Raw genomic sequence first — 55,774 nt, forward strand, 5'->3', positions numbered from 1 at the left:
TATCTGAGCACTGCGACGGTCAAGGACTACGTCAGCGCAGTGCTGACTCGGCTGGACGTGACCAACCGTGTCCAGGCGGCCGTCGTGGCCCGCGAAGCCGGCGTGGTGTCGCCGTCGGAGGGCGAAGGCCGATGACGCCGATGACGCGCCCGCGGGCGGCGCTCGTCGATGCCGGTGTGGTGGCGTTGGCCCTGCTCGACTCCTGGCTCCGCGCAGTAGACGAGGGAAGTGGACTGTTCGTCTCCCTGGTTGCTGCCCTCGCGCTCGCCTTCCGCCGTCGGTGGCCCTTCGTGGTCTTCGCGCTGACCCTTCCGGCGCTGTACACCGCCCACGTCCTCATCGCACCTCTGGTCGCCCTCTACACGGTCGCCGGCACGTCTCCCGCTCGGCGCCCGGTGCTGGTCTGCGCCGTGATCACCGCTCTCGGGGATTTCCGGCCCTGGGACTACCTGCCCTGGCCATCGACCGATCCCGATCTCGCCGAGCCGTTCAGCGACCTCCTTGGGGGCGTCCTTCTTGGGGTCATCGACACCGCTGTGTACACCAGCGCTCCGGTGGCGCTGGGGTTCTTGGTCCAGACCCGACGGGAGCTTTCCGCCCGGTTCGCCGAACTCACCGCCGGCCGGGAACGGGAGAAGCGGTTGGTGTCGGAGACGGTGCTGGCACAGGAACGCGCCCGCCTGGCCCGGGAGATGCACGACGTCGTCTCCCATCAGGTCAGCCTCATCGCCGTTCAAGCAGGCGCCCTGAGGGTCACGACCCACGACGAGGGGGTTCGTGAGACCGCGGACGCGATCAGGAAGCTCAGCGTGCAGACCCTTGAAGAGCTGAGGCAGATGGTCGGCGTGCTGCGGGCGGCCGGCGGGCACGTGCCCGAACTCGCCCCACAGCCACGTCTGGGCGACATCCCCCGACTGGTCCAGGCAAGTGGACACAACGCCCGCGTGGTACTCGACGGTGTCAGCGGCCGCAGCTGGCCCGACGCGGTCGAGCGGGCCGCCTACCGCACGGTGCAGGAGGCCCTGACCAACATCAGCAAGCACGCTCCCGGCGCCCCGGTCACGGTGCAGATCGCGCCGTGGGGAACCGGACTGTGCGTCGCCATCCGCAACGGGCCGTCAACGGCGGCACCGCCGGCCACCGACCTCCCCGGCGGAGGACACGGTCTCATCGGGCTGCGCGAGCGCGCCGAGCTCCTCGGCGGCGTCCTACGGGCGGCACCCACCGACGACGGCGGATTTCTCGTCGAGGCCGTCTTTCCCAACGGCTCCGGGCCCGAACAGCGCCGGCAGAACTGACCGCCGAGGACACGGAAGCGCCCCTCCCCGAAAGGGTGCGGGATCCGCCGGTTGGCGGGGTACCCGCCAACCGATCGGCGGGATGCGTTCACGCCGTCCGCGGCGCCATCGTGAAGGTCATGACGCACACTGCGGTCTCGTTCGGCCGCGGCTCGACCAGCTCAGAGCCCCTCACGGGCCTCGCCATGACCGCTGCGGTGAGCCCTGGCGGGGCCAAACACCGTCTGGCAGCCGGGGGCCGCAGCTCGCCATCCGAGCACAAGGTCCGCATCACCGGGCTGGACCTCGCCCGCGGCCTGGCGGTCCTGGGCATGATCGGCGCGCATCTGGATCTGACCGAGAACCTGTCCTGGTCGCCGTCGAGCTGGCAGGCCCTCGTCTACGGCCGGCCTGCGGCGTTGTTCGGCGTCCTGGCCGGGGTGTCCATCGCGCTGCTGTCCGGGGGCACCCGTGCGGCAACCGGGGAAGACCTGGTCCGCGCCCGGAAGCGGATCATGGTCCGTGCGGCCTGGGTGTTCCTCATCGGCGGCGCGCTGGAACTGCTGGGCACGGAGATCGAGGTCATCCTCGGCGCCTACGCGGTCCTGTTCGTGCTCGCGCTGCCGTTCCTCCAGTGGTCACCACGCCGCCTGCTGATGCTGGCCGCCGGCATCGCGGTGATCGCCCCGCCGGTGTCCCTGCTGCTGTCGCAGGTGGCGATCGTGGCCGAGGCCGAAACGGCGTTCACCTCCCTGGTGCTCACCGGTGCCTACCCGGTGCTGTGGTGGTGGGCGTTCGTCCTGGTGGGCCTGGCCCTCGGCCGGCTCGACCTCTCCGCCCGCCGGGTCCGGGCCGTCCTCCTTCTCGCCGGCGCGGCGGCGACGGTCACCGGCTACGCACTCGGCTGGGCGAGCACCCACCTGCTCGCCAGCGGCGTCGCGGTCCCGGAGCCCGTGGACGCGTCCGGGCGCATGCCGGGGTGGAACGAGGAGAGCATCGGGCAGTGGGACTGGGCCTGGCTCAGCGGAGCCCAGCCGCACACCGGGACGCCGTTCTGGTTGCTGGCCTCGGCCGGTGTCGCGGCCGCCGCCATCGCCGTCTGCCTGGCCGTCGCCGAGGCCTTCCCACGCCTGACCTATCCGGTCGCCTCCGTCGGCGCGATGGCTCTGACGGCGTACAGCCTGCACATCGTGGTCCTTCGGGTGTTCCCTCCCGACGGATCCTTCGGCTGGCCGATCTGGCTGCTCTTCATCGCCGGCGCGATGGTCTTCGCGGTCGCCTGGCGGCTGCTGGCCGGCCGGGGCCCGCTCGAGCGGCTGCTCACCTGGAGCTCCAACCGGGCAGCCGGACTGTCCGACCGCACGCCCGCGCCGACGGTCTAGCAGCCTCGCTCCTCCGCACAGGACTATGCGGCACTCCATTGCGCGAGGTGACGTCACACAGCCACTTCGCGAGTGCGGACCGGGGTCGTTCACTCCTGCCGCAGAGCAAGCGAGGAATCCCCGCCGAGCGCTTGATGCCGCGGGTACCGAGCGCGATACCCGCGGCAGCTGCGGAACGGGAAACGACGCTCCGTCACCTGGGTCAGCAACGCGGACCCCGGCGGAAGTCCGACTCCCTCAGCGCCGCGAGAACCACCACGGTCCGACGGATCACTGAGGGCCGACCCGAGCGGGGACATCCGCGCACACGGACTGGAGAACGACGGGAGGTCCCCTGCGGGGCGGACCGAATACCAATGGGATGCGGACTTGGCTGTCGCGATGCCCCCCTCGACTGAGGCACGCTGAAGGCACGGTGTAGGGCAAACAACGCTCCGACCAGCCGCAGGTCCATCCACCTGCTGTCAGGGCCGCTGGAGCAGCTCGGGAGGACTCTTCGGAAGGCCTGTCCCGGGCCCGTGGAGACCCCTGTTCTCCGCTCCATTGGTCATGAATTGGTCACGCCAGGCAGGCCCATACGGCCAGGTCGCAGCCCTCGTTCGCCCGTCTAGGGGCGTGCGTGCCCGTGACCACATGTGGTCACGCGATGGGATCGAGGCCGTGCCAAGCGGCGATCCGCCGGACGATCGCCTCCACCGTGACCGCGAGGCGCTCGGCTGCGGCACGGCTGTAGATGACGACGGCGAAGACCGCGTACTGCGACAGCGGGGTCTGCCACCAGCCGGCATCGCTGAACAGGTCGGGCTGCAGGCCGCCGCGCATGCAGGCGGCGGACAGGGCTTACTGGCTGTTGCGGTGCTCCACACGACCGCGGAACGTCACCTCCGGTAGGTAGCGCTCACGTAGTCCCTCGTACTCGAGCGGTTCGGCGCCGGGCGGACTGGCGACGTCGAGCGCCGCGACAGCGAGTTCCAACAGAGCGACGTCCGGCGTGAGCCGGCCGGGCACATGGCTGACAGCCGCTGCCGCCATCAGGTCGTAGACGTCGTCGCCTGCTGCCAAGCCGGACAGCACCGCAACCTGAGCGCGGCGATGCAGGACGTCCTGGTCGAGGCGCTCCTGCTTCATCACCGCGACATCGTCACCCGAAGGCGTCGTCCTGCACTGCCACCCAGAGGACGCCGCCCAGCCCACTGAGCCGAGAGCCCGGACGGAGCGGCGCAATCTAGTACGACAGGTGGCGCCTTTGACAGGTCAAAGCGACACCCAGGACACATCTAGGGCTGGCGCCCTCGGTTTGGCTTCCTCGTCGGCGCCCGGCGTGGTGCGCGGTCAGGTCGGCCAGCGCCCGGGCCGCGAGAGGACGAGAAGTCAAGCCGCCGCCGAAACCATCAACGGGTCGCAGGGCCGGTTGATGGTCTGGCCGTCGTTGCACGAACAGGCCGATGACGACATGTTCGTCGACGCCGTCGTCCATGCCAACCGGGGAGCGCAGGCCACGCTGCAGGCCGGAAAGCTGCAGGCGCCGCGCAACCGCATGCTCAACGGCCTCGGCCCCTCGATGCACTCGGCGTCGATGAACGGGCCCACTTCCCCCGTTGTGTGGATCAGCCCTCTCCCTCGCAGCTGTGGCTGCTGCCGTCCTCGAGACCCTGGCGCAACCTTCGATGCCGTGGACGACGACCGCGGGAGGGCGCGACCCGGAGGAGATCACGCCTCGATCTCCCGGCTCCGATCCAACGCCGTCCTGACCATGTGGACGGCGGCCGCGGCCGGTATCGCGAGCAGGGCTCCACCGATCATGAACTGGACAACCGCGTGCAGGTCCGAGACCTCCAGCTGCACCGCGCCACAGCCTGTCGGGTCGACACGGACGGCGAAGATGTGCGCGCACGATGCGATGGCCGTGGCGCCGAGCGCACCAACGGCGGCGAGGAACCCCGAGATGGATGCGGCCAGCAGGGCATGCGCCACGACCAGTTCCCTCACCCGGGCTGCCACGACGGCGCTCACCACCGCCTGCAATCCGAGGGCGACGATCAGGGTCCACATGTAGAGGGCGTCTGGGAGGTGAGGCAGGGCCCGCAGCTCCGGCGTCAGCACCGACCGCAGGGCCAGTCGCAGGGCCAGCAGCAGCGGCAAGAAGGCGAGACCGGCCACGGTCCCGCCGAGCACGGCAACACGAATGGATGACGCCACTCGGCCTGCCCGCCGGGACCGGATCACCAGACCCGCGAGTGGATATCCCCACACCACCACAAAGGTCGCCGCGACCAAGGGCTGCACGAGGACGTCGTCGACGAGGGGATGGACCAGCACCCAGACCGGCAGGGGTCCGTCCCATAAGCGCGCCGCGACCGCTTCTCGGACAGCTGTCCACTCGGCGCCGACCGACTCGATGACCGGACTCCCGTCGCGCAGGGCGAAGAGAACTCCCAGCCACACCAGCCAGACGAATCCCGCCGCTGCAAGGTGAGAGAGGACGGTCGCGCCGTCCCGACCCGCTGGGCGCAGATCCCGCCACGCTTCAGCGTTCGTCGCCAACCACCAGGTAAAGAACGCCGAGCCCGCCAGCACGACCGCGCTCCATGGCAAGCCGAAGGCGGTCACCGACGGCTGTCCGGGCACCGGAACGGACCACGGCGCGACCAGCCCCGTCGCGGAGGCGGCCGCGAAGACGGAAAGCGCCTCGCCGATCAGCAACCCACAACCGAAGGCGAGCCCGACAGCCACCGTGCGGCCGGAACTCCCGTCCGATCCGGCCGCGACGCTGTACCGCCACACGGTCATCCCGAGCACACCCACGGCGAGGGGGGCGATGACCAGCGCCGCCCACCACTGCACCGAGGGCCGCAGCTCGGCCACCAGAGTCAGCGCGTCAGTGACGGCGGCGTACAGGACGCTGGTCACGGTGCCCAGCGCCACGGCCTCCCCGAGGGAAGGCCGCAGGACCGCGACGGGATCCCTCAAGGCACGCAGACGCAGCTCCGGCGGCGGATGAACGCCCACGCCGGCGCGCCACTGCGGGACCGGTGCGAGTCGCTTGAGCACGCCCACGAGGGCCGCTTCGGACTCCACCGTTCCGGCTCGGGCATCCGCGTACAGCTCACGGGTGCGCAGCAGTGCATTCCGCGTCAAGTAGACGAGGACGGCCAACAACCCGATGCGCCACGAGGTCGCCAGCCCGAATTGGCCACCGCCCCGCCAAGTGGTGACGACGACGAAGGGAAGCAACCCCACGGCCAGGAACGCCAGCCACACCGACACCGCGTAGTAGGTCCTGCCCACATCGCGATTGCGGAGATGGGCCAGTTCGTGCAACACGATGGTGCGGAATGCCGGCCGATCCATGCGGAACAGTCGGATCATGCCGCCGGGAAGGGCGAGGAACCGGCGGCGCAGCCCGCCGAAGACGGACGCGGCCGTCGACGAGTCGAGTGGGTCTCCGACCACTCGTGGAGGGGTGCTGACCCCCGCCTCGGCGCTCAGATCGGCAATGTAGCCCTCCAGACCCTGGACGCGATGCAGCGGGCGCAGATGGCGCCGCCGGAGCTTCCACGAGGGTAGGACCGCATACACGCCGACCGCGACGACGGCGACGAGCAGCGCCCATCCGATCGACCAGGTCAGCATCTCCACCTGGGCCCCGGTCTGGCAGTTGTCCAGCTGGGTGAGCCATGAGGAGAGCTCGGAACCCGCCGGCGGTGGCGGTCCCACGAGCTGGGCACAGCGGCGCAACGCCGTCGCCAGCACCGTGCCCCTGGCGCTGAGATAGAGCGTGTTCCCCACGAACACGCTGGCTGCCAGCGCTGTGCCGACGAGCAGGGCGAAACGAAGCACCGTCTCGTCCGGCGGCTTCAACAGGTCCGCCCGTGGCGCATCGGGTCCGCTGGACAGCCCTGTCGTCGGCCGGCCGTTCGACATCACGCGCTCATCCCGGATTTTGCGTCACCAGACGACCGATGATGGCGTCGGCAAGGAGGGCAGCCCGCTGGTCGTCGAGCCCCAACTGTTTTCCTTTCTCCATCGCTCCGCGACGCACGTCCGCCAATTGGTCCGGGCTCAAGGGCGTCCTCTCCCGACGGACCCGGCGGTGGCGTAGGAGGAAGCGGCGCAGACGAGCGCCCATGGCTGTGATCGATGAGCGGGCGGCGTCCTGCGCAAGCGTTTCGAGGGTGCTCTGTGCCACGGCGAGCGCGACAGGCGACAACAGGACGGAAATCTCCTCTACACCGAAACCGAGCGGATCGTCCTTGTTGAGACGACGCCGCACCCTGCTCGGCGCTGCGAGATACGCCTCGGCCGCGGCGTCAAAGTCAGCCAACTCCTGTGGCGCCAACTGCGCTACGACGTCTCGTGCGACGCGGACGACGGTCTCTTTCGCGCCCTCGTTCATCACACCTCTCCGGCCGATCATCGCTACGCGAACTGGTACCAGCCGCACATGTTGACGTTGACGTACCAGCCACCCCCATCGGCCGGATTGGCGAGGAACAGCACGGCCGAATAGTCCCCGACCCGGCCATTGCTGAAGGACACGCGCAGCTCGACCGGGTAACTCGTCCCGGTGAGCGGCCCGGTCGTCAGACCCAGTGTCCGGCTCTCGGGGTCATCCCGATCCGTCACTTCGACGTCGTCGACCGCGCCGAAATCCGCTTCGGCGCCGTATCCAAAGCAGTTCCCCTCGGCGAAGCTGACCGGATTTGTGGCGTACAGGTATTCCACTGCCTCACGGATCAGCCCGTCACTCGGCTCGGCCGACTCCGGAGTGGTGGTGTCACCACTCGTCCGGGGGCTCTCCGCGTCGGGGGTGGGGCCCCGCGTCGGGTCGGTCGGCACCTCGGTGTCAGGAGGTTCCGGGACGGTCACATCGGGCCCATCCGGAGCAGTGGTCGTTCCGCCCGAACCCTCCGCACACGCGGTGGAGGCGATGAGGACTACCGCGCATGCGATGAGAAGCCTTGAGACCCAGCGGAACCACTCCCCGAGTCCGGTCCTCCCACAGTGGCGTACGGATTTCGAGGGGGTCACTCGACGGGTCCTTATCCCCGGGTCGCTGACACGGCCGGGGTCCACCGATGGACGACAGTCAGGATCAATGAAGCGCATGATGCTGCCCTGCTGGGAGTTCCGCTGGAAAGTCGGAGTTGGATGCAGGATTCGGCGCTCGCCGCGCGGCCCGGACGGTCGTGCTGGCGTTCATCGACAGACTCGTTGTTGATCCCCTCAGTCCAGCGGGCCGTAGCTGCTCGAAACGCCGGGATGGGACTGCCACGTGGCGCCAGATGCGGCATGTCAAGGCATACCTGCCGCTCTCTTGCGGCTCACCGGGGGCGGTCGAGGTCCGCGCGCTGGCCTTGGTACAGCCTCGACGTGCCCCGCCAGCACGAGATCCCGGCGGGGAGCGGTGGTCACTGAGCCCCGTGCGCCCGCGACCCGCCGGAGACCGCGGGCGTCACTTCACGCCCAGGCTGCCCGGGCTGCCTGTAAGGGACCGCACGGCAACGCACCCATTCCCGATCAGTACACCTCGCGAGCGCGTGAGGCTAGTTCGGTGCGGAAGTCGGCCAGCGCCTGCGTCGCCGCGGCGGTGTATGCAGCACCGTGGTGGATGGCCAACGTGGTCGGGTGCAGCGCGACGAGTCGGTCCAGGGTGCTCAGCGTGCGAGGGGTCACCGGTATGACGTCGGGGTATCGGCGCAGGAGGTCGAGGGCCGGCTCGACGACGTCGCGGTCGGTGGTGGGCCCGAATGCGCCCGAGTGCGCCAGCAGGTCGCTGGCGAACAGCGTTCCCGTCGTCTCCTCCAGAGCCAGGATCGCGTCCCAACCGTGCGGGACGTGCGGGGTGACGAGAAACCGCACTTGGTGGGATCCGAGATCGAGCACCTCGTCGTCGGTCAGCGTGCGTGTCGGCCTGATCGCGAAGTCGTCGGCGTTCAATCCGGCGCCGAGCTCGCTGTGTACCGGCTCCGCCGCCGGAGCCAGCGCCAGGAAGTTGTTGAGCGCGCCGCACTCATCGGCCTCGAAGTGCGACCATGACACCCAGCGGAGGGCGACGGGATCGATGATCCTCGCCACGCCGGCGAGCGTGTCGTCGAACAGGGCGCGGGGTCCGGTGTGGAACAGAAGCGGCTGCTCGCCGGCGATCAGGAACTGGTTGAAGGTCAGTTCCTCATCTGGATCGAAGGTCGCGATCCGATAGATTCCGTTGGCGATCTCGTCGACCTCGGCCATGGCTCCTCCTCTCGGGTCCAGGCGACCGTAGGGCCGGCGGTCCCGACCTTCGATCCCAGATTCCTGGGATCCTCCGTGGGCGATCCGCGGGCGGTTCCGCTGCCCTCGCCGGGCGTACGCTGCCGCCATGCGCGCGGACGCGGCCGTGCGTGCCCGGGAGACGATCGCGCGGCTGGCCACGGCCGGCCTGGGGGTGGCTCCGTTCTGGCACGCGGCCACCGCGCAGCTGCGCCGGATCGTGCCCGTGGACCTCTATCCGTGCTGGTTCAGCCTCGATCCGGGGTCGATGCTGGTCACCGGCCACTTCAATCCCGTCGAGCCGGTCCTCGACGAGGAGATCCCGATCACGCTGGACCATCTGGACCAGCAGTACGCCGATCCCGAGCACGCCCGCGCAGCGCCTCCGGTGACCCGGCTCGGCGAGGCGAGCGATGCCGAGGGCACGGCTGGCTACGTTCAAATGCTCGGCGAGTTCCGCCACGAGGTGCGAGCGCAGCTGCGACTCGACGGCGCCTGCTGGGGCCTGGTCATGCTGCACCGCCGACACAGCGCCGCGGCGTTCGACGCAGGCGAGGTCGCCTTCCTCACCTCGATCGTCCCCGACCTCGCCGAGGGCACCCGCCGAGGCCTCCTGGCCTCCGGTGCGGCCGCGGACCCTCGACCGCTCTCCCCTGGCGTGGTCCTGCTCGATGAGAACCTGGGGATCGACTCCGTCTCGCCGGAGGCCGAACGGTGGCTGCCGGACCTCCCCGGGGGAGCCGACCCGTCGACCGGCCGGCTGCCGTTGGCGGTCTCCGCGGTCGCCACCCGGGTCCGCCGAGCCGCCAGAGGAGAAGTGTCAGCGACGCCGGTGGCGCGGGCGCGAAGCCGCACAGGGCGCTGGGTGTTGATCCACGGCTCGCCGCTGATGCGCCCCTCCGGGGGGTACACGTCCGTGATCATTCAAGCCGCACAGCCGGGCGCCGTCACCGCCCTGCACCTGCAGGCGCTGGGACTGAGCCCACGCGAGCAGGACGTCACCAGGCTGGTCCTCCAGGGCAGGTCCACCGGCGACATCGCGCGCGAGTTGTACGTGTCGCCGTACACGGTGCAGGACCACCTGAAGGCGATCTTCGCCAAGGCCGGCGTTCGCAGCCGCGGCGAGCTCGTCGCCAGTGTCATCTTCGACAGCCAGCCCGTGCTGTGAGCCTCGGGCCAGCGGTGCATGGCCGCACCAGTCGCCCGCGGGTCTTTGACCGAGACGTACTCGAGGGCATCGCCTCCGTGCTTTCCACCGGCATCGGCGGGACCAAGCTGCCCACTGAGTTCGGCTACGACTCCGGTTGGACCCGCTGGCGGCGGATGCACGAATGGGCTGACGCCGGCGTCTTCGACGCCTGCACCAGTCGCCTTGGACCGTGTGGGCCAGCAGGGCCGGCTGGACTGGTCGCGGGCCAGCCTGGACTCGGTCAGCGTCCGGGTCGGCGCATACCGGCCGGAACCGGGCACAGACCAAGAGCCGGGTAGCCGTTCCGGGGCATGATCAGCTGAGCGCCGCCCGGCGGCTGCCGCACATCAGTTACCTCTCCACTTCTCCCTGTCAACGGGGCTTGAGGCACATGGAAGGCACGACGTAGGGCGAATAGCCCGCCAACCAGCAAAGGGAAGCATCAGGAGCCATAGCTTCCAAGCTGGCCATGCGGGTTCGATTCCCGTCACCCGCTCCACGCGTTTCGCAGCGCAGAGGAGCTGTCAGGCTCCCTGAAGGGACGGTGGACGCCCCTCCGAGGGCCCGTTCCCGCCCCTCTAGATCCCTGTTCTCCCCAGTACAGGTCATGGACAGGTCCCGCCGGGCGGAGCGATACGGCCAGGCGAGGGCCCTCGTTCAGCCCCCACGGGACCCGCTTCACGACCAGCGACAGGTCACGCCGGTGCGCGAGCGCATCGCTGAGCGGACCGGAGTCGTCCCCACCGAGCTCAACGTCGCCGTCCGTCGCCCCGGACGTCCCCGCGAAGCTGAACCGATCGCCGCCACGACGCCACCGCCGATCGATGCGAGCAGGGAGCTGGTGGAGGTGGCCTCCTCGCCAGTCCGCTGCTCGTCAGGCACCGCGGATCCAGCCGCCGGTCGGCACCCAGCAGCACTGAGGGTGGTGTCCGAGACGCGGCCGGGCGGTGTCGCATGACGAGTCGATGAGTTGGGCACCACCCAACGGTGAAGACCACCGTCATCGCCGTCCTCGGCGGCTTGCTGACCCTCGCCGGCATCGCGCTGCTCGTGCTGCCCGGTCCCGGCTTCGTGCTGGTCGCTGCCGGCCTGGCGGTGCTGGCCACGCGGTTCTCCTGGGCGAAGAAGCCGCTGGACTATGCCAAGGACAAGGCGCAGGAGGGCGTCGAGGAGGTCGCCAAGAGCCCGTTGCGCGCCGCCGGAGCGGTGCTGGCCGCCCTGGTGCTGGTCGCGCTCGGCGTGCTCGCCCTGGTGGGGGTGGACCTGCCGTTCATGAACGCGTTCACCGCCGTCGTGCTCATCCTCTCCGGGCTCTTCCTGATCGGGACGGTCGTCTTCGCGCGTCGCCAGGAGAAGCTCGAGCAGGCCCGGGCGCACCGCCCGGCGGGCGAGCGGGGCACGGCCGGCGCCTACCGAGCCGCACCGCACGGCAACTGAGCACCGCGACCCGCCCCAGGGCGGGACGACGGCGGCCGGACCGGGTCGTCTGCTCGACGACGTGACCGATGCCCAGCACCTGCCGGTCGGCCCGCGCTACGGCGACGACCTGGAAGCACATGGTGGTCGCGACGGTCCCGTTCAGGGCCGGCACGGTCCACCGGGATCCGACCGGAGTCGACCGGTGACGACGGTCCCGTACGCCGTCGTACACGGCCGCGACCCGTTCCCGGACGGCCCCCGTCCGGCGCCGCGGCAGCCGAGCACGGCCGTGAACTGTCGCTCCTCGACGGCCCGCGATGACGGCTCTGGACCGATGTGGCGGCCGGACCCGGCTTCCTAGCCTCTGCGGCATGACCGAGATCGACTACTCCCGTTCCGGGTCCCGTCCGGTCACGTCGACCGGCAGACCCGACTGCGCCCGGCCCGACCGCCTGCTGCGACTGGCCCTGAGGGTCGATGCGGCGGTCACCGGCCTCAACGGCGTCGGCTACCTCGCTGCCGCGCCCGTCCTCGACGGGATGCTCGGCCTGCCGCCCGGGACGCTCGCCGGGACCGGCGTCTTCCTGCTCGCCTTCGCCGTCGCCGTCTGGCTCGTCGCCCGGCGGACGACGCTCCGCCCCAACGAGGTCGACGCCGTCGTCATCGGCAACCTGCTGTGGGTGGCCGCCAGCACCACCGCGGCCGTCACCGGCTGGGGCACGCCGACCGCTGTCGGCACCGGCTGGATCGTGCTGCAGGCCGCCGTCGTGGCAGCCTTCGCCGTCTGGCAGGGAGCCGGCCGGTACGCCCGCTCCCACTGCTGACCGCGCCGCCCGCGTCCCGGTCCCGGGCACCGCGGGCGGTCCGGCGTGGCCCACCCTCCTCCCCCATCTCCTTCGACGATCGGAGCAGTGTCATGACCGCCGTCCTGAGTGATGCCACCGTCCTGGCCGAGCGCTACATCGCGGCCTGGAACACGACCGACCCCGCCGCACGGCGTCAGGCGGTCGACGAGCTGTACACCGAGGACGCCCGGTACGTCGACCCGCTGGTCGACGCCCGCGGGCGCGAGGCCATCGACGCCACCATCGCCGCGGCGCAGGCCCGGTTCCCCGGTTTCGTCTTCCGCCTCGCCGGCCCGGTGGACGCCCACCACGACCTGGTGCGGTTCACCTGGGACCTGCGGCCGGCCGGCGCGCCGGAGGACGACGAGGCGCCCGTCGTCGGCTCCGATGTCGCGGTCAGCGACGCCCAGGGGCGGCTGCAGACCGTGCTCGGGTTCCTCGACAGGGTCCCCGCTGGGTGATCGGCTCCTCCGCGGGCGCGGGGTACCCCCCGCGCCCGCGGAACCGCGCCCACCGCCCGGTTCGCCCCGCCGGCGGTGCGCCGCTCCGCCGATGGCGTGGTGTTCCTGGAGTACCGACGGTCGGAACCCGCGTGGGTCCTCATCTCCCCGGGACGACGAGTCCGGTCTCGTAGGCGAGCACGACCAGGCGGGCGCGGTCCCGGGCGCCGAGCTTGGTCAGCAGCCGGGAGACGTAGGTGCGGGCCGTCGCCGGGGAGAGGAACAGCTCCCGCGCGATCTCCTCGTTGGACAGGCCCCGTCCCACCAGCGCGAGCACCTCCCGCTCCCGCTCGGTGAGGACCTGCAGGGGCGTGTCGTCCACCGTGGCCTGCAGCCGCTCGGCCAGCGACCGCAGCACCGTCCCGGTGACCGCCGGGGACAGCAGCGACTCCCCCGCGGCGACCACGCGGACCGCCGAGCGGAGGTCGGTCGGTGAGACGTCCTTGAGCAGGTAGCCGGCGGCGCCGGCGCGGATGGCCTCGAACACCAGCTCGTCCTCGTCGAAGGTGGTGAGCACCAGCACCCGGACGTCGTCCAGCTGCGGGTCGGCGACGATCTCGCGGGTTGCCTGCAGGCCGTCCATCTCCGGCATGCGGATGTCCATGAGGACGACCTCGGGGTGCAGCTCGCGGACCCGGCTCAGCCCCGCACGACCGGTCCCGGCCTCCCCGACGACGGTGATGTCGCCGTCGCGCTCGGCCAGGGCCCGCAGCCCGGTGCGCACCACCTCCTGGTCGTCGACCAGCACGACCCGGATCACGAGCCCAGCCTCACCGGGAGCACCGCTTGCACCACGAACCCGCCACCCTCTCCGCGCCCGGCGCGCAGCTGCCCGCCGAGCACGGCGGCACGCTCCCGCATGCCGACCAGCCCGTGCCCGCCCTCCGACCGGGCCGGCTCGACCGGGCAGCGGCCCGGGCCGTCGTCGGCGATCAGCAGCTCCAGCCGGCCCCCACGGACACCGGCGGTGACCGCCGCGTGGGTGGCCCCGGAGTGCCGGATGACGTTGGTGAGCGACTCCTGCACGATCCGGTAGGCCGCCGCCTCGATCGCCCCGTCGAGACAGCCGTCGTCGACGGAGACGTCGAGGTCGACGTCCACCCCGGCATCCCGGGCGGCGGCCACCAGACGCCCGAGTCCGGACAGGCCCACCGTTCCGCGCTCGAGGTCGGCCGCGGGAGATCGCAGCAGCTTGACGGTGGCCCGCAGCTCGCGCAGCTGGGCCGAGGTCGCCGCACCGATCTGCTCGACCGCGCGTCGGGCGGCGTCGTCGTCGCGCCCGATGGCCTCGGCGGCGACGTGGCCGTGCAGGGCGATCACCGACATCGCGTGACCGACCGAGTCGTGCAGGTCCTGGGCGATGCGCACCCGCTCGGCCTGCAGCCGGCGCTCGGCCTCGCGGACCTGCTCGGCGGCCGTCAGCTCCTGGAGCCGCTGCTGGTGCGACCGTGTCTCCCGGCGGGCGCGGACGCTGACGCCGAGGGCGATCGCGGCGGCGACGAGCGCGGCATTGGTGAGCAGCTCGTAGCTGAGCAGGTACGTCGTGGGCAGGCCGTCGTGCACCCGGGCCCACGCGGCCACGCCGACCAGCACCGCACCCGACCCGACAGCCCAGCGCAGGGCACCGACCTCGGCCGCCCGGTACAGGGCGGCGACGGCGGGCAACGCGATGCCGATCGGCGGGAAGTCGCGGGAGTAGTAGACGAAGACGCCGAGGACGGTCAGCGCCAGGACCAGACGCGGAGCGCGCCGGCCGGCCAGCACCAGCGCACCGAAGCCGACGGCGAACAGGTAGGCGCCGGCGGTGGCCCGGCCGGTCCGCTCCAGGTCTGCGGCGATGACCAGTGCCACGGTGAGGGTCTGCGTCGTCGCGAGCAGTCCGTCGGTCAGCCGCCGGTCCACCCCACCGGGGCCACCGCTCGCGGGCACGTCCCTCGAGTCGGACACGAGGTCAGCGTAGGAATCCCCGCAGCCTCCGGACATCCCCGCGCATCGATCGCCACGGTCGCGCCAGGGACGCCGACGACGTCGATCGACGGCGACCCGTGGTGACGCCTGTCCGCCGATGTGCCGCCCGTCGGCGCTGCCCACCATCGGCCGCATGGCAGGGCCCGGCTCCCCTCCCGGTCCGCAGGCGTCGGAGCCGGTGAGCTGGCCGGTGGTCCTGGGGCTGGGCGCCCTCGCGCTGCTGTTCCCCGTGGCCGAGCTCACCGGCGCCTCCGACGCGCTCGGCGCGGTCCCCACGGCCCTGCTGGTCCTCGGGCTCGTGGCAGCGGTCTGGATCGGCGGCGTCGGGCTCCTCCGGGTGCCGCGGCCGGTGCTCACCCTCACGCTGGCCGGCGCCGTCTCCGGCGTCGTGCTCGTCGTCCTCTCCGTGGCCCTCGGGACCCGTCCCGGCGGCGGAGGTCTCGCCGTGCTCGTCGGCGCGTTCGAGGTCGTCCGGTCCACGGTGCTGGGCACGCTCGCGGGCGTCCTCGCCGCCGTCGTGCAGCACACCAGGAGCCCGCGACGATGACGCGGAGCTCGCCGGTGCGCCATCACGTGCGGTCCTGTCGTCCTGCGGCCGGGGACGGATCGCGCGAGCAGGTGAGGTGCGCGAGGGAGCCCGCCTCCAGCGCGACCCACAGCGACCCGTCGTCCGCCAGGGCGAGGCCGTGCGGCTCGGCTCCCGGCCGGAGGGCCACCTCGTCGACGACCCGTCCGTCGCGGTCGAGCCGCACCACTGAACTGCGCGCCCACAGCGTCGCCCAGCACCCTCCCTCGGGGGTGGCGGCGACGGCGTGCGGTCGGCTCGCGCGGTCGGGGAGGGGGAACTCCTCGATCCTGCCGTCGGGATCGATGCGCCCGATCTGGCCGGCGCCGATCTCGGCGAACCACACGGCGTCCTGGCCGGCGTGGATGCCGACCGGAGCCGCGCCGGCGGTGGGCAGCGCGCAGGTGGTGACGTCGCCGTCGGGGGTGATCCGGCCGACGGTGTCGGCCCTGTTGAGGGTGAACCAGAGCGCACCGTCGCGCCCGGCCGTGATCATGGAGGGCATCCCACCCCCGGGCAGCGGGAACTCGTCGATCGTGCCGTCGAGCGCCAGACGGCCGATCCGGTCCGCGGACAGCAGGGTGTACCAGAGGGCGGAGTCGGGACCGACGCACAGCCCGTACGGCCAGCCGGTCGGGGTGGGCACCGGCACCGAGGAGACGGTCCCGGACGGGTCGACCCGCCCGATCCGACCGTCACCCCGGGTGAACCACACCGCGCCGTCGGGTCCGAGGGCCGGCACCATCGGTCGGCTCTGATCGCCGTCCAGGGAGATCCGGGTGGTGCGCCCATCGGGGTGGAGCCGCACCAGCTCGCCGCGCTCGACCAGGGTCGCCCACACCGCGCCGTCCGCACCGACGGCGACCCCGTAGGCGCCCGGCCCGACGTCGTACTCCGTCACGGGCATGGCCGCCTCCCTTCCCCTGGAACCGCGGCGACCAGAGCGCTAAAGCTACGGAAGTCGCATTACGGTTGTCGAGTGGCTGCTGCGCGTCCGAGCCGACGACCGGGCGGTCGAACCGCGCGAGTTCGCGCCGACGTCCTGGCCGCGGTGGATGCCCTGCTCACCGAGGGCGGCTACGACGCGCTGAGCATCGAGGCGGTCGCCGACCGGTCCGGCGTGCACCGGACCACCGTCTACCGGCGCTGGGGCAGCGTGGCCATGCTGCTGGTCGACCTGCTCGACCTGGGCACCGAGGACGACTGGCGCCCACCGGACACCGGATCCCTCGCCGGGGACCTGATCGCGATCAACCGGCAGGTCTGCGACGCGCTGACGGTCGAGCCGTCGCCCACGGGAGCCGTGATCGCCGCGTCGTTCCGCACGCCGGAAGCGGCCGAGGCGCTGAGCCGGTTCTGGGCCGACCGCTACCGGCGGTGCACGCTCGTCGTCGACCGGGCGGTCGCCCGCGGCGAGGTCCCCGCCGGCACCGACCCCCACCGGCTGCTCGTGTCGGCGACCGCCCCGCTGTACCACCTGCGGGTGCTGCTCCGGCAACCGCTCACCTGCGCCGACGCGGACGCCTACGCCCGCGCCGCCCTCGCCGCGGTCCTCGCGACCGCCTGCGAGACGACCGTCGCGCCGCGCGCCTGAAGCGCACAGGAGGAGGCCATGCCGGCACCCGACCCCGGACGACTGCACCGCTCCCCCGGGCGGGGGCGACCGCTCTCTGCTCACGGAGGTGGATGACGATGTCCGGTTGGCAGCAAGTCGAGGACGAGGCCCCGGAACTGGCGGCCCGCGCCCGCGAGTTCTTCGGCCGGTCCCGGCACCAGGTCCTGGCCACCCTGCGCCAGGACGGCTCCCCCCGGGTCAGCGGCGTCGAGGTCGACTTCACCGACGGGGAGCTGTGGATCGGCTGCCTGTGGCGATCCCGGAAGGCGCTGGACCTGCTGCGCGACCCCCGCTTCGCCCTGCACAGCGGGTCGGTGGACCCGCCCGCCTGGACCGGTGACGCCAAGGTGGCCGGCCGGGCCGAGGAGGTCACCGACCCCCCCTCGTCGCGGCCGTCAACGGCGGCGACGCCGGCGAGGGGGCGCCCTCGCACCTGTTCCGCGCGGACGTCGGCGAGGTCGTCGTCGTCCGCCTCGGGGAGCCGGCGGACCACCTGGTCATCGAGTCCTGGCGGCCGGGCCGGGGCGTCACCCGGCAGGAGCGGCGGTGAGAGCGGGATGGCAGCCGGCCGAGGACGCCTGGCGCGGGTGTTCCGTGCGCTGACCTGGCTCGGGGCGCTCGGCGGGTGCCTGCTGGCGTGGTGGGCCGGCACCCTCGCCGCCGCCGCGGTGACCACCGAGCCGGCCTGGTTCCTCGCGGTGGGCACGCTCGCCGCCGTGGTCCTGTGGCTCCTGGCCTGCCGCCTCCTCCTGCGGACCCGGACCCCCTGGCGGCGAGCGGCCGCTCGCCTCGCGGGGGTGCTCGTCGTCGCCGCCACGCTGGTCGGCGTGCTCCTCCCGATGGACGACCCCCGTCGCGCGCCGCGGTCGCCGCCGGACGCCGGCACGTGGGTGCTGGAGGACGGCTCCGAGCTGGCCTTCGGGGTCGTGCGGGGCGACGGCGACGCCGAGGAGGCCCCGGTCCTCGCGCTGCACGGCGGCCCGGGCGTCCCGGACACCGCCGGCCTGCTCGACGCCCTGGCTCCGCTGGCCGTCGACGGGCACGACGTGTGGGCCTACGACCAGCGCGGAACCGGCCGCTCCACCCGCCTGGCGGACCCGCGTCTCTACACCACCGCACTGGCGGTGGCCGACCTGGAGCAGGTGCGACGCCGGATCGGAGCCGAGCGGGTGATCCTGGTCGGGCACTCCTACGGCGCGTACCTGGCGGCGGCCTACACCGCCGAGCACCCGGATCGCGTCGAGCGGGCGGTGTTCCTCTCCCCCGGCGGGCTGGCGGAGCACGGCGTGGGCGGCCGGCCGCAGGCGCGCCTGACCCCGGCACAGCAGTGGCAGGTCCACCGGCTGCTGCTGCACCCGCGGGCGCTGCTGGCCTACGCCCTGGTCCAGGTCGACCCCGCGGCCGCGCACGCCTTCGCCGGCGACCAGGAGCTCGACGCCCGCCAGGACCGGGTCTACGCCGCCACGCTCCCGGCGCTGCACTGCCCCGGACGCACCGGCCCGGCCCTGCACGGACTGGGGTTCTACGCCAACCAGGTGCCGCAGTCCTGGCGGCACCCACCCGAGCCCGACACCCGGGCCCAGCTGCAGGACACCGATGTGCCGGCACTGGTGGTCAAGGGCCAGTGCGACTACCTGGGCTGGGAGGCGGCGACCGGCTACCTCGACGCCTTCGACGACAGTCGGCTCGTCCACCTCGACGGCGCCGGCCACGACGTCCACGTCGACGCCCCCGCCCGGGTCGTCGAGGCCGTCCGCAGCTTCCTGGACGGGCGGCCCGTGCCGGGGACCATGACCGACCCGCGCCGCCCCCCGGCGGGCTACCAACCCTGACCTGCGCTTCGAGGGACCTCGAACGCGTGACCCCTCCGCTGCCGGGGACCAGCCACGAGACGCCGAGCGGACGGGGGTCATCGATCGACCTCGACACGCTCGGCCGGGGCGGGGGCGCTCCCGCGGACCCACCGCAGCAGCGCGGTGAACGCCAGGGCGGAGGTCACCGCGCCGCCGACGAGGCGCACCCGGTGCCCGGCGACGAACTCCTCGGCGACCTGACGCAGGTACTCCGGCGGATGGGTGCCGACCGGGTCGACGAACATGATCTCGTTGCGCGGCCAGAAGAACGCCACCGAGAAGAGGAACTCGCAGGCGATGAACACCGCGGCCGCGCCGACGACCCACCAGCGCAGCCGCGGCTCCCGCCACGTCACAACCGTCGCGACCAGGCTGCTGACCACGACCGTGGCGCCCAGCGGGGGGAAGTAGTCGCTGGGGCCGCCGGCGACGAGGAACTCGCGGGCCCGGTCCAGTGACGCCGGAGGGTCGCCGAAGACGTTCGGGTAGAGCATCACGGTCTCGGCGGCCACGCCGCCGAAGGACAGCATCGCCGTCCACACGAGGACGACGAGGGCCACCGTGGTGAGGGTCCTGCGGGACATGTCGGTGCGTCCTCCCGCTCGTCGGGACCCGGCGCCCGGACGGGCTGCCGATGGCCGACGCTAGGTCCGCCGACTGCTCTGGTCTGCCGGCCACCAGCGCGAACCGGGGTCGCTCGTCGACGTACGGCGCCCCCGCGCCCGCACGACCGCCGGCGACGACGGGTGCAGGCAGTCGGCTGCCCGACCAGGCGCCGAGCAGGGGGAACACCCCCCTCGGGTAAGCCAGCATCCCCACGCCGGTCGGTCCCCGTCACCCGCCCTCCGCCCCGGCCCCTCCCTCCTCGGCCAGCAGCCGGGCCATCGCGTCGCTCGCCTTGAGGCCGGAGCCGGTGAGGACCAGGACGACGCTGTCGCCGGCCGACACGAGCCCCTCCCGCACGAACTGCCCGAGCGCGGGGACGACCTGACCGCACGTGGGCTCGACGTACAGGCCGGTCGCGGCCAGCGCCAGGGTCGCGGCGCGCAGGTCCTCCTCCCGGACCACGGTGGCCGCCCCGCCGCTGTCCCGGACGGCCGCGAGCACCTCGCGGTCGCGGACCGGCCGGGCGATGGCGGTGCCCTCGGCGATCGTCGGCTCCCAGGTGCGCGGCTCGACGGTCTCGCGACCGGCGGCCAGCGCCTCGACCAGCGGGCTGCACTGGGCGGGCTGGGACACCAGGATCCGCGGCACGCGCGCGATCTCACCGGCCCGCTGCAACTCCGCGAACCCGATCGCGCAGCCGAGCACGAGGCTGCCCGCGCCGGTCGGGAGGACGACGGCGTCCGGCGCGGTGAAGCCGAGGTCCTCCCAGATCTCGTAGGCGATCAGCTTGGTGCCCTGGAGGAACATCGGGTGCCAGTTGTGGCTGGCGTAGAAGCGCTCCCGCGACCGGCGGACGGCCTCGTCGGCGGTGTCCTGCCGGGTCCCCGGGACGAGCTCGACCGTGGCGCCGTGCAGCCGGCTCTGCAGGACCTTGGCCGACGACGTCGACGCCGGGGCGAGGATGAGCGCGTCGATGCCGGCGGCCGCGCTGTAGGCCGCCACCGAGGACCCGCCGTTGCCGCTGGAGTCCTCCAGCAGCGCGGTCACGCCCTGGGCGCGCAGGGCGCTGACCATCACGGAGACCCCGCGGTCCTTGAAGCTGGCGGTGGGGTTGACCGCCTCGACCTTGACCGCGACGTCCAGCCCGGCGAGGCGCCGCGGCAGCAGCGGCGTCCGGCCCTCGCCCAGGGTGACCGGCGGCAGGTCGGGCAGCGGCAGCGCGGCCCGGTACCGCCACTGCGAGCGGACGGTCGGGTCGATCGCGTCCCGGGTGATGCCGGGCAGCGGCTCCACCATGAGCGGCGACCCGTCGTCGCCGCACCAGCGCGGCTCGTCCAGGGGGTAGCGCCGGCCGGCGCGGTCGACGACCCCGGGCGGGGTGGTGGGCATCGGGGTCTCCCTGCATCGTGCCGTCGGGACGGGTGGCCTGGTCAGGGCCGGGACCCCAGCCTCGCGCACGCGGGCTGCGGGACCGGAACGGCGCCCGGGCGGGGTTCCGGGACGGCGCCGAGCGGTTATGGTCGGCGGGCCCGAGCCGCGGGTCCCGCCGTCCTCCGGAGTGCCTCATGACCGGCTCCCGGCTGCGCGCCTCCGATCCCCCGCCCCGTGCCGGGACCCCTCCGCCGCTGTCCGTGCTCCTGGTCATCGACTCCCTCGACGGAGGCGGCGCCGAGCGCTACGTCGTCGACCTCGCCGTCGCGCTGCGCCGGCGCGGGTGGCCGGTGCACGTGGCCTGCTCGGTGGGCGGGATCCGCGCCGCGGCCCTCGCCGACGCGGGGGTGCCGGTGACCGTCCTGCTCGACGAGCTGGTCAAGCGGCGGGTCAGCGGCCGGTACGAGCGCGCGCTGGCGCGGCTGGTCGCCGAGCTGCGGCCAGCCGTCGTGCACGCCCACCTGTTCGCCAGCGCGGCCGCCGCCGCGCACGCCGTCCACGACCAGCCGGTGCCGCTCGTGGTCACCGAGCACACCGAGGGGCCATGGCGGGACCGCCGGGCGCGCGCGGTGAGCGGCCTGGTCTACCGGCACGCCGACCGGGTGGTCGCCGTCTCCTCGGCCATCCGCGACCTGCTGGTGACCGGCTACGGGGTCGCGCCGGAGCGGGTGGAGGTGCTGCTGCCGACCGCGGCCGCGCCGCCCGCCGCCGGCAGTGCTCCCCCGGACCCGGGGCGGCCGGTGGTCGGGCTGGTGGGCCGGTTGGTCCCGGAGAAGGGCGTCGACGTCTTCCTGCGCGCCGCCGCGCTGGTGTCGGCCGTCGTTCCGCAGGCGCGGTTCCTCGTGGTCGGCGACGGGCCGCTGCGGCCGGACCTCGAGCACCGCGCGGCGGTGCTCGGGCTGGCCGGCGCGGTCACCTTCACCGGGTACCGCTCCGACGTGCCGCGCCTGCTCGCCGGCCTCGACGTGCTCGCCGTGCCCTCCCGGTCCGACGGCTCCCCGCTGGTGGTGTGCGAGGCCATGGCCGCGGGCGTGCCGGTGGTCGCCAGCCGGGTGGGCGGGCTGCCCGACCTGGTCGAGGACGGCGGCAGCGGGCTGCTGGTGCGCCCGGGCGAGGCCGAGGACCTGGCCCGGGCGCTGGTGTCGCTGCTGCTCGACCCGGAGGCGGCCCGGCGGCTGGGCGCCCGCGGCCGCCGGCTGGCCGCGGGCCGCTCGCACGAACGGCTGGTCGACCGGATGACGCAGCTGTACGCGGACGTGGCCGGGGCCGCGGTCCGCTGACCGTCGCTGCGAGCGGTGGGGGCGAGGGGGTCCTGTTTCAGGCGGGCGGCTCGACCGGCAGGCCGAGCCGCCGGAACAGGTCGTTGTCGAGGTCCAGGAAGCTGGAGATGTGCGCGACCCGGCCGGCGCGCACCTCGAGCACGTGCAGCGCCCACGGCTCGTGCCCGCCGCCGGCGCGGGGGCGGTACTGGGCGAAGGCCGGCGCCCCGTTGGCGAGGGTCGGCAGCACCCGGGAGCCGCGGCACTTCGCACCCGGGCCGAGCATCCAGGTGCCGATGTCGGCCCGGCCGCGCAGCCACATGGCGAACGGCGGCATGTGCTGGGTGGCGTCCTCGTGCAGCAGCCCGACGAGGCCCTCGACGTCGTAGCGCTCGAAGGCGTCGACGTAGCGCTCGAGCAGGGCGCGGTGGACGTCGTCCAGCGGCTCGGTCTCCTCCTCGCCGCCGACCTCGGCCATCGTGGCGCGGGCCCGCTGCAGCGCGCTGTTGACCGACGCGACCGTGGTGTCGAGCAGCTGGGCGACCTCGTCGGCCCGCCAGCGGAGCACCTCGCGCAGCAGCAGCACGGCCCGCTGGCGCGGCGGCAGGTGCTGCAGCGCGGAGACGAAGGCCAGCCGGATCGACTCCCGCTGCACGGCCTGCTCGGCGGGGTCGGCGTCCTCGGAGACGACCTGCCGGTCGAGCACCGGCTCCACCCACGCCGTCCCCGGGCGGCGGGCGGCCAGCGAGGCCTCCACCGGCTGCCACGGCGAGCCGGAGAGGTCCATGGGCGTCGCCCGCCGCTGCCGGCCGGAGAGCTGGTCGAGACACACGTTCGTGGCGATCCGGTACAGCCAGGAGCGCAGCGCCGAGCGGCCCTCGAAGTCGGCCAGGCCCCGCCAGGCACGGACCATCGTCTCCTGCACCGCGTCGTCGGCGTCGAAGGCCGACCCGAGCATCCGGTAGCAGTAGCCGGTCAGCTCCCGCCGGTGCTCGAGCAGTCGCGGGTCCAGTTCGTCGGTGAGCACGGTCGTCACGGGTCCTCCTCGGGCCTGGGCCGCGACAGCTCACCACAGGACACCGACGGAACGGGAGGTCCCGGCTACTGGTAGCTGATCAAGTCCGGGCGCGGCTCGACGGCGACCGTCTCCTCCGGGCTGAGCATCGGCTGGTCCTCGTCGTAGAAGTTCTTCCAGCCCCAGGCGACGTCGTCGGGCTCGGTCTGCCGCAGCGTCCGCCAGGTCGCCTGCTTGTCGCCCTGACCGCCCTGGCCGTCGGCGTGCACCATGAGCGCCAGCTCGTCGCGGGAGGTGTCCAGCCGGTCGCGGTCCGGGATCATGTCGACCCGGAACTGGTGCAGCAGCAGCAGCTTCTGCGGCAGGTCCTCCGCCCGCGTCAGGTCGGCCAGCCAGGTCACGACCCGGTTGACCTCGTCGATCGACACCGATCCGATCTGGGTCAGGTGCACCTCGCCCGGGCCGAGCCGCCACTCCGGGTCCAGTGCCAGCCCGACGTGCGGCAGCTCCAGCAGCGAGCGGTACTGCTCGGCCTGGGTGACGAAGTCGGTGCGCCCGGGCTGCAGGTCGATGACCACGTACATGCCCGCCTCGCCGGCCGCCTCGACCCAGGGCCGCAGCTCCTCGACCGGCAGCTCGGTGGAGTAGTTGCCGTCCGGCCCGGCCACCGAGGAGGCGACGGTGGCGATGACCTCGAAGGCGGGGACGACGGTGGCGTCCTGCACCAGCGGCTCGTAGTCGGCCGCGTGGGCCTGCGCCCGCTCGACCGAGGCCGGCAGGTCCTGCTCGCCCAGCACGCCGAGCGCGCCGGTGCCCGGGCTGCCGTAGAGGGCGACGAGGAAGTGCTGCGGGAAGAGCAACTGGCCCCCGCCGGGCAGCTGCCGGCCGGTGGCAGCGGTCTCGAGCTTCCAGTCCAGCCCCTCCTCGGCGCCGAACCCGGCGCCGAGCGCCACCACGGTCCCGGGCTGCTGCTCGCCCAGCAGGTCGACGAGCTCGGCGGAGCCGCGCGGGTCGGGGGGGCTCAGCTGCACCCGGGCCCCGGCCGCCCGGGCGGTGGCCACGCCGGCCAGCGCCTCGGGGGCGCCGGTGGTCACGACGACGGTGTCCTCGAGCGGCTCGGCGCGCTCGACGGCGGGCAGCTCGCCGTCCCCCGCCTCGCTCCCGGCCGGCTCGGTGCCGGAGGGCTGCAGCGCGGTCGGCTGCTCGGGGTCCAGCTCGGCGACCGCGGCCACCGCGTCGTCGGCGTCCACCTGCTGCGCCTCGCCCAGCTCCAGCCCGGTGACCTCGGCGACGGCGTCCGGGGCGGCGGGGACGGCGACCACCTCGGGGCCGCCCTCACCGCCGGCGCCGCCCTCGGCGGCCCCGACCGCGAGCACCGTCGTCGTGCCGAGGCGCTCCAGCTCGCCGCTCAGCGCGTCGGCGGCGCCGCCGCCGGCCGGCTCCAGCAGCAGCGGGACGCCGAGGCCGGTGGCCGCCGAGGCGCCCAGCAGCGTGCCGGCCGCGTCGCCGTCGCGGGCGACGACGACGACGTCCGCGCTGTCGAACAGGGCCCGGCTGGCGGAGGCGGCCGAGGCGACGGGGTCCTCGTCGGCCACGAGGGTGAGGCGGGCGTCGGGCGCGGAGGTCGCCACACCGGCGCCCTGCCCGGCCTCGTCGCCCGAGGCCGCGCCGCAGCCGCTGACCAGCAACACCACGGTCACGGCGATGGGCACCGTCGGAGAGCGCACGGCTCCCTCCCCCCGGCCGGGCGCACGGTCACGCGGGAGCGCGACGGCGGTGGCCGCGCCCGGCTCCCGGCGACCCTAACGACGCAACGGCCCTGGACAGCGGGCCGCCTGTCGCGACCGCGAGCTGTTCGGGCGATCGCAGGGGCGCGGCGGTCCGAATACACCCGGCGGATGTCCGCCACGCTCGGGCCTGACCGGCGCCCCTCGCCCACCCGCACCGCCGACCGGGAGGTCACCACCGTGGAACCCGACGACGCTCCCGAGGTCCGCGTCCTCCTCAACACCAACGTGTCGATGTCGCGGCACAAGGCCGCCGCGCAGGCCGTGCACGCCGCGCTGGCCGCCTTCGGCATCCCCCACGGTCGGGTCGTCGTGCTGGGCGGCCGGCCGGACGAGGTGGCCGCGATGGACGTCGTCGTGCGGGACGCCGGCCGCACCGAGGTGGCGCCCGGGACCCTGACCGCCGGTGCCACGGTGGTCCGCTGACAGAGGACCCCGTCCTCCTCACGCCTCGGAGAAGGACCCCCTGCCCCCCGCGGCTCGCACGCTCGCGGCGGGACCCTGCAGGGGGCCCGCGAGCCTCGGGACGGGACCGGGTAGACAGCTCGGGTGACCGACCTCGCCGACCAGCTGCGTCCCGCCACACCCGAGGACTGGCCGTCGTTCAGCCGGGCCTTCTTCACCGCGTTCGCCGAGGATCCGCCCGCGTCCTTCGTCGACGCCGTCCCCGCGCACGCGGAGCTGGACCGCTCGCTCGGGCTGTGGGAGGGCGGCCGGGTGGTCGCGACGTCCGGCGTCCACAGCCGGGAGCTGACCGTGCCCGGCGGCGTCGTCCCCTGTGCCGCCGTGACCTGGGTGAGCGTCGCGCCCAGCCACCGGCGGCGCGGCGTGCTCACCGCGGTGATGCGGCGCCAGCTCACCGAGCTCCACGAGCAGGGGCGCGAGCCGGTCGCGGCGCTGTGGGCCTCGGAGTCCTCGATCTACGGCCGCTTCGGCTACGCGCCGGCCACCGAGCGCGGCAACCTCTCCGGCGACGTCGCCCGGCTGGCGCTGCGGCCGGACGTCGACCTCGGCGCGGGGCGGGTCGAGCCGGTCGGCGTCGAGGACTTCCGCGCGGCCGCCGTGGGCCTGCACGACCGGGTCCGCCGGTTCGTGCCCGGCAACCTCGCCCGCGACGCCCGCTGGTGGGACCGCGGCCTGGAGGACGACCCGGCCCGGCGCCACGGCGCGTCCGAGCGGCGCTTCCTGCGGCACGTCGAGCCCGACGGCACGGTGACCGGCTACGCCACCTACCGCGTCCGGTCGGCGTGGACCGACGACGGCCAGCCCGACGGCACTGTCCTCGTCGAGGAGGTGCGCTCCCTGACGACGCCGGCGTACGCGTCGCTGTGGCGGTTCCTGCTGGCGCTGGACCTCGTGCGCACCATGCGGGCGCCGACCGCCTCGCCGGACGACCCGCTGCGGCACCTGCTGGCCGAGCCACGGGCGCTGCGCGCGCAGCCGTACGACGCGCTGTGGGTGCGGCTGGTCGACGTCGGCCGCGCGCTGGCCGCCCGCCGCTACCCGGCCCGGGTCAACCTGGTGCTCGAGGTGCGCGACCGGTTCTGCCCCTGGAACGACGGCCGCTGGGCCCTCGTCGGCCACCCGGCCGGCGCCTTCTGCTCCGAGACCGACGCCGACCCCGACCTCGTGCTCGACGTCGAGGCGCTGGGCGCGGCCTACCTCGGCGGGGTGTCGCTGGCGACGTTGCAGGGGGCCGGCCGGGTCACCGAGGTCAGCCCGGGTGCGGTCACCCAGGCCGCGACGGCGTTCCGCTGGCCGGTGACGCCGTGGTGCCCCGACGAGTTCTAGGAGGACCCCCGTTCCCCCCACCACTCGCAAGCTCGCGGTGGGACGGACCATGCACGGGGCCGTTCCAGCACCCGTGGTGCGGGGGCGACACCGCTGATCGGCCGGCCCCGCAGCTCCCCCACCCCCGGGTCGAGCACGGCAGCGACCGCCGGCGAGCCCGCAGGAGTGCAGGACCTCCGCGGAAGCTCCACCCGTGCTCACAGGTGTAAGCAGGGGTGGAGGTTCGCTGGAAAGTGTTCGGCAGCCGTGCCCAGGGACGCGGTTCGCGTCGGTGAGCCCGACCCGACGCCGGGCGAGCAGGGCCCCGAGCGGGCGCCACCGGCCGACGCGCCCTCGTGGTCACCCCCCAACCCGCACGAACACCGCTGTCAGACCGGCTCCTCGCGCGTCGGCAGCCCGCCGGCCGGGCGGTGCCGGTCGCGCTCGTAGTCGCTGATCAGGCCGATCCGGCGCTCGTGCCGCTCCTCGCCGCTGAAGGGCGTGGCGAGGAAGTGCAGCACGAGCTCGGTGGCCTCCTCGACGCTGTGCTGGCGGGCGCCGATCGAGACGACGTTGGCGTCGTTGTGCTGGCGGGCGAGCTCCGCGGTCGAGCGGTTCCACACCAGCGCGGCGCGCACCCCGGGCACCTTGTTGGCCGCGATCTGCTCGCCGTTGCCGGAGCCGCCGATGACCACGCCGAGGCTGCCGGGCTCGGTCACCGTCCGCTCGCCGACCTCGAAGCAGAACGGCGGGTAGTCGTCCTGCGCGTCGTACTCGAACGCCCCGCAGTCGACCGGCTCGTGGCCGGCGTCGGTGAGCGCCTGCTTGAGGTGCTCCTTGAACTCCAGGCCGGCGTGGTCGGTCCCGACGAAGACGCGCATGGCGGCGAGTCTGTCAGGCTGCCCGGGTGGCGGTGCTGGGTGTCGACGGGTGGCGCGGCGCCTGGGTCGGTGCCCGGCTGGACGGCCGGGCGGTGGAGCTGCTGGCGCTGCCCGACGCGGCCGCCGTCCTCGCCGTGCCGGACGTCGAGGTGGTCGGCATCGACATGCCGATCGGTCTGTCGGACGACGGCGTGCGGCTGTGCGACGTCGAGGCGCGGCGGCGGCTGGGCCGAGCGGGCAGCTCGGTCTTCCCCGCGCCGGTCCGGGCCGTCCTGCGTGCCCGTGACTACGCCGAGGCGCGGCAGTTGTCGGTCGAGGCGACGGGCGGCCGTTCCTTGTCGGCGCAGTCCTTCCAGCTCGTCGCGGCGATCCGGGGCCTCGACGACGTGCTCGGCGACCCGCCGTCCGAGCGCGTGGTCGAGGTGCACCCCGAGTTGGCCTTCCGCGCGTTGGACGGACGGGTCTGCGACCCGAAGTCGAGTGCGCGCGGGCAGGCGCAGCGGATCCGGGCGCTGCAGCCGGTGATGGACGTGCTCGACGCGCTCGCGTCGGCCCCGCCACGGGTGCCGGCCGTGGACGCGCTGGACGCCTGCGCCGCCGCCTGGTCCGCCCGGCGGATCGCCGACGGCACCGCGGAGTGCGTCGGGGACGGCGCGACCGACGCCCGCCGCCGGCCGATGCGCATCTGCTGGTAGTGAAAGGACCCCTGCAGGGCACCGTCGGCCCCGTCCCGGGACCCGCCCTGAGCTCGCGAAGGGTGGGGAGGACGGGGTCCTTCTTCAGGTGACCCGGCGGACGACGGGCAGCGGCAGCACCCGCAGCAGCCCGGCGACCGGACGCCACGGCCACCCGGGGACGTAGGCGCGCGCCGGCTCCCGCTCGATGGCCGCGGTGAGTGCGTCGACGCCGGTGTCCAGGTCGACGGTGAACGGGCCGCGGCGGCCGATGTTGATGTCGGTGGCGATGTAGCCGGGCAGCACCGTGGTGACGCGGATGCCGGTGCCGAGGAGGTCTGAGCGGATCCCCTCGGCGAGGGAGTTCAGCGCCGCCTTGCTGGCGCCGTACGCCGTCCGGCTGCCGCGCATGCCTCGGACGGAGGCGACCGAGGAGACCAGGACGAGGTGACCGGAGCCCTGGGCGCGGAAGCACTCGACCGCCGCCTCGCACTGGGCGTGGGTGCCGAGCACGTTGGTGGCCAGGATGGCCCGGTTGGTCGCCGCCGCACCGGTGCCGATGGCGACCCCGTTGCCGATGCCGGCGTTGGCGACCACGCGGTCCAGGCCGCCGAGCCGTTCGGCCAGCGACGGCACGACCGTGGCGACGGAATCGGCGTCGTCGACGTCCATCGCCGCGACCTCGACCCGGATGCCGGGATGGGCGGCGAGCAGCTCGCGCTGCAGGGCCTCGAGGCGGTCGAACCTGCGGGCGGCGAGCGCCAGGTCGCGGCCCATCGCGGCGAAGCGGCGGGCCATGCCCTCGCCGAGACCGGAGCTGGCGCCGGAGATCAGGATGCGCTGGCGGAGGGGGTGCGGCACCCGCTGAGGATGCCGCACCCCGGCCCCGCTGCAGGGGCCCGCCGCGAGCCGGCGGGGGCAGCGGGGTCCTCCTTCAGCGGCGGCCGGTCAGCTCCAGGGCGTCGGCCGGCACGGAGTCCATGTCGGGGCCGGAGAGCCGGGTGCGCTTGAGCTCCCAGAAGTCGGGGAGGTTGGCCAGCAGGACGGCGCCGTCGAAGGCCTTGCCGGCGGCCTCACCGGTGGGCACCTTGCTGATGACCGGGCCGAAGAACGCCACGCCGTCGATGTGCATGACCGGGGTGCCGACGTCGTCGCCGACCGGGTCCATGCCCGCGTGGTGGCTCTTCTCGAGGGCCTCGTCGTACTCGGTGGAGGTGGCGGCCTCGGCCAGCGAGGCCGGCAGGCCGACCCGCTCCAGCGCGGGGGCGACCAGCTCGTCGAGCTCCACGCCCTCGTGGTGGCGCAGTGTGCCCATGGCCGTGTAGAGGTCGCCGAGGACCTCGTCGCCGTGCTGCTGCGCCGCGGCGATCGCGACCCGCACCGGGCCGATCGCCTTCTCCATCATCTCCTGGTACTCCTCCGGCAGGTCCCGGCCGCGGTTGAGCACCGCCAGGGACATGACGTGCCAGTGCAGGTCGATGTCGCGGACCTTCGCCGCCTCCAGCACCCAGCGGCTGGTCAGCCACGCCCACGGGCACAGCGGGTCGAACCAGAAGTCCACGCGGGCCTCCACAGGCGCGCTCTGCACTGCCTCGGTCATGCGTTCCGCTCCTCGCGTCGTCCTGCCCGGCGTCGGTGCGCCGGGTCGTCTCTGCCGGTGCCAAGCCGGGCCGGGGAGCCGTTGTTCCCGCGGTCGCCCGGGCGTGGTGCCCCCGGTCCAGGTCGGGGGCGTGTCGGAGGGCCGTGGGAAGCTCCCCTGCGTGGCCGTACCCAACCTGACCCGCGATGACGCCGCCGCCCGCGCCCGACTGCTGGCGGTCGACAGCTACGACGTCCAGTTCGACCTGACCGACGGCGCCGGGCGTCCCGGCGAGCACACCTTCGGGTCGACGACGACGGTGCGGTTCGCCTGCCGCCGGCCCGGGGCCGACACCTTCATCGACCTGGTCGCCGAGAAGGTCCGCTCCGCCACGCTGAACGGCGAGCCGCTGGACGTCTCCGCCTACACCGAGGAGGGCGGCCTGCCGCTGCCGGGCCTGGCCGCGGAGAACACCCTCGTCGTCGAGGCCGACTGCCGGTACTCCAACTCCGGCGAGGGGCTGCACCGCTTCGTCGACCCCGAGGACGGGCAGGTCTACCTCTACACGCACTTCGAGCCGGCCGAGGCCAAGCGGGTGTTCACCTGCTTCGACCAGCCCGACCTGAAGGCCACCTACACCGTGCACGTCACCGCGCCGTTCGACTGGCAGGTCGTCTCCAACACCGGCGAGCGCACCGTCGAGGCCGGCCCCGGCGGCTCCCAGCTGGTGCACTTCGCGCCGACGAAGCGGCTGTCGACCTACCTGCTCGCGCTGATCGCCGGCCCCTACGCGCGGGTGACCGACTCCCACGAGGGCATCCCGCTGGGGCTGTACTGCCGCGCCTCGCTGGCGCAGTACCTCGACCCCGAGGCGCTGTTCCGGGTCACCAAGCAGGGCTTCGACTTCTACCACCGGGTCTTCGACTACCCGTACCCGTTTGACAAGTACGACCAGCTGTTCGTCCCGGAGTTCAACGCCGGGGCGATGGAGAACGCCGGTGCGGTGACCTTCCTGGAGGACTACGTCTTCCGGTCCAAGGCCACCCGGGCGCGCTACGAGCGGCGCGCGGAGACGGTGCTGCACGAGCTGGCGCACATGTGGTTCGGCGACCTGGTGACCATGCGCTGGTGGGACGACCTGTGGCTCAACGAGTCCTTCGCCACCTACATCTCCACGCTGTGCCAGGCCGAGGCCACCGAGTACACGACCGCCTGGACGACGTTCGCGAACACCGAGAAGGCGTGGGCCTACGCGCAGGACCAGCTGCCCTCGACCCACCCCATCGCCGCCGACATGGTGGACGTCGCCGCGGTCGAGGTGAACTTCGACGGCATCACCTACGCCAAGGGCGCCTCGGTGCTCAAGCAGCTGGTGGCCTACGTCGGCCGTGACGAGTTCCTGGCCGGGATCCGCCGCTACTTCCGCACCCACGAGTACGGCAACACCACGCTGGCCGACCTGCTCGGCCCCCTGGAGGAGAGCACGGGCCGCGACCTCACCGAGTGGGCGCGGCAGTGGCTGGAGACCAGCCAGGTGAACACGCTGCGGCCGGTCCTGGAGCTGTCCGACGACGGCCGGTACGCCCGCGTCTCGATCCAGCAGACGGCGGTGCCCGAGCACCCGGTGCTGCGGCGGCACCGGCTGGCCGTGGGCCTCTACGACAAGGGGCCCGAGGGGCTGACGCGGCGCACCCGGGTGGAGCTGGACGTCGAGGGCGAGCTGACCGAGGTGCCCGAGCTCGCCGGCCACCCCGTGGCGGACCTCGTGCTGGTCAACGACGACGACCTGACCTACGCCAAGCTGCGGCTCGACGAGCGTTCGCTGGCCACCCTGCAGGAGTCGATCGGCGCCATCCCCGACCCGCTGCCGCGCGCGCTGTGCTGGTCGTCGGCCTGGGACATGACCCGGGACGCCGAGCTGCCCGCCCGCGACTGGGTGGCGCTGGTGCTGGGCGGGGTGGACGCCGAGACCGAGATCAGCGTCGTCCAGTCGCTGCTGGCCCGGGTGCAGTCGGCGCTGACCAACTACGCCGACCCGCGCTGGGCCGAGACCGGTTGGCGGGCCCTGGCCGACAAGGCGTTGGCCGCCCTCGAGGCCGCGGCGTCGGGCAGCGACACGCAGCTGCAGTGGTCGCGCACCTTCGCCGCCGCCGCCCGCACCGAGGAGCACGCCGCCGTGCTGCGCGGCCTGCTCGACGGCTCCCGGGTCGTCGAGGGGCTGCCGGTGGACGCCGACGCCCGCTGGGCCTTCCTGCACGGCCTGGTCGCCATCGGCGCGGCCGGGGACGCCGAGATCGCCGCCGAGGAGGCGCGCGACGCCACGGCGACCGGGCAGCGGCGGGCCGCGACCGCACGGGCGCTGCGGCCGACGGCGGAGGCCAAGGAGGAGACCTGGCAGCGGGCCTTCCACGACGACACCGTCCCCAACGCGGTGCACGAGGCGATGCTGCAGGGCTTCTGGCACCCGGCCCAGCGGGCGCTCACGGCCGGCTACGTCGACCGGTACTTCGCCGACATCCGCCCGCTGTGGGACCGCCGTCCCGGCGAGATCGCCAAGAACGCGGTGCAGTACCTCTTCCCGCCGGTGGTCGAGCTGCGCACGGTCCAGGCCGCGGACGCCTGGCTGGCCGACCCCGAGCACCCCGCGCCGCTGCGCCGGCTGGTCGCCGAGGGCCGCGACGGCATCGCCCGCTCGCTGCGGGCCCGGGAGCGGGACGCCGCCGAGAGCGAGTGAGCCCGGACCGTCGAACGCGAGAGGCCCAGGACCCGGCAGGTCCTGGGCCTCTCGCGTTCAGCACTGGCCTCACGCGGCCCCGTCCCGGGCCCGCCCCGAGCGTGCGAAGGGTGGGCAGGACGGGTCCTCAGTGGGTGCGCAGCCCCCGCGGGTGGCCGGCCTGGTCCGACAGCTGGCGCAGGCCGTTGACGATGCCGCCCACCAGGTCGCCGGAGGCGAAGGCGTTGGTCATCGACAGCACGGCCAGTGCGCAGGCGCGGTCGGGCAGCCGGCGCGCGGCCGCGGCACCGGTGACGACCTCGACGACCCGCTGACCGGGCGAGACGGCGATGAGCACCGACTCGGGCAGGTTTGGGCCGGAGCGCTCGAAGAGCTCCTCGGCGCGGGACCGGGTCTGGGCACCGAGGTCACCGATGTAGAGGGTGAAGCGCAGCCCGGTCTCCCGGGAGGACATGGTCAGCGCCTCGTCGAGGCGCAGCAGCTCCTGGTAGCTGAAGAGCGAGTCCGGGGCCTCGGCCTCGTCGGCGCGCGTCGCCATGGTGCCGGCCGACGTCGCGGTGTCGTGCGACGTCCCGTCGAGCACGCGGGTCATCTCCGGCCTCCGTGGGGGTTCTCAGGGGTGCTGCGGTGGACGCTCATGCCGGTCACCAGGTCCCGCGGGCGCCGCCGAACGGGCGCGCCGCGGCCGCGGCGGAGGGACCGGCCGCCAGGGCGCGCGCGCCGGTGGCGCCGTGCGAGTCGCCCCCGCCGAACGCGCCGGACTGACCGGGAGCACCCGGGCCGTGCTGCTCGGGGTACATCGACGAGCCGAGCGCGGTCGTCCCGTCCCCGGGGACGCCGGCGGGGCCGTGCGCCTCGGTGGGGCCGTGGCCGCCACCGCCGACCGGGTGCGGCTCGTACCAGACCGGCTCGTGCTCCCACGGCTGCCCGGGCTTGTAGCGCAGCTTCTTGCGCCGCCCGGGGACGAGGGTGAGCAGGGCCAGGACGACTATCACGGCCAGCGGGGCCACCGCGTAGACGAGGAGGGTCTCGACGACGGTCACGCCCCTCAACCTACCGGCACCCGCCGTTGCTCTCATGGTCAGTCCCAGGACGGCGGGTGGCGGTGCGCCCAGGGGTGGGCGGCCTCCAGCTGGGCGGCCAGCGCGAGCAGCGTGACCTCGTCCGCGGGCCGCCCGACGAGCATCGTCCCGACCGGCAGCCCGTCGTCGGTCCAGTGCAGCGGGACGCTGACCGCAGGCTGGCCGGTGACGTTGAAGACCGCGGTGAACGCGGCGTAGCGCTTCTGCCGCTCGAAGTCCGCGGCGCCGTCGCCGTCGGCGTCGAACCAGCCCAGCGGCCGCGCCGTCATCGTCGTGACCGGCGCGAGCAGGACGTCGTAGCGGTCGGTCGCGGTGACGAAGCGGCGGGCGAACAGCGGCAGCGCGGTGAGCGCCTCCATGGCCTGCTGCGCCGACAGCGCCAGGCCGCGGGCCCGCAGCTCCCGGGTCAGGGGCCGCAGCTCACCGGCCCGCTCGGGCGGCACCGGCAGCAGCGTCCCGGACAGGCTCCACACCCGCTCGAAGGCGGGCAGGACGTCGGGGCCCAGCAGCCCGGCCGGCACGTCCTCTACCTCGTGACCGAGCTCCTCGAGCAGCCGGGCGGCGTCGTCGAACGCGGCCTGCACCGCCGGCTCCAGCCCGGCGTCAGCCATGGGCAGCTCCAGGTACCGGCCGATCCGCAGGCGGCCGACCGGACGGTCGGCGGCGCCGAGGAAGGTCTCGCCGGGCGGCAGCGGCGGCGCCCACGCCGGGTCGCCGGTCACCGGCCCGGCCATCGCGTCGAGCAGCACTGCCGCGTCGCGCACGGTGCGGGCCAGCGGGCCGTTGGTGCCCAGCCCGGTGACGTCAGCGCCGAGGGGAGCGTTGCTCACCCGGCCGCGGGTGGGCTTGAGGCCGACCAGACCGTTGATGCTGGCCGGGATGCGGATCGACCCGCCGCCGTCGCTGCCCTGCGCGACCGGCAGCATCCCGGCGGCCACGGCGACCGCCGCTCCCCCGCTGGAGCCGCCGGCCAGCCGGCCGGGGTCCCACGGGCAGCGGGCCGGGCCGACCAGCGCGTTGTCGGTGTAGCAGGGGAAGCCGAACTCGGGCGTGTTGGTCTTGCCGATGCTGATCGTCCCGGCCTCGACCAGCCGGGTCACCACGGCGTCGTCGACGGTGGGCACGTTGTCAGCGAGCACGGTGCTGCCGAACGTCGTCCGGACGCCGGCGGTGTTGTTGAGGTCCTTGACCGCCGTCGGCACGCCGAGCAGCGGCGGCAGCTCGCCGCCCGCCCTCAGCCGGCGCTCGGCGCGGCGGGCCCCGGCCAGCGCGCGCTCCGGGGTCACGGTGAGGAAGGCCCCGAGGCCGGCGTCGAGGGCCTCGACCCGGCGCAGCGCGTGCTCGACCAGCTCAGTGGGGCTCACCTCCCGCGACCGGACGGCGGCCGCCTGCTCCAGTGCGGTGAGGTCGTGCAGCTGGGTCACGGTCGGCGACGGTAGCGGCGAGCGGTAGACAGGACGGTGTGGACCTGACCCGGGCCGCCGCCGAGGCCCTCGACGCCGCCGACCCCCTGGCCGCCTTCCGCGCACGGTTCGCCGGCGCCGGTGAGGACGGGCTGCTCTACCTGGACGGCAACTCGCTGGGGCGGATGCCGGTGGAGACCCCGGCCGCGCTCGCGCGGGTGGTCGAGGAGGAGTGGGCGCGGGGCCTGGTGCGCTCGTGGTCGTCGTGGGTCGGCGCCGCCACGCGGGTGGGCGACCTGCTCGCCGAGGGCGTGCTCGGCGCGCGGCCGGGCGAGGTGCTGGTGGGCGACTCGACGACGGTCGACCTCTACAAGCTGCTGGTGGCCGCCGCGGACGCCCGGCCGGGCCGCGACGTGCTGGTCTGCTCCGCCGACGACTTCCCCACCGACCGCTACGTGGTCGCCGGGGTGGCGCAGGCGCGCGGGATGACGGTGCGCGAGGTCCCCGCCGACGTCGACGAGGGGCTGGACCCGGCGGTGCTGGCCGCGGCGCTCGACGAGCGGGTCGCCGTCGTCGTCCTGTCGGCGGTCGCCTACCGCTCCGGGGCGCTGGCCGACGTCGCCACGGTCACCCGGACGGCGCGGGAGGCCGGGGCGCTGGTGGTCTGGGACCTGTCCCACGCCGCGGGCGCGGTGCCGGTCGACCTGGCGGCCAACGGCGTCGACCTGGCCGTGGGCTGCACCTACAAGTACCTCAACGGCGGGCCGGGGGCCCCGGCCTTCCTCTACGTGCGCCGCGAGCTGCAGGAGCGGCTGCGGCAGCCGATCTGGGGCTGGTTCGGCCAGCGTGACCAGTTCGCCATGGACCCGACCTACGACCCGGTCCCGGGCGTCGAGCGCTTCGCCGTCGGGACGCCGCCGGTGCTCGCGCTCGCCGCGGTGGAGGTCGGCGCCCGGCTGGTGGCCGAGGCCGGGGTCGACCGGCTGGCGGCCAAGGGCCGGGCGCTCGGTGAGCTGGTCGTCGCCCTCGCCGACACCTGGCTGGCGCCGCACGGCGTCACGCTCGCCTCGCCTCGCGACCCGGCCCGCCGCGGCGCGCACGTGACGCTGGCCTCGCCGTCCGCCTGGCAGCTGACCCAGGCGCTCGTCGACCGGGGCGTCGTCCCGGACTTCCGGACGCCGGACCGCGTCCGGCTGGGCCCGGCCCCGCTGTACACCCGCTTCGTCGACGTCTGGGACGCGATGGCCTGCCTCCGCGACGTGCTGGCGAGCGGGGACCACGAGGGATACCCCACCGTGCGCAGCCGCGTGACTTGAGAGCGCGGCCCCGTCCCGGGGCCCACCCCTCGCAGGCTCGGGGTGGGCCCCGGGACGGGGTCCTTCCTCAGGACTCGGCGAAGACCACGAGGTTCTCGGTCGAGGCCCGGCCGCCACCCCGCTGGAAGCAGGTGATCAGCACCAGCCGGCCCGGATGGGCCTCCCACACCTCGCTGGCGCCGGGCAGCTCGCCCTTGGCGTACCGCTCGGTGCGCTCGACGGTGTAGTCGACCGTGCCCTGCGGGGTGCTGACCTCGATGACGTCACCGGCGCCGAGGGTGCTGCCGCCCCCGTCGGACTCCATCAGCGGGTCGAAGCCGTACTCGCCGGTACCCGTGGAGTGGGCGGCGAGGTAGAGGGTGTTGTCGGCCTGCTCGGCGCTGCCGACCGGGTCGCCGTAGGGGTCGAGCCAGTAGGCGGCGGTCAGCGTCGGTGGGTTGATCACGCCGTTGCGCGGGCTCAGGGGCAGGACCGGCAGGTCCACGTCCAGCGCGGGGATGGCCACGTGCACGTCGGACGAGGGTGTCGGCAGGGCGACCCCCTCAGGCGGCAGCGTCGGCTGCGCCTCCTCGACGTGCGGCGGAGCCGCGGTGGCCGCGGCCACCGGGTCGGGGGACCCGGCGGCCGCGGCCGGCTGCTCGCCGTCGGCCAGGCCGACGGCGAGCAGCGTGCCCCCGGCGACGCCGAGGGCGAGGACCCCCGCTGCCGCCGTGGCGCGCCGACTCGATCGGGTCAGGCGCACGTGCCGCCCTCGGCAGCAGGACGACGACGGGTGCGGGCGACGGCGACGCCACCCACGCCCGCGAGGACCAGCATCCCGGCACCCGCGGCGATCGCGACGGTCCCGGTGGAGCCGGTCTCGACGGCCTCGACGCCGGTGTTGGAGCGCAGGCCGGCGTTGACCACCGTGACGGCCAGGGGCGCGGGGGCCACGGTCTCCGCCGCAGGCGGCGTCGGAACGACCGGAGCCGACACGGACAGCTCCGCGACCACAATGGAGAGGCCGGACGTCATCGGCTGGCCGAGGACGAGGGCGTAGGAGCCGGCGGCCAGCCCGGCGGGCAGGGCCACCGTCGCGGTGGAGCCGCTCACCTGGACCTGGAGCGGCACGGGAGCGGCGGTGGGGTCGTCGGTGCTCTGCAGCGCGACCTCTACACCGGTCAGGTCGGTGAGGCCGAGGTCCCGCAGCACCGAGTCCGCGGTCAGCTCGAGGGTGAAGGTCGTGCCGGCGGTCACCGCGACCGGGCACGGCGTGGCCGAGCCCAGGGCGCAGGGAACCTGCGCGATCGCCACCAGCTCGGGGTGCAGGGTGGTGGCGATCGGGGTCGTGGAGCTGAAGTCCAGCTCGTACTCGATCAGCGGGTCGACGGTAAACTCCGGCCCCAGGACGGTGCCGACGGGCGCGATGCTGAGGGTTCCCAGCGGCCCGTTCACGCCGTCGTCCGTCGGCAGGGTGATCTCGAGGTCGTTGTCCTCGACCACGGTCACGACCAGCGGGTCGATCGCGTTCGCCGTCGAGGGGTCGGGCGTGCTCGCCGTGGAGTAAGCGTGGTCCGGGACACCGTCGGCGTCGGCGTCCTCGGGGAACACGATCCGGATCTCCGCGTCGATGGGGTCGAGCTCGTCGGCCAGGTCCACGGTGAGCGTCTCGCCGTACTGGACGGCGACGGGCTCCAGGGCCCCCGTCGGGCCAGTCATGGGGTCCATGGGCAACTCGCCGTAGTTCTCGGTCGGGTAGTTGAGCAGCACCACCTGGGTCGGGGCGAGCGAGACGACGACGTCCTCCGCCGCGGCAGCCGGGGAGGCGATCCCGACGAGGAGCACGGCCGAGCCGATGCCGGCGAGGCCGAGCCGCTGCAGCGGCCGGCGGGACAGGGTGGGGCTGGACATGGGGGACACCTTCCGGCGACCGCAGCGCCCCAGCGGCGCCGACTTCCGCGGAACGTAACGTGACCGGCCGGTTCAGCTACGTGGCGGACACGCGATACGGGTCACGTGGAACGGCGTGTGATCGGAGTGTGACCTGGGACGGCTGGTCCGTCGGCAGGACCTGACGCAGAACCGTGGAGGCACCCTCGCCGAGACGTCAACTCCCGCCAAGCGTCGGTCCGGGCGGACGGCAGGGCCTGGCAGCTCTGCATATCCGAGCCGCACCACGTGCCGACGACGACACGCCGTCCGCTCAGCCGGGGTCCGGAGCGCCGATCGGGTTGCCCTCCGGCCAGACGCCCGCCGCCACGACCGCGCGGCGCACCGGCCCCAGCAGCTCGGCCAGCCGGTCGCAGCGCGCGTCGCCGAGCGCCTGCCACGGGCCCAGCGCCAGCCGGTCGGTGTCGGCCTCCACCGCGGCGACGATCGCCGCGCCCTCCGCGGTCAGCTCCGCCCCGGCCAGCCAGCCGCGGGCGGCGAGCTGGTCGGCGGCGGCGTCCCACGCGGCGTCGTCCCACCCGCGGGCGCGCATGAGCCACTCCCGCGCCGTCCGGCCGGCCGCGGCGGCCAGCACGTGCGCGCCGACGCCGGAGATGCCCCGCTGCAGCAGGGCGGCGTTGTGCCCGTCCCCGCGGTGCTCGCGCAGGGTGGTGAGGCACTGCCAGGCCGCCAGGTGCGGCTCCGGGGGCATCGGCAGCCCGGCGTTGGCCGCGGCCAGCGGGCGGCCGGGTGCGTCCACCGCCCCGGCCGCGACGGCGAGCAGCTCAGCCGCCTGCGCCGCGGAGGCCGAGCCCGCCCACTCCTCCCCCAGCACCCGGCGCACGGCGCCGTCCACCCCGACCAGCCGCGCGTCGAGCACCGCGGCCGGGTCGGCCACCTCCCAGACCCCCGGTACGGACCGGGCCACGAACGCCGGCGCGAAGTTGTAGAAGGTGGCCGTGACGACCTCGGCCCCGACCGGGCCGAGCGGCGCGGCGCGCAGCGCGAAGTAGGTCCTCCAGAACCCGCGCAGCCCGGTCGCCTCCGCGGCCGACCGGCACTCGTCGGCGAAGTAGGTCAGCGCGTGGTAGGGCTCCCCCAGCGCCCACAGCCGCCGCGCCGTGGCCGGTGACGTCACGAGAAGGACCCCCTGCCCCCCGCCACTCGGAGGAGGACCCCGTCCTCCCAACCCCTCGCGAGCTCGGGGCGGGATCCGGGACGGGGCCGGGGACCCTGCAGGGGGCCGTTCACGCCGACACGCTCTCCGGCATGCCGAGCCACTCGCGCCAGCGCGGGTCGACGGTGCGCGCACCGAGCAGCCGCCAGGCCGCGCCGCTGGGGGTCCGGGGCGGGTGCGGCAGCTTCCAGCCGAGCTCGGCCAGCGACCGGTCGGCCTTGGTGTGGTTGCAGCGCCGGCAGGCCGCGACGACGTTGTCCCAGGTGTGCGTGCCGCCGCGGCTGCGTGGGACGACGTGGTCGATGCTCGTGGCCGAGCTGCCGCAGTAGACGCAGGTCGAGGCGTCGCGGTGGAACACCGCCCGCCGCGACAGCGGCACCTGCGCCGGGTAAGGCACGCGGACGTACCGGGTCAGGCGCACCACCACCGGAACGGGCAGGACCACCGTCTCGGCGTGCACCTCCTCCGGCGCGCTGTGCACCGAGACCGCCTTGTCGGCGAGCACGAGCACGATGGCGCGCCGGCTGGAGACCACGCACAACGGCTCGTAGGTGGCGTTGAGCAACAGCGTCGCGGCGGCGGTGGACCGCGCCGGGACAGGCGTCATCGGATGGGAGTGGTGGTCGCGCCGCGGACCTGGATGGCCTGCGGACGACCCGGACGCGGTACGCGGCACGGGGCACCTCCGGCGCCCGGGGCCGCGCGCCGGGTGCAGTGCGACCCGTGGGCGCCCCCATTCTGACCTGCGGAGGCGCCCTCGCGCTCCCGGGATGTGCTCAGCGGGCCCGAGGGGCGTCCCCGGCCGTCACTACCGTGGGCCGCGTGCACTACCCCGAGGCCCCCCGGCTCGACCTCGTCGAGCTCCTGCACGGACACGCCGTCGCCGACCCCTACCGCTGGCTCGAGGACCCCGCCGACCCGAGGACGGCGTCCTGGACCGCGGCCCAGGACGAGCTGACCGCCGGGGCGCTGGCCGCCCTGCCGCTGCGCGACCGCTTCGCCGCCCGGCTGGCCGAGCTGGTGCACGCCGGCGCCGTCGGCGTCCCGGTGTGGCGGGCCGGCCGCGCCTTCTCCACCCGGCGCGACCCCGGCCAGGAGCACGCGGTGCTGCGGGTGCGCGAGCCCGACGGCACCGAGCGGGTCCTGGTCGACCCCATGGCGGTCGACCCGTCCGGCACCACGACGCTGGACGCCTGGTCGCCGTCCTGGGAGGGCGACCGGCTGGCCTACCAGCTCTCCACCGGCGGCGACGAGGAGTCGCGGCTGTTCGTGCTCGACGTCGCCACCGGGGAGCAGCTCGACGGGCCGATCGACCGCTGCCGGTACTCCCCCGTCGCCTGGCTGCCCGGCGGCGAGGAGCTCCTCTACGTCCGCCGCCTGGCGCCCGAGCTGGTGCCCGCCGGTGAGGAGCAGTTCCACCGGCGGGTCTGGCGCCACCGGGTGGGCGCCGACGCCGACGGCGACGTCCTCGTGCACGGCGAGGGCAGCGACCCGGCGACCTACTTCGGCGCCCGCACCAGCCGCGACGGCCGCTGGCTGGTCGTCTCCGCGTCGATCGGCACCGCCCCGCGCGACGACGTCTGGCTGGCCGACCTCGCGGGTGACGGCGCCCTGCGGGAGCTGCAGGTCGGCGTCGACGCCCAGACCGCGGCGTGGGTCGCCCGCGACGGCCGGCTCTGGCTGATGAGCGACCGCGGCACCCCGCGCTGGCGGCTGGCCGTCGCCGACCCCGCGGACCCGGCCACCTGGGCGCCGGAGGCCTGGCGTGACGTCGTCCCGCAGCAGGAGGACGGCGTGCTCACCGACGTGGCCCTGGTCGACGGCCCGGACGGCGAGCTGCAGGTGTTCGCCGTGCACTCGGTGGACGCCACCGACCGGCTCTCGGTGTGGGCCGGCGACGGTGCCGGCCGGCTGGCCGAGGTGGAGGCCCTGCGCGCCGGCAGCGTGTCAGGCGTGAGTGCGCCGCCGGAGGGCGGCGGCGCGGCCTGGGTCGGCTTCACCGACCACTCGACCCCGCCGTCGGTGCTCCGCTGGGACGCCGCCGACCCGACGTCCCTCACCAGCTGGGAGCAGGCGCCGGTCGCCGGCGACGTCCCGGAGGTCCGGGTCGTGGAGACGCACGCGACCTCCGCGGACGGGACGCCGGTGCACCTGTTCGTGATCTCGCAGGCCGGGGCGCCCGACCGACCGCGCCCCACCGTGCTCTACGGGTACGGCGGCTTCGACGTCGCCCTCACCCCCGGCTACTCGGCGCAGATCCTGGCCTGGGTCGAGGCCGGCGGCGTGTGGGCGGTGGCCAACCTGCGCGGCGGCTCCGAGCACGGCGAGGAGTGGCACCGCGCCGGCATGCGCGAGCGCAAGCAGAACGTCTTCGACGACTTCGCCGCCGCCGGGGAGCACCTGGTCGCCGAGGGCTGGACGACGCACGGGCAGCTGGCGGTGATGGGCGGGTCGAACGGCGGCCTGCTGGTCGGCGCCACCCTGACCCAGCGCCCGGACCTCGCGGCCGCAGTCGTCTGCAGCGCACCGCTGCTGGACATGGTCCGCTACGAGCGCTTCGGCCTGGGCCGCACGTGGAACGACGAGTACGGCACCGCCGACGACCCGGTCGAGCTGGGCTGGCTGCTGGGCTACTCGCCCTACCACCGGGTGGTGGAGGGGACGGCCTACCCGGCGGTGCTGTTCACGACGTTCGAGTCCGACACCCGCGTGGACCCGCTGCACGCCCGCAAGCTGGCCGCGGCGCTGCAGCACGCCACGTCGTCCGACGCGCCGGTCCTGCTGCGGCGGGAGACCTCGGTCGGCCACGGTGCCCGGGCGGTCAGCCGGACCGTGGGGCTGGCCGCCGACCAGCTGGCCTTCCTCGCCGCGCACACCGGACTGATCGGCTGATCCCGGGGGTGTGCCGCGCCACACCAGTCCGGCACGATGACAACACCGGGTTGCCTTCCTGCACCTGAGAGTATCGCCGTGATGACCGCTTCACCCTCCGTGATCACCATCGCCGCCGCCGACGACGCCGGGACCGGCTCGGTACCCGACTGCGCCGACTACTGGCTCTGCCAGCAGGTCTACGAGTGGTCGGGCGCCGAGTTGCTGGCGGAGAACGCCCGGGCCCTGATCGCCACACCGGCGCGGATTCTGCTGATCGTCGTGGTCGCCGTCCTGGTGCGGTACCTGGCGCACCGGGCGATCCGCCGGCTGACCGACACCACCGCGGTGGGCCCGCTGCCCTCGATCCTGCGGGCCCGGCGGCTGCGCGCCACCGCCCTGGGGGACGGCGCCGAGCAGCTGACCGCGCGGCGCACCCAGCGGGCCGAGGCCATCGGGTCGGTCCTGCGCAGCTGCGCCTCCATCGTGGTGCTGGCCATCGCGGTGGTGCTCGTGCTCGGCGAGCTGGGCATCAACCTCGCGCCCATCCTGGCCAGCGCCGGGGTGGTCGGCGTGGCGCTCGGCTTCGGCGCGCAGAACCTCGTCAAGGACTTCATCGCCGGGATCGGGATCATCCTCGAGGACCAGTACGGCGTCGGCGACGTCGTCGACCTCGGGGAGGCCAGCGGCACCGTCGAGGCGGTCGGCCTGCGGATCACCCGGCTGCGTGACGTCAACGGCGTGGTCTGGTACGCCCGCAACGGCGAGATCCTGCGGGTCGGCAACAAGAGCCAGGGCTACGCGCAGGTCGTCATCGACATGCCGGTCGCCCACGACACCGACCTGGAGCGCTGCCGGACGGTCATGCAGGAGGTGGCCGACACGATGTACGCCGAAGAGGAGTGGGCCGACGTGCTGCTGGCCGAGCCGGAGTCCCTCGGAGTCGAGATGATCACCGCCGAGGGCGTCGTGATGCGCCTGCAGGTCCGCACCACCAACGCCGACCAGTGGCGGGTCGGCCGCGAGCTGCGGCTGCGGCTCAAGGAGCGCTTCGCCCTGGAGGGCATCCGCACCCCCGTGCCGCTGCTGTCCGCGGCCGGCGCACCGGCGGGAGCGTCCTGAGCGGCAGCGCGCCGGCCGGCAGGCACGCGGCCGGCGCCACCCCCCGCCCGGCGACCTTCCGGGACCTGTTCGCCGTCCACGAGTTCCGCCCGCTGTTCGGCACCTACCTGCTGTCGACCATCGGCGACGAGCTGGCCCGCGTCGCGCTGACCGTGCTGGTCTACCAGCGCACCGACTCGCCGCTGCTGTCGGCGATCACCTTCGCGATCAGCTACCTGCCGTGGCTGCTCGGCGGGCCGCTGCTGTCGACCCTGGCCGACCGGTTCCCCCGGCACCGCGTGCTCATCGCCACCGACGCCGCGCGCGCCCTCCTGGTCGCCGGGATGGCCGTCCCCGGGACGCCGCTGCCGCTGCTGCTGGGCCTGCTGCTCGTCGTGGCGGTGTGCGGGCCGCCGTTCGAGTCGGCCCGCTCGGCGCTCATGGCCGACGTCCTCGACGGCGACCGGTACGCGCTGGCGACGTCCCTGACCAACGTCGGCTCGCAGGTGGCGCAGGTCCTGGGGTTCGTCCTGGGCGGCACGCTCGTCGCGGTCCTCACCCCGTCGGCGGCGCTGCTGCTCGACGCGGGGACCTTCGCGGTCTCGGCGGTGTGGCTGTGGGCGCGGCTGCAGCGCCGCCCGGCCCCTGACGACGGCGGCGACGCCGAGGGACCCCGCTCGATGTGGCGGGACGCGGCCGAGGGGCTGCGGCTGATCGGCCGGACGCCGCGGCTGCTGGCGATCATCGCCGTCACCTGGGTGGGGATGCTGTTCACCAACGCGCCCGAGGGCATCGCCGCGCCGCTGGTCGAGCAGCTGGGCCAGGGCCCGGCGCAGGTCGGCATCCTGCTCGGCGCCAACCCGGCGGGGGTCACCGTGGGCGGGCTGCTGATCGCCCGCGCCCTCACGCAGGAGCGCCGCGAGCGCCTCGTGCCGCCCCTCGTCGCGCTCTCGCTGGCGCCGCTCCTGCTGGCCGGCCTGATCACCGTCTGGAGCGGACCGGGCACCGGCGCCTACGCGACCGTCGTCGTCCTCCTGTTCGTCGCCGGGCTCGGGGCGGCCTGGAGCATCCCGCTCAACGTCGCCTTCGTGCAGTCGGTGCCCCCGCCCTACCGCGGCCGCGCCTTCGGCGTCGCGGTCAGCGGGCTCTACGGCGTCCAGGGCATCGGCGTGCTCGGCGCCGGCGCCCTGGCCGAGGGGCTGACGCCCGGGACCGTGGTGGTCCTCATCGGCGCGCTCGGGCTGCTGGCCGTCGTCCCGCCACTCGTCGGCTACGTGCGTACCCAGGGTCACGTGGCAGCGGCGCCACAGGCTGCGGGACCATCGGAGGCATGAGCCGATCCCTGCCGTCGGCGCGGACCTTCTACGAGGAGGTCGGCGGCGCCCCCACCTTCCGTCGGCTCGTGGCCCGCTTCTACGCGGGGGTGCGCGCCGACCCGGTCCTCGCGCCGCTCTACCCGCAGGACGACTGGGAGGGCGCCGAGAGCCGGCTGCGCGGCTTCCTCGAGCAGTACTGGGGCGGCCCGACCACCTACTCCGAGCAGCGCGGCCACCCCCGGCTGCGGATGCGGCACGCGCCGTTCGCCATCGGCCCCGCCGAGCGCGACGCGTGGCTGCGCCACATGCGCGACGCCGTCGACTCCCTGGAGCTGACCCCCGAGCAGGACGCGACCCTGTGGGGCTACCTGGAGATGGCCGCGCGCAGCATGCAGAACCGCTGGCCCGACGACGCGCCCGGCGGCCTCTCCATCGCCTGAAAGAGGACCCCGTCCTCCTCGCAAGCTCGGCGCGAGCCTCGGGACGGGGCCACCCGCATGGACGACACACGAGGAGCCCGGTGACCCCGGTGGACCCTGCCCAGACCCCGTTCCGCCGCACCGACGCCGACTGGTGGCGGGACGCGGTGTTCTACCAGGTCTACATCCGCAGCTTCGCCGACGGGAACGGCGACGGCGTCGGCGACCTGGCCGGCATCCGCGCCCGCCTGCCGCACCTGGCCGCGCTGGGCATCGACGCGCTGTGGATCACGCCGTTCTACCCCTCCCCCATGGCCGACCACGGCTACGACGTCGCCGACCCCCGGGACGTCGAGCCGGTCTTCGGCGACCTCGCCGGGTTCGACGCGCTGCTGGCCGAGGCCCACGCGCTCGGCATCCGGCTGACCGTCGACCTGGTGCCCAACCACACCTCCGACCGGCACGCCTGGTTCCAGGCGGCGCTGGCGGCCGGCCCCGGGTCGCCCGAGCGGGCCCGCTACCTGTTCCGCGACGGCCGCGGCCCGGGCGGCGCGGAGCCGCCGAACAACTGGCCCTCGGTCTTCGGCGGGCCGGCCTGGACCCGGGTGGCGGACGGGCAGTGGTACCTGCACATCTTCGCCCCCGAGCAGCCCGACCTGGACTTCACCAACGCCGAGGTCGTCACCGACCTCGAGACGACGATGCGGTTCTGGCTCGACCGCGGCGTCGACGGCTTCCGCATCGACGTCGCCCACGGCATGGCCAAGCCCGAGGGGCTGCCGGACATGCAGCCCATGGAGGACACCGGCCTGCTCGACGACCACGGGCCCGGGGACCACCGGTTCGACAACGACCACGTGCACGACGTGCACCGGCGGATCCGCACCGTCCTCGACCAGTACCCCGGCACCATGGCCGTCGGCGAGGTGTGGGTGAAGGACGACGACCGGCTCGCCCGGTACCTGCGCCCGGACGAGCTGCAGCTGGCGTTCAACTTCAAGCTGCTGACCGCCGACTGGGACGTCGACGAGCTGCGCGACGCCGTCGTCCACTCCCTGGCCACCGTGGCGGGGACGCCGGCGCCGGCCTGCTGGGTGCTGTCCAACCACGACCGGCCCCGGCACGTCTCCCGCTACGGCGGCGGCGCGCAGGGCACCCGGCGGGCGCGGGCGGCGGCGCTGCTGCAGCTGGCCCTGCCCGGCGCGGCCTACCTCTACAACGGCGACGAGCTGGGCATGCCCGACGTCGACCTGCCCGACGAGGCGCTGCAGGACCCGATCTGGGAGCGGTCCGGGCACACCGAGCGCGGGCGTGACGCCTGCCGCATCCCGGTGCCGTGGTCGGGTACCGCACCGTCCTACGGCTTCTCCTCGCGCGCCGAGACCTGGTTGCCGATGCCCGAGGGCTGGGAGTTGCTGACCGCCGCCGCCCAGGAGGACGACCCCGGTTCGGTGCTGTCGCTGTACCGGGCTGCGCTCGACCTGCGGCGGACCTCCCCCGCCTTCGCCGGCGAGGGCCTCGACTGGGTGCCGGCACCCGGCGGCTGCCTCGCGTTCCGCCGTCCCGGCGGGCTGGTGTGCCTGCTCAACCTCTCCGGCGCCGCGGTGCCGCTGCCCGAGGGCCGCGTGCTGCTGGCCAGCGCGGACACCGCCGGCGGGGTCCTGCCGGACGACGCGACGGTGTGGCTGCACGCATGAAGTAAGAGGACCACCCTTCCCCCCACGCCTCGCAGGCTCGGCGCGGGACCCTGAAGGGTGGCCGTTCCAGCACGTCACCGGGCTGGCGGCGGGGCCCTCCAGGGAGGGCGTTCCAGCACGTCACCGGACGGGGCCGGCGGGACCCTGCGGGAGGCCACGGGGGCGATCCGCACCGCCGTCCGCTGGGCGTGGCCGACCCCCGGGGTGGGTAGCATCGACGTGGTGACACAGCGTCGCGGGGACGCTGACGGCTCGGTCTCCGACCCCGGGGTCGGGGCCTGTTCGGGGGAGGCCCGCCCGTCCATGACGCTGCTGCAGGTCGAGGGCCTGAGGAAGTCGTTCGGCGCCCGGCGGGTCCTGCGGGACGTCTCCTTCAGCGTCGCCGAGGGCGAGATCGTCGGGCTCGTCGGCAGCAACGGCGCGGGCAAGTCGACCCTCGGGGACATCCTGGCCGGCATCACCCCGGCCGACGCGGGCCTCATGACGCTGCAGGGCCACCCGTACGCGCCGCTGTCGGCGGACGACGCCCGCCACCTCGGCGTCGGTGTGGTCGAGCAGCTCGTCCGGATCGACCCCGGGCTGACCGTCGCGCGGGCGCTCTTCCGCGGCACGCCACAGGCCGACCGCCCCCAGTCCGAGCTGCGCGAGCCGGCGCGGGCGCTGCTCGCCGAGGTCACCCTCGACGTCGACCCGGACACCCTCGTCGGGGAGCTGCCGCACTTCGTGCACGGCCTGGTGGAGACCGCGCGCGTGCTCGCCGAGGACACCCGGCTCGTCGTGCTCGACGAGGTGTCGGCGGCGCTGCTGCCCGTGGAGGTCACCCGGCTGCACGCCGTCGCCGGCCGGCTGAGCCAGGAGGGCCGGGGCGTGCTCTACATCAGCCACCGGCTGCCCGAGATGCTCGAGGTGGCCGACCGGGTGCTCGTGCTGCGCGACGGCGTGATCGCCCTGGACAGCCCGGCGGAGGACCTGGACCCGGTCCGGCTGGCCGCGGAGACCGTCGGGGAGCCGGTGTCGCTGCCGGCGCCCCGGGTGGCCTCGGCCCCGGCGCGGTCCGGTCGGGAGGACGCCCCGGCGCGCGCCTCGACGTGGCCGGCCCCCGCCGACGGCGACGTGGCGCTGCGGGTGCGCAACCTGCGGGTGCCCGGCCGGGTCGAGGGGGTCGACCTGCTGCTGCGCCAGGGCGAGGTGGTCGGGCTGACCGGGCACCGCTCCTCGGGCGTACAGGAGATCGCCGGCGCCCTGACCGGTGAGCTGCCGGCGCTGAGCGACGAGCTGGTGCTGCACGGCGAGCCGCGGTCGCTGGACTCCGCGGCGGACGAGGCGGTGCTGCGGCTGCCCGCCTACCGCCCCGACGACGACGCCTACGGGGTCGACCCCGGCGAGACGATCGCCCGCACGCTGACCCGGGAACCGTGGGGTGCGCTCACCGACGTCCGCAGCGAGATCGCCTCGCTGCGCGGCGTGATCCGGACCGTGCACCGGCTCGACGTCAAGACGCTGAGCATCCGCACCGTCTTCGGCGCCCTGTCCGGCGGCGACCAGCACAAGCTCGCGCTGGCCCGCTGGATGGCCTCGGCACAGGACGTCGTCGTGCTGCACGAGCCCACCCGCGGTCTGGACGTCCGGGCCCGCCAGCAGGTGCGTCAGCTGCTCGACGAGGCCACGGCGCACGGGACGTCGGTCGTCGTGGTGTCCGTGGACCCCGACGAGCTGGCCGAGTGCTGCGACCGCGTCGGCATCGTGGCCGGCGGCCGCGTGGCCCGCTGGATCGACACCTCCGAGCTCGCCGTGGACGCCGTGCGCGACCGGATCGTCGAGGCCGCCACCGCGGCCTGAAGGAGCACCTCACCGAGCGGCAGTGCGCCCGGTGAGGTGCTCGAACGGCCCCATGTCAGCGGCCCGTCCCGAGCTCGCGAGGGTTGGGGGGACGCGGGGTCCTCCGTCAGACGCTGACGGTGGCCGCGACGGCCCGCAGCTTGTGCCGCGCCAGGGCCAGGTTGGCGGTCACGCGGTTGAGCACGAGGTAGATGAACAGACCCGTGTTGGCCTGGCCCTTGAGCACGTTGATCAGGTGGTACTGACCCTGCAGCGTGATCAGGATGTCCTCGACCTCGTCCTTCAGCTCGAGGTCCTGGATGGTGCGCAGCTTGGCGCGCACCACGTTGGAGTTGCCGGCGGCCGCGACGTTGAGGTCGAACCCGGGGGTGCCCCCGGCCGCGAGGGCCATGCCGCTGTCGATGTCGACGATCGCGGCGCCGCTGGCGCCCTCGATCGCGAGCAGGTCGGCGATGACGTTGTCGAGCTGTGCCACGGATGGGACTCCTGTCGTCTGGAGGGGGAGGCGCAGCGGGGTGCTGCGGTCCGGGTCGGGGTGCGACCCGGGTCGACCGGACGGGCCGGACGCCTGCCTGTGCGCGGGATCCCCGGGCGGCGACGGTGCCGCGCCGGCGCGCGTCGCACCGGCCGGAGCGCGGTGCGCAGCCGTCTCGCCGACGGCGGGAGGTGCACCGGGCGGTGAGGTCCGCGCGGGCCGGTGCGCCGTGTCGGGCTCCCGGACCGGGTCCTGCGGACGCTCCACGGGGAGGTCGTGCGCCCCGGGGCGTCCCCACGACCACAGCGACGCCCACCACCCGGTTGCCATGCCTGCCGTTCCGCCTTCGCCGAGGGGCTCAGGGACCCCAGACAACACGTCCCCGGCAGGCCCGGCAAACCGGCGGACGTATCTGCAGGTGAGCACGCAGACACCGACGGCCACCGGTTCCCGGGGTCCCCGGCGGCCGCACCCCACCCGTGCCGGTCGGCGGCCCGTCGTCCTCGGGTACCTTCCGCGCGGGGCCGCGCGGCCCGTCGCGCCCCGGGAGGAGACTGCCGTGAAGACCAGGGACCTCGCCTACGTCGCCCTCTTCGCGGCGGTGATCGCCGTGCTGGGGACGATCCCGGCCATCCCCGTGGGCCCGGTGCCGATCACCGCCCAGACGCTCGGCGTGATGCTCGCCGGCGCCGTGCTGGGGGCCCGCCGCGGCTTCCTCGCCGTCCTGCTGTTCCTCGTGCTGGTGGCGCTCGGGCTGCCGCTGCTGGCCAGTGGCGCCGGGGGCCTCGCGCCCTTCGTCGGCACCTCGGCCGGCTACCTCTACAGCTGGCCGGTGGCCGCTCTCGTCATCGGCTGGCTGACCGAGCGCTCCTGGGACCGCTACAACGTCCTGCGCGGCACGCTCATCAACGTCGTGGGCGGCATCGTCGTCATCTACGCCGTGGGCGTGCCGGTGCTCAAGGCGATCGGTGGGCTGACGTGGACCGCGGCGCTGACCGGCGGCGCCCTGCCGTTCCTCCCGGGCGACCTGTTCAAGGCCTTCGTCGCCGCGGCCATCGCCGACGTCGTGCGACGCAGCTACCCGGTCATCGAGCGTCCCCGCCGGGTCGCCGACACCCGGTGAGGTTCCGCCGTCCCGGTGCCGCGCCCACAGCGGACGACGTCGCCGACCCGGGTCGCGGCATCGAGCTGCGCGGGGTCGGGCACCGGTACGGCGACCGGGTGGTGCTCGAGGGCATCGACCTCCAGCTGACCGAGCCGCGCGTCGGCGTGGTCGGCGCCAACGGGTCGGGCAAGAGCACCTTCGCCCGGCTGCTCAACGGCCTGGTGCTGCCCACCGACGGGCAGGTGCTGGTCGACGGGCTGGACACCCGCACGCAGGTGCGCGCGGTACGCCGCCGGGTCGGGTTCGTCTTCCAGGACCCCGACGCCCAGATCGTGCACCCGACCGTCGCCGAGGACGTCGCCTACGGGCTGGAGAACCAGGGCGTGCCCCCCGACGAGCGGGCCGCCCGGGTCGCCGAGGTGCTGGAGCGCTACGGCCTGGCCGGGCACGCCGACCACCCCGCGCACCTGCTCTCCGGCGGCCAGAAGCAGCTGCTCGCCATCGCCGGGGTGCTGGTCATGCGGCCGGCCCGGATCGTGTTCGACGAGCCGACGACGCTGCTGGACCTGGTGAACGCCCGCCGCGTCGCCGAGCTGATCGCCGGGCTCGGGCAGCAGGTCGTCGTGGTGACCCACCAGCTGGACCTGCTCGACGGCTTCGACCGGGTGCTGGTGGTCGACGGCGGCCGGGTCGTCGAGGACGCTCCCCCCGGTCCGGCGGTGGCCGCCTACCGCGCGCTCATGGAGCACCGGTGACCCTCGCGCTGTACGTGCCGGTGGCCAGCCCCGTGCACCGGCTGCCGGCCGGCGTCAAGCTGCTGAGCCTGGCCGCGCTCGCCGTCCTGCTGTTCGCCCGGCCGACGCTGACGGTGGCCGGGGCCGCGCTCGTGGGCACGCTCGCCGTGGGCCTGGGCGTGGCCCGGCTGCCGGTCGCCGTGCTCGCCCGGCAGGCGTGGGCGCTGCGGTGGTTCCTGCTCGCGCTCCTCGTCGTGCACGCGCTGACCACCGACGTGGCCTCCGGTGCGCACACCGTGCTGCGGCTGCTCACCCTGGTGCTGGCGGCGGCGGTGGTGACGGCGACGACGCGGGTGACCGAGATGGTGGCGGTGGTCGAGCGGCTCTGCGCGCCGCTGCGACTGGTCGGCGCGCGGCCGCAGCGGGTGGGCCTGCTGATCGCGATGGCGCTGCGGTTCATCCCGGTGCTGGTCGAGCGGGCCGACCGGATCCGCGCGGCGCAGGCGGCCCGCGGCGGTGCGCCCCGGGGGGTGCGGGCGCTGCGGACGACGGTCGCCCCGCTGCTCGTGCAGCTGCTGCAGATGGCCCACGACGTGAGCGAGGCGCTGGACGCCCGGGGTGCGGACGACGTGCCGGCGCACCGGCCGAGGAGGGCGTGATGGACGGCGGCGTGCTGACCGGGATCTGGCTGACGTCCGAGGCGGCCGCGCCGATGCGGCGGGTGCCCTCGGCCCGGCTGCTCGCCGGGCGCGGGCTGGAGGGCGACCGCTACGCGCTGGGCGGCGGGACGTGGGCCCAGTACCCCGACCTGGAGAAGCAGCTGACCCTGATCGACGCCGCGGACGTCGCCGCGGTCGCCGCCGAGGTGGGCGTGCCGCTGACCCCGGGTGACACCCGCCGGAACCTGGTGACCGGGGGCGTCGACCTGCCCGCGTTGGTGGGCCGCTGGTTCGCCGTCGGCGACGCGCTGCTGTTCGGGGTGAAGCGCTGCCCGCCGTGCACGCACCTGGAGCGGCTGACCGGCGCCCGGCTGGTCAAGGCGATGGTGCACCGCGGCGGCATCAACGCGGCGGTCTTCGCCGGGGCGCCCGTCGCGGAGGGTGCCGTGGTGCGGCCGGTGTCCGAGGAGGAGGCCGCGCGACGTGGTGCGCCCACCGGCGCCGACCGCCCGGTGCCGCGGATCGTCAACGGCTGATCTCGGGAGCTCCCTGGGGATTCCCTGGCAGGCTGCTGTGGACCCGCCCCGTCTGGGAACCGGGCGTCTCCCAGGTCCGTCGAACGGGTGTGGACGGACTTCGGACGTTGCTCAACCTGGTGTGGCTGGTCCTGCACGGGTGGCTGCTCGCCCTGGCCTACGCGCTGGCCGGGCTGATCGCCTGCCTGCTGGTCGTCACCATCCCCTTCGGGATCGCCGCCTTCCGCCTGGCCGGCTTCGTCGTGTGGCCCTTCGGCCGGACGACGGTGCGCGCGCCGGACGCGGGGGTGGCCTCGGCCCTGGGCAACCTCGTGTGGTTCCTCGTCGCCGGCTGGTGGCTGGCGCTGGTCCACGTCCTGGCGGGCATCGCCTTCTGCGTGACGATCATCGGCATCCCGTTCGGGATCGCCTCGTTCAAGCTGGCCGCGGTGGGCCTGTTCCCGCTGGGCAAGCGGGTCGTGGAGACCGATCTGCCACGGGACTGGCTGCACGCCGGCGGCGGCGTGGTCCACGGTGCCCCGGTCCGCTGAGCCGAGGGGACGCGCGCCCCTGGTCCGGTCGGCTCGCGCAGGAGGACACTGTCCGGCTCCGGACCGTGCTCGAGGAGCCCTCCATGGAGACCCAGGTCACCGAGATCGCCCCTGACGTCTACCGGCTGTCGACCTACGTCGACGACGTGGGCATCGTCTTCAACCAGTTCCTGGTCGCCGCCGACGAGCCCCTGTTGTTCCACAGCGGGCCCCGGGCGTTGTTCCCCTGGTGTCGGCGGCCGTCGAGCGCGTCGTCCCCGTGCCGCAGCTACGCTGGATCACGTTCGGCCACGTCGAGGCGGACGAGTGCGGCGCCATGAACCTGTGGCTGGCGGCTGCACCGCGCGCCGAGGTGGCGCACGGGGCCCTGGGGTGCGCGGTGTCCGTCGCCGACCTGGCCGACCGGCCGCCACGTCCGCTCCAGGACGGCGAGGTGATCGACCTCGGCGGGCGGAGGATCCGGCGCATCGAGACGCCGCACGTCCCGCACGGCTGGGACGCCGGGCTGGTGTACGAGGAGACGACCGGCACGCTCCTGTGCGGACCGGCACGCTCCTGTGCGGCGACCTGTTCACCGCCGTGGGCGCCGGCCCGGCGACCACCGAGCAGGAGATCACCGGCCCGGCGCTGCAGGCCGAGGACCTGTTCCGGGCGACCTGCCTGACACCGGCGACGGGACCGACCATCCGGGCGCTGGCCGAGCTGCGGCCGACGACCCTCGGGTTGATGCACGGCCCGGCGTTCACCGGGGACTGCGCGCAGGCGCTGGCCGACCTCGGCGACGCCTACGACGAGCGGTTGGCCACCGAGGGAGCGCGCCTCCACGGTCCGGTCGCCCCCGGCGGCGGGTGAGGGACCGGGCTCAGTCCGCGCGCTGGTCGTCGGCGTAGCGGGCGAGGAAGGCCTTCTCGGCCGGGGTGAGCCGCCGGGGCCGGTCGATGGCGAAGTCGAAGGGCACCAGCAGGGTGCTGCCGGTGACCGCCCGGCGTCCGTGGTCGAACAGCTCGTAGTGGCAGGTGAAGGCCGCAGCCCGGATGCCGGAGACCCAGATCTGCACGTCGAGCGGGTCGCGGGAGTAGACCACCGGCAGCCGGTACTGGACGTCGTGGGCGGCCACGACGGTCCCCCGCCGCAGGCCGGTCTGCTCCTCCAGCGAGGCACGGTCGAAGAAGAGGTCGACGCGGGCCATCTCGAAGTACGTCAGGAAGACGACGTTGTTGACGTGGCCGTAGGCGTCCATGTCCGACCAGCGCATGGGGACCTGCACGGTGTGCCTCACGGCTGGACACCCTGCCGCATCGGCCCGGACGGCGGCCCGCCGGCCCGGGGTCGTGGCGCAGACGACGGCGGGCCGGCCGGAGCAGGTGCTCCGGCCAGTCCGCCGTGATCGCTGGAGCGGCGCCGCTGCAGGGACCCGTCCCGGTCCGGCCCCGTCCAGAGGCTCGCCGCGAGCTCGCGAGCGGTGGGGGGCGGAGGGGTCCTTCCTCAGTCGCGGGCGAGCTTGCGGTAGGTGGCCCGGTGCGGACGGGCGGCCTCGGCGCCGAGCCGCTCGACCTTGTTCTTCTCGTAGTCGGCGAAGTTGCCCTCGAACCAGAACCACTTGGAGTCGCCCTCGTAGGCGAGGATGTGCGTCGCCACGCGGTCGAGGAACCACCGGTCGTGGCTGACCACGACGGCGCAGCCCGGGAACTCCAGCAGCGCGTTCTCCAGACTGCTCAGCGTCTCGACGTCCAGGTCGTTCGTCGGCTCGTCGAGCAGCAGCAGGTTGCCGCCCTGCTTGAGGGTCAGGGCGAGGTTGAGGCGGTTGCGCTCACCGCCGGACAGCACGCCGGCCGGCTTCTGCTGGTCCGGGCCCTTGAACCCGAACGCGGCGACGTAGGCCCGCGAGGGCATCTCGACGTTGCCGACCTGGATGTGGTCCAGGCCGTCGGAGACGACCTCCCACAGCGTCTTCTTGGGATCGATGCCGCTGCGGTCCTGCTCGACGTAGGAGACCTTGACGGTGTCGCCCACCTTGATCTCGCCGTCGTCCGGCTTCTCCTCGCCGACCAGCATCTTGAACAGCGTGGTCTTGCCCGCGCCGTTGGGGCCGACGACCCCGACGATGCCGTTGCGTGGCAGCGTGAACGAGAGGTCGTCGATCAGCACCCGCTCGCCGAAGCCCTTGGTGAGGTCGTGGGTCTCCACGACCACGTTGCCCAGTCGGGGACCCGGCGGGATCTGGATCTCCTCGAAGTCGAGCTTGCGGTACTTGTCGGCCTCGGCAGCCATCTCCTCGTAGCGCTGCAGACGGGCCCTGCTCTTGGCCTGCCGGGCCTTGGCGCCCGAGCGGACCCACTCCAGCTCCTCCTTGAGGCGCTTCTGCCGCTTGGCGTCCTTGGCGCCCTCGACCTTGAGCCGGGCGGCCTTGGTCTCCAGGTAGGTGGAGTAGTTGCCCTCGTAGGGGTAGGCCCGGCCGCGGTCGAGCTCGAGGATCCACTGGGCGACGTTGTCGAGGAAGTACCGGTCGTGGGTGACGGCCACGACGGTGCCGGCGTACTTCTCCAGGTGCTGCTCCAACCAGGCGACGCTCTCGGCGTCGAGGTGGTTGGTGGGCTCGTCGAGCAGCAGCAGGTCCGGCGCCTCGAGCAGCAGCCTGCACAGCGCGACGCGGCGGCGCTCACCACCGGAGAGGACCGTGACGTCGGCGTCGCCGGGCGGGCAGCGCAGCGCGTCCATGGCCTGCTCGATGCGCGCGTCGAGCTCCCAGCCGTCGTGGTTCTCGATGTACTCCATGAGCTCGCCCTGCTCGGTCAGCAGCGCGTCGAAGTCGGCGTCGGGCTCCCCCATCGCCGCGCTGACCTCCTCGAAGCGGGTGAGCGCGTCGCGGAGGGGCTTGACCGCCTCCTCCACGTTGCCGCGGACGTCGAGCTCCTCGTTGAGCGGCGGCTCCTGCAGCAGGATGCCGACCGTGGCATCCGGTGCGAGCATCACGTCGCCGTTGGAGGGCTGCTGCATGCCGGCCA

General features: G+C 74.2%; 55 protein-coding genes and 1 pseudogene (2 of these 56 cut by a window edge). 30 read left to right on the forward strand and 26 right to left on the reverse strand.

The window, feature by feature from the left end; genetic code table 11:
* The 3 genes from ACWIX7_RS05395 to ACWIX7_RS05405 form a co-directional block, all read left to right on the forward strand.
* On the forward strand, nucleotides 1-135 hold the end of the coding sequence (locus ACWIX7_RS05395) for a response regulator (protein WP_448620529.1). It extends 534 nt beyond the left edge of the window; 135 of the gene's 669 nt are visible here — the last part of the coding sequence; its start codon lies off the left edge, out of view; it ends in the stop codon at nucleotides 133-135.
* 155 nt (nucleotides 136-290) lie between these two features.
* A complete protein-coding gene (locus ACWIX7_RS05400; RefSeq protein WP_448620530.1) occupies nucleotides 291-1,298 on the forward strand; it encodes a sensor histidine kinase in 1,008 nt (335 codons plus the stop codon).
* 119 nt (nucleotides 1,299-1,417) lie between these two features.
* Nucleotides 1,418-2,659, forward strand: a complete 1,242-nt coding sequence (locus ACWIX7_RS05405; RefSeq protein WP_448620531.1) for a heparan-alpha-glucosaminide N-acetyltransferase domain-containing protein — start codon at nucleotides 1,418-1,420, stop codon at nucleotides 2,657-2,659.
* A gap of 639 nt (nucleotides 2,660-3,298) precedes the next feature.
* On the opposite strand, the gene ACWIX7_RS05410 is transcribed toward ACWIX7_RS05405, so the two are convergent.
* From ACWIX7_RS05410 to ACWIX7_RS05435, 6 genes are all read right to left on the reverse strand, one after another.
* Nucleotides 3,299-3,481: a hypothetical protein gene (locus tag ACWIX7_RS05410; protein ID WP_448620532.1), complete on the reverse strand. Its 183-nt coding sequence runs from the start codon at nucleotides 3,479-3,481 to the stop codon at nucleotides 3,299-3,301.
* Between the two features lie 18 nt (nucleotides 3,482-3,499).
* A complete protein-coding gene (locus ACWIX7_RS05415; RefSeq protein ID WP_448620533.1) occupies nucleotides 3,500-3,790 on the reverse strand; it encodes a hypothetical protein in 291 nt (96 codons plus the stop codon).
* Nucleotides 3,791-4,369: 579 nt separating this feature from the next.
* The gene (locus ACWIX7_RS05420; RefSeq protein WP_448622135.1) at nucleotides 4,370-6,583 is read right to left on the reverse strand and encodes a M48 family metallopeptidase; all 2,214 of its coding nucleotides are present in this window, start codon (nucleotides 6,581-6,583) and stop codon (nucleotides 4,370-4,372) included.
* 7 nt (nucleotides 6,584-6,590) lie between these two features.
* Complete coding sequence (locus ACWIX7_RS05425) at nucleotides 6,591-7,055, reverse strand: hypothetical protein (RefSeq protein WP_448620534.1); 465 nt, start codon at nucleotides 7,053-7,055, stop codon at nucleotides 6,591-6,593.
* Nucleotides 7,056-7,078: 23 nt separating this feature from the next.
* Nucleotides 7,079-7,528, reverse strand: coding sequence for a hypothetical protein (locus ACWIX7_RS05430; RefSeq protein ID WP_448620535.1), 450 nt, complete (start codon nucleotides 7,526-7,528; stop codon nucleotides 7,079-7,081).
* A 651-nt stretch (nucleotides 7,529-8,179) separates the two neighbouring features.
* A complete protein-coding gene (locus ACWIX7_RS05435; RefSeq protein ID WP_448620536.1) occupies nucleotides 8,180-8,893 on the reverse strand; it encodes an MBL fold metallo-hydrolase in 714 nt (237 codons plus the stop codon).
* Nucleotides 8,894-9,020: 127 nt separating this feature from the next.
* On the opposite strand from ACWIX7_RS05435, the gene ACWIX7_RS05440 reads away from it, so the two are divergent.
* From ACWIX7_RS05440 to ACWIX7_RS05460, 5 genes and pseudogenes are all read left to right on the forward strand, one after another.
* Entirely contained in the window at nucleotides 9,021-10,079 is a 1,059-nt protein-coding gene (locus tag ACWIX7_RS05440) for a LuxR C-terminal-related transcriptional regulator (RefSeq protein WP_448620537.1), read from the forward strand.
* Nucleotides 10,080-10,087: 8 nt separating this feature from the next.
* Nucleotides 10,088-10,352: pseudogene (locus ACWIX7_RS05445) on the forward strand (transposase); the annotation flags it as partial.
* A gap of 735 nt (nucleotides 10,353-11,087) precedes the next feature.
* A complete protein-coding gene (locus ACWIX7_RS05450) occupies nucleotides 11,088-11,537 on the forward strand; it encodes a PGPGW domain-containing protein (protein ID WP_448620538.1) in 450 nt (149 codons plus the stop codon).
* 353 nt (nucleotides 11,538-11,890) lie between these two features.
* Nucleotides 11,891-12,343 (forward strand): hypothetical protein, encoded by a 453-nt coding sequence (locus ACWIX7_RS05455; RefSeq protein WP_448620539.1) that lies wholly within the window; start codon nucleotides 11,891-11,893, stop codon nucleotides 12,341-12,343.
* A 92-nt stretch (nucleotides 12,344-12,435) separates the two neighbouring features.
* Complete coding sequence (locus tag ACWIX7_RS05460) at nucleotides 12,436-12,825, forward strand: nuclear transport factor 2 family protein (RefSeq protein WP_448620540.1); 390 nt, start codon at nucleotides 12,436-12,438, stop codon at nucleotides 12,823-12,825.
* Between the two features lie 139 nt (nucleotides 12,826-12,964).
* Here ACWIX7_RS05460 and ACWIX7_RS05465 read toward each other — a convergent pair whose 3' ends face one another.
* Nucleotides 12,965-13,624 (reverse strand): response regulator, encoded by a 660-nt coding sequence (locus ACWIX7_RS05465; RefSeq protein WP_448620541.1) that lies wholly within the window; start codon nucleotides 13,622-13,624, stop codon nucleotides 12,965-12,967.
* On the reverse strand, nucleotides 13,621-14,811 hold the full coding sequence (locus ACWIX7_RS05470; RefSeq protein ID WP_448620542.1) for a sensor histidine kinase: 1,191 nt from the start codon (nucleotides 14,809-14,811) through the stop codon (nucleotides 13,621-13,623). Before ACWIX7_RS05470 ends, ACWIX7_RS05465 begins: the two co-directional genes overlap by 4 nt.
* A gap of 154 nt (nucleotides 14,812-14,965) precedes the next feature.
* On the opposite strand from ACWIX7_RS05470, the gene ACWIX7_RS05475 reads away from it, so the two are divergent.
* A complete protein-coding gene (locus ACWIX7_RS05475; RefSeq protein WP_448620543.1) occupies nucleotides 14,966-15,379 on the forward strand; it encodes a hypothetical protein in 414 nt (137 codons plus the stop codon).
* Between the two features lie 22 nt (nucleotides 15,380-15,401).
* Here ACWIX7_RS05475 and ACWIX7_RS05480 read toward each other — a convergent pair whose 3' ends face one another.
* The gene (locus ACWIX7_RS05480) at nucleotides 15,402-16,304 is read right to left on the reverse strand and encodes a virginiamycin B lyase family protein (protein WP_448620544.1); all 903 of its coding nucleotides are present in this window, start codon (nucleotides 16,302-16,304) and stop codon (nucleotides 15,402-15,404) included.
* A gap of 144 nt (nucleotides 16,305-16,448) precedes the next feature.
* Here ACWIX7_RS05480 and ACWIX7_RS05485 point away from each other — a divergent pair, with 144 nt between their 5' ends.
* Both ACWIX7_RS05485 and ACWIX7_RS05490 read left to right on the forward strand, forming a co-directional pair.
* Complete coding sequence (locus ACWIX7_RS05485) at nucleotides 16,449-16,991, forward strand: TetR/AcrR family transcriptional regulator (protein WP_448620545.1); 543 nt, start codon at nucleotides 16,449-16,451, stop codon at nucleotides 16,989-16,991.
* Nucleotides 16,992-17,089: 98 nt separating this feature from the next.
* Entirely contained in the window at nucleotides 17,090-18,844 is a 1,755-nt protein-coding gene (locus ACWIX7_RS05490) for an alpha/beta fold hydrolase (RefSeq protein ID WP_448620546.1), read from the forward strand.
* A 77-nt stretch (nucleotides 18,845-18,921) separates the two neighbouring features.
* Here the strand turns inward: ACWIX7_RS05490 and ACWIX7_RS05495 are convergent, their stop codons facing one another.
* Complete coding sequence (locus ACWIX7_RS05495) at nucleotides 18,922-19,449, reverse strand: hypothetical protein (protein WP_448620547.1); 528 nt, start codon at nucleotides 19,447-19,449, stop codon at nucleotides 18,922-18,924.
* A 250-nt stretch (nucleotides 19,450-19,699) separates the two neighbouring features.
* Nucleotides 19,700-20,860 carry a threonine synthase gene (locus ACWIX7_RS05500; RefSeq protein WP_448620548.1) on the reverse strand — a complete coding sequence of 387 codons (1,161 nt, stop codon included), beginning with the start codon at nucleotides 20,858-20,860 and terminating at the stop codon, nucleotides 19,700-19,702.
* A 176-nt stretch (nucleotides 20,861-21,036) separates the two neighbouring features.
* Here ACWIX7_RS05500 and ACWIX7_RS05505 point away from each other — a divergent pair, with 176 nt between their 5' ends.
* Nucleotides 21,037-22,182, forward strand: coding sequence for a glycosyltransferase (locus ACWIX7_RS05505; protein ID WP_448620549.1), 1,146 nt, complete (start codon nucleotides 21,037-21,039; stop codon nucleotides 22,180-22,182).
* A gap of 37 nt (nucleotides 22,183-22,219) precedes the next feature.
* Here the strand turns inward: ACWIX7_RS05505 and ACWIX7_RS05510 are convergent, their stop codons facing one another.
* Both ACWIX7_RS05510 and ACWIX7_RS05515 read right to left on the reverse strand, forming a co-directional pair.
* Nucleotides 22,220-23,197: a sigma-70 family RNA polymerase sigma factor gene (locus tag ACWIX7_RS05510; protein WP_448620550.1), complete on the reverse strand. Its 978-nt coding sequence runs from the start codon at nucleotides 23,195-23,197 to the stop codon at nucleotides 22,220-22,222.
* Nucleotides 23,198-23,262: 65 nt separating this feature from the next.
* The gene (locus ACWIX7_RS05515) at nucleotides 23,263-24,903 is read right to left on the reverse strand and encodes a hypothetical protein (protein ID WP_448620551.1); all 1,641 of its coding nucleotides are present in this window, start codon (nucleotides 24,901-24,903) and stop codon (nucleotides 23,263-23,265) included.
* A gap of 171 nt (nucleotides 24,904-25,074) precedes the next feature.
* On the opposite strand from ACWIX7_RS05515, the gene ACWIX7_RS05520 reads away from it, so the two are divergent.
* Both ACWIX7_RS05520 and ACWIX7_RS05525 read left to right on the forward strand, forming a co-directional pair.
* Entirely contained in the window at nucleotides 25,075-25,389 is a 315-nt protein-coding gene (locus tag ACWIX7_RS05520) for a hypothetical protein (protein WP_448620552.1), read from the forward strand.
* A gap of 123 nt (nucleotides 25,390-25,512) precedes the next feature.
* Nucleotides 25,513-26,754 (forward strand): GNAT family N-acetyltransferase, encoded by a 1,242-nt coding sequence (locus ACWIX7_RS05525; protein ID WP_448620553.1) that lies wholly within the window; start codon nucleotides 25,513-25,515, stop codon nucleotides 26,752-26,754.
* 368 nt (nucleotides 26,755-27,122) lie between these two features.
* Here ACWIX7_RS05525 and ACWIX7_RS05530 read toward each other — a convergent pair whose 3' ends face one another.
* Nucleotides 27,123-27,614: a ribose-5-phosphate isomerase gene (locus ACWIX7_RS05530; protein ID WP_448620554.1), complete on the reverse strand. Its 492-nt coding sequence runs from the start codon at nucleotides 27,612-27,614 to the stop codon at nucleotides 27,123-27,125.
* A gap of 26 nt (nucleotides 27,615-27,640) precedes the next feature.
* Here ACWIX7_RS05530 and ACWIX7_RS05535 point away from each other — a divergent pair, with 26 nt between their 5' ends.
* A complete protein-coding gene (locus tag ACWIX7_RS05535) occupies nucleotides 27,641-28,309 on the forward strand; it encodes a DUF429 domain-containing protein (RefSeq protein WP_448620555.1) in 669 nt (222 codons plus the stop codon).
* Between the two features lie 84 nt (nucleotides 28,310-28,393).
* Here ACWIX7_RS05535 and ACWIX7_RS05540 read toward each other — a convergent pair whose 3' ends face one another.
* The gene (locus ACWIX7_RS05540; protein ID WP_448620556.1) at nucleotides 28,394-29,149 is read right to left on the reverse strand and encodes an SDR family oxidoreductase; all 756 of its coding nucleotides are present in this window, start codon (nucleotides 29,147-29,149) and stop codon (nucleotides 28,394-28,396) included.
* A gap of 73 nt (nucleotides 29,150-29,222) precedes the next feature.
* Nucleotides 29,223-29,888, reverse strand: a complete 666-nt coding sequence (locus ACWIX7_RS05545) for a mycothiol-dependent nitroreductase Rv2466c family protein (protein WP_448620557.1) — start codon at nucleotides 29,886-29,888, stop codon at nucleotides 29,223-29,225.
* A 160-nt stretch (nucleotides 29,889-30,048) separates the two neighbouring features.
* Between ACWIX7_RS05545 and pepN the strand changes: the two genes are divergently transcribed.
* On the forward strand, nucleotides 30,049-32,601 hold the full coding sequence (gene pepN, locus ACWIX7_RS05550) for an aminopeptidase N (RefSeq protein ID WP_448620558.1): 2,553 nt from the start codon (nucleotides 30,049-30,051) through the stop codon (nucleotides 32,599-32,601).
* A gap of 127 nt (nucleotides 32,602-32,728) precedes the next feature.
* On the opposite strand, the gene ACWIX7_RS05555 is transcribed toward pepN, so the two are convergent.
* The 3 genes from ACWIX7_RS05555 to ACWIX7_RS05565 are packed head-to-tail and all read right to left on the reverse strand — an operon-like array spanning nucleotide 32,729 to nucleotide 35,107.
* The gene (locus tag ACWIX7_RS05555) at nucleotides 32,729-33,193 is read right to left on the reverse strand and encodes a DUF5130 family protein (RefSeq protein ID WP_448620559.1); all 465 of its coding nucleotides are present in this window, start codon (nucleotides 33,191-33,193) and stop codon (nucleotides 32,729-32,731) included.
* 52 nt (nucleotides 33,194-33,245) lie between these two features.
* Nucleotides 33,246-33,644 (reverse strand): aa3-type cytochrome oxidase subunit CtaJ, encoded by a 399-nt coding sequence (ctaJ, locus tag ACWIX7_RS05560; RefSeq protein WP_448620560.1) that lies wholly within the window; start codon nucleotides 33,642-33,644, stop codon nucleotides 33,246-33,248.
* Nucleotides 33,645-33,682: 38 nt separating this feature from the next.
* Nucleotides 33,683-35,107 carry an amidase gene (locus ACWIX7_RS05565; RefSeq protein WP_448620561.1) on the reverse strand — a complete coding sequence of 475 codons (1,425 nt, stop codon included), beginning with the start codon at nucleotides 35,105-35,107 and terminating at the stop codon, nucleotides 33,683-33,685.
* A gap of 38 nt (nucleotides 35,108-35,145) precedes the next feature.
* On the opposite strand from ACWIX7_RS05565, the gene kynU reads away from it, so the two are divergent.
* Nucleotides 35,146-36,402: a kynureninase gene (gene kynU / locus ACWIX7_RS05570; protein ID WP_448620562.1), complete on the forward strand. Its 1,257-nt coding sequence runs from the start codon at nucleotides 35,146-35,148 to the stop codon at nucleotides 36,400-36,402.
* Nucleotides 36,403-36,469: 67 nt separating this feature from the next.
* On the opposite strand, the gene ACWIX7_RS05575 is transcribed toward kynU, so the two are convergent.
* From ACWIX7_RS05575 to ACWIX7_RS05590, 4 genes are all read right to left on the reverse strand, one after another.
* Nucleotides 36,470-37,144 carry a class F sortase gene (locus tag ACWIX7_RS05575; RefSeq protein WP_448620563.1) on the reverse strand — a complete coding sequence of 225 codons (675 nt, stop codon included), beginning with the start codon at nucleotides 37,142-37,144 and terminating at the stop codon, nucleotides 36,470-36,472.
* A complete protein-coding gene (locus tag ACWIX7_RS05580) occupies nucleotides 37,135-38,292 on the reverse strand; it encodes a hypothetical protein (RefSeq protein ID WP_448620564.1) in 1,158 nt (385 codons plus the stop codon). Before ACWIX7_RS05580 ends, ACWIX7_RS05575 begins: the two co-directional genes overlap by 10 nt.
* A 292-nt stretch (nucleotides 38,293-38,584) precedes the next feature.
* The gene (locus tag ACWIX7_RS05585; RefSeq protein WP_448620565.1) at nucleotides 38,585-39,448 is read right to left on the reverse strand and encodes an SCO6745 family protein; all 864 of its coding nucleotides are present in this window, start codon (nucleotides 39,446-39,448) and stop codon (nucleotides 38,585-38,587) included.
* A gap of 109 nt (nucleotides 39,449-39,557) precedes the next feature.
* Nucleotides 39,558-40,094 (reverse strand): HNH endonuclease, encoded by a 537-nt coding sequence (locus ACWIX7_RS05590; RefSeq protein WP_072911779.1) that lies wholly within the window; start codon nucleotides 40,092-40,094, stop codon nucleotides 39,558-39,560.
* Nucleotides 40,095-40,309: 215 nt separating this feature from the next.
* Here ACWIX7_RS05590 and ACWIX7_RS05595 point away from each other — a divergent pair, with 215 nt between their 5' ends.
* The 6 genes from ACWIX7_RS05595 to ACWIX7_RS05620 all read left to right on the forward strand — a co-directional run bounded on the left by ACWIX7_RS05595 (nucleotide 40,310) and on the right by ACWIX7_RS05620 (nucleotide 48,730).
* The gene (locus ACWIX7_RS05595) at nucleotides 40,310-42,379 is read left to right on the forward strand and encodes a prolyl oligopeptidase family serine peptidase (protein ID WP_448620566.1); all 2,070 of its coding nucleotides are present in this window, start codon (nucleotides 40,310-40,312) and stop codon (nucleotides 42,377-42,379) included.
* 81 nt (nucleotides 42,380-42,460) lie between these two features.
* Nucleotides 42,461-43,480 (forward strand): mechanosensitive ion channel family protein, encoded by a 1,020-nt coding sequence (locus tag ACWIX7_RS05600; RefSeq protein WP_448620567.1) that lies wholly within the window; start codon nucleotides 42,461-42,463, stop codon nucleotides 43,478-43,480.
* Nucleotides 43,366-44,793 carry an MFS transporter gene (locus tag ACWIX7_RS05605; RefSeq protein ID WP_448620568.1) on the forward strand — a complete coding sequence of 476 codons (1,428 nt, stop codon included), beginning with the start codon at nucleotides 43,366-43,368 and terminating at the stop codon, nucleotides 44,791-44,793. Before ACWIX7_RS05600 ends, ACWIX7_RS05605 begins: the two co-directional genes overlap by 115 nt.
* A complete protein-coding gene (locus ACWIX7_RS05610) occupies nucleotides 44,790-45,215 on the forward strand; it encodes a globin (protein WP_448620569.1) in 426 nt (141 codons plus the stop codon). Before ACWIX7_RS05605 ends, ACWIX7_RS05610 begins: the two co-directional genes overlap by 4 nt.
* 89 nt (nucleotides 45,216-45,304) lie before the next feature.
* Nucleotides 45,305-46,891, forward strand: coding sequence for a glycoside hydrolase family 13 protein (locus ACWIX7_RS05615; RefSeq protein ID WP_448620570.1), 1,587 nt, complete (start codon nucleotides 45,305-45,307; stop codon nucleotides 46,889-46,891).
* A 222-nt stretch (nucleotides 46,892-47,113) separates the two neighbouring features.
* Nucleotides 47,114-48,730 (forward strand): ATP-binding cassette domain-containing protein, encoded by a 1,617-nt coding sequence (locus tag ACWIX7_RS05620; protein ID WP_448620571.1) that lies wholly within the window; start codon nucleotides 47,114-47,116, stop codon nucleotides 48,728-48,730.
* Between the two features lie 106 nt (nucleotides 48,731-48,836).
* Here ACWIX7_RS05620 and ACWIX7_RS05625 read toward each other — a convergent pair whose 3' ends face one another.
* Entirely contained in the window at nucleotides 48,837-49,205 is a 369-nt protein-coding gene (locus tag ACWIX7_RS05625) for a hypothetical protein (RefSeq protein ID WP_091216172.1), read from the reverse strand.
* A 559-nt stretch (nucleotides 49,206-49,764) separates the two neighbouring features.
* Here ACWIX7_RS05625 and ACWIX7_RS05630 point away from each other — a divergent pair.
* The 7 genes from ACWIX7_RS05630 to ACWIX7_RS05660 all read left to right on the forward strand — a co-directional run bounded on the left by ACWIX7_RS05630 (nucleotide 49,765) and on the right by ACWIX7_RS05660 (nucleotide 53,621).
* On the forward strand, nucleotides 49,765-50,328 hold the full coding sequence (locus ACWIX7_RS05630) for a biotin transporter BioY (RefSeq protein ID WP_448620572.1): 564 nt from the start codon (nucleotides 49,765-49,767) through the stop codon (nucleotides 50,326-50,328).
* Nucleotides 50,325-51,065, forward strand: coding sequence for an energy-coupling factor ABC transporter ATP-binding protein (locus ACWIX7_RS05635; protein WP_448620573.1), 741 nt, complete (start codon nucleotides 50,325-50,327; stop codon nucleotides 51,063-51,065). The genes ACWIX7_RS05630 and ACWIX7_RS05635 overlap by 4 nt, the downstream gene beginning before the upstream one ends.
* Nucleotides 51,062-51,703 (forward strand): energy-coupling factor transporter transmembrane component T, encoded by a 642-nt coding sequence (locus tag ACWIX7_RS05640; protein ID WP_448620574.1) that lies wholly within the window; start codon nucleotides 51,062-51,064, stop codon nucleotides 51,701-51,703. The genes ACWIX7_RS05635 and ACWIX7_RS05640 overlap by 4 nt, the downstream gene beginning before the upstream one ends.
* Nucleotides 51,703-52,239: an MOSC domain-containing protein gene (locus tag ACWIX7_RS05645; RefSeq protein WP_448620575.1), complete on the forward strand. Its 537-nt coding sequence runs from the start codon at nucleotides 51,703-51,705 to the stop codon at nucleotides 52,237-52,239. Before ACWIX7_RS05640 ends, ACWIX7_RS05645 begins: the two co-directional genes overlap by 1 nt.
* Before the next feature lie 89 nt (nucleotides 52,240-52,328).
* A complete protein-coding gene (locus tag ACWIX7_RS05650) occupies nucleotides 52,329-52,769 on the forward strand; it encodes a YccF domain-containing protein (RefSeq protein WP_448620576.1) in 441 nt (146 codons plus the stop codon).
* Nucleotides 52,770-52,852: 83 nt separating this feature from the next.
* Nucleotides 52,853-53,089: a hypothetical protein gene (locus ACWIX7_RS05655; RefSeq protein ID WP_448620577.1), complete on the forward strand. Its 237-nt coding sequence runs from the start codon at nucleotides 52,853-52,855 to the stop codon at nucleotides 53,087-53,089.
* Between the two features lie 217 nt (nucleotides 53,090-53,306).
* Nucleotides 53,307-53,621, forward strand: a complete 315-nt coding sequence (locus ACWIX7_RS05660; RefSeq protein ID WP_448620578.1) for a hypothetical protein — start codon at nucleotides 53,307-53,309, stop codon at nucleotides 53,619-53,621.
* Nucleotides 53,622-53,631: 10 nt separating this feature from the next.
* Here the strand turns inward: ACWIX7_RS05660 and ACWIX7_RS05665 are convergent, their stop codons facing one another.
* Together ACWIX7_RS05665 and ettA are read right to left on the reverse strand one after the other, a co-directional pair.
* Nucleotides 53,632-54,048, reverse strand: a complete 417-nt coding sequence (locus ACWIX7_RS05665; protein WP_448620579.1) for an acyl-CoA thioesterase — start codon at nucleotides 54,046-54,048, stop codon at nucleotides 53,632-53,634.
* A 206-nt stretch (nucleotides 54,049-54,254) separates the two neighbouring features.
* Nucleotides 54,255-55,774, reverse strand: partial view of an energy-dependent translational throttle protein EttA gene (gene ettA / locus ACWIX7_RS05670; protein WP_448620580.1) — the 3' portion only. It continues 151 nt past the right edge of the window; only the last 1,520 of its 1,671 coding nucleotides appear in the window; the start codon falls outside the window, past its right edge — the gene reads right to left on this strand; the stop codon is at nucleotides 54,255-54,257.

It is taken from the genome of Geodermatophilus sp. URMC 65 (genome assembly GCF_053502545.1).

Coding starts and splice junctions, on each gene's coding strand:
- ACWIX7_RS05405 (WP_448620531.1), top strand. CDS start 1,418: ATGACGCACACTGCGGTCTCGTTCGGCCGCGGCTCGACCAGCTCAGAG.
- ACWIX7_RS05410 (WP_448620532.1), bottom strand. CDS start 3,481: ATGCGCGGCGGCCTGCAGCCCGACCTGTTCAGCGATGCCGGCTGGTGG.
- ACWIX7_RS05420 (WP_448622135.1), bottom strand. CDS start 6,583: ATGTCGAACGGCCGGCCGACGACAGGGCTGTCCAGCGGACCCGATGCG.
- ACWIX7_RS05425 (WP_448620534.1), bottom strand. CDS start 7,055: ATGAACGAGGGCGCGAAAGAGACCGTCGTCCGCGTCGCACGAGACGTC.
- ACWIX7_RS05435 (WP_448620536.1), bottom strand. CDS start 8,893: ATGGCCGAGGTCGACGAGATCGCCAACGGAATCTATCGGATCGCGACC.
- ACWIX7_RS05440 (WP_448620537.1), top strand. CDS start 9,021: ATGCGCGCGGACGCGGCCGTGCGTGCCCGGGAGACGATCGCGCGGCTG.
- ACWIX7_RS05455 (WP_448620539.1), top strand. CDS start 11,891: ATGACCGAGATCGACTACTCCCGTTCCGGGTCCCGTCCGGTCACGTCG.
- ACWIX7_RS05460 (WP_448620540.1), top strand. CDS start 12,436: ATGACCGCCGTCCTGAGTGATGCCACCGTCCTGGCCGAGCGCTACATC.
- ACWIX7_RS05475 (WP_448620543.1), top strand. CDS start 14,966: ATGGCAGGGCCCGGCTCCCCTCCCGGTCCGCAGGCGTCGGAGCCGGTG.
- ACWIX7_RS05480 (WP_448620544.1), bottom strand. CDS start 16,304: ATGCCCGTGACGGAGTACGACGTCGGGCCGGGCGCCTACGGGGTCGCC.
- ACWIX7_RS05490 (WP_448620546.1), top strand. CDS start 17,090: ATGTCCGGTTGGCAGCAAGTCGAGGACGAGGCCCCGGAACTGGCGGCC.
- ACWIX7_RS05495 (WP_448620547.1), bottom strand. CDS start 19,449: ATGTCCCGCAGGACCCTCACCACGGTGGCCCTCGTCGTCCTCGTGTGG.
- ACWIX7_RS05500 (WP_448620548.1), bottom strand. CDS start 20,860: ATGCCCACCACCCCGCCCGGGGTCGTCGACCGCGCCGGCCGGCGCTAC.
- ACWIX7_RS05505 (WP_448620549.1), top strand. CDS start 21,037: ATGACCGGCTCCCGGCTGCGCGCCTCCGATCCCCCGCCCCGTGCCGGG.
- ACWIX7_RS05520 (WP_448620552.1), top strand. CDS start 25,075: ATGTCCGCCACGCTCGGGCCTGACCGGCGCCCCTCGCCCACCCGCACC.
- ACWIX7_RS05530 (WP_448620554.1), bottom strand. CDS start 27,614: ATGCGCGTCTTCGTCGGGACCGACCACGCCGGCCTGGAGTTCAAGGAG.
- ACWIX7_RS05545 (WP_448620557.1), bottom strand. CDS start 29,888: ATGACCGAGGCAGTGCAGAGCGCGCCTGTGGAGGCCCGCGTGGACTTC.
- ACWIX7_RS05555 (WP_448620559.1), bottom strand. CDS start 33,193: ATGACCCGCGTGCTCGACGGGACGTCGCACGACACCGCGACGTCGGCC.
- ACWIX7_RS05580 (WP_448620564.1), bottom strand. CDS start 38,292: ATGTCCAGCCCCACCCTGTCCCGCCGGCCGCTGCAGCGGCTCGGCCTC.
- ACWIX7_RS05590 (WP_072911779.1), bottom strand. CDS start 40,094: ATGACGCCTGTCCCGGCGCGGTCCACCGCCGCCGCGACGCTGTTGCTC.
- ACWIX7_RS05600 (WP_448620567.1), top strand. CDS start 42,461: ATGACCGCTTCACCCTCCGTGATCACCATCGCCGCCGCCGACGACGCC.
- ACWIX7_RS05610 (WP_448620569.1), top strand. CDS start 44,790: ATGAGCCGATCCCTGCCGTCGGCGCGGACCTTCTACGAGGAGGTCGGC.
- ACWIX7_RS05645 (WP_448620575.1), top strand. CDS start 51,703: ATGGACGGCGGCGTGCTGACCGGGATCTGGCTGACGTCCGAGGCGGCC.
- ACWIX7_RS05655 (WP_448620577.1), top strand. CDS start 52,853: ATGGAGACCCAGGTCACCGAGATCGCCCCTGACGTCTACCGGCTGTCG.